Origin of the sequence: Pseudomonas sp. PAMC 25886 (assembly GCF_000242655.1) — a bacterium.
In the GTDB taxonomy this organism is placed as follows: domain Bacteria; phylum Pseudomonadota; class Gammaproteobacteria; order Pseudomonadales; family Pseudomonadaceae; genus Aquipseudomonas.
Genome location: NZ_AHHC01000012.1, coordinates 1 through 57,111, shown reverse-complemented (window position 1 = coordinate 57,111; position 57,111 = coordinate 1). Strand labels below are relative to the sequence as shown.

The 57,111-nt window shown below is 62.6% G+C and carries 50 protein-coding genes and 1 rRNA gene (1 of these 51 only partly in view); 30 read left to right on the top strand and 21 right to left on the bottom strand.

What is annotated here, in order from left to right:
* The 4 genes from MUM_RS0102725 to MUM_RS0102710 all read right to left on the bottom strand — a co-directional run.
* A protein-coding gene (locus MUM_RS0102725) for an MDR family MFS transporter (protein WP_010166687.1) crosses the window boundary here: on the bottom strand, positions 1 to 1,439 show its 5' portion. Its footprint begins 73 nt before the window's first position; only the first 1,439 of its 1,512 coding nucleotides appear in the window; its start codon is at positions 1,437 to 1,439; the stop codon falls past the left edge of the window.
* Positions 1,429 to 2,559, bottom strand: a complete 1,131-nt coding sequence (locus MUM_RS0102720) for an HlyD family secretion protein (RefSeq protein ID WP_010166685.1) — start codon at positions 2,557 to 2,559, stop codon at positions 1,429 to 1,431. Before MUM_RS0102720 ends, MUM_RS0102725 begins: the two co-directional genes overlap by 11 nt.
* Entirely contained in the window at positions 2,556 to 4,007 is a 1,452-nt protein-coding gene (locus MUM_RS0102715; protein WP_010166683.1) for an efflux transporter outer membrane subunit, read from the bottom strand. The genes MUM_RS0102720 and MUM_RS0102715 overlap by 4 nt, the downstream gene beginning before the upstream one ends.
* A 114-nt stretch (positions 4,008 to 4,121) precedes the next feature.
* The gene (locus tag MUM_RS0102710; RefSeq protein ID WP_010166682.1) at positions 4,122 to 4,865 is read right to left on the bottom strand and encodes an AraC family transcriptional regulator; all 744 of its coding nucleotides are present in this window, start codon (positions 4,863 to 4,865) and stop codon (positions 4,122 to 4,124) included.
* A gap of 161 nt (positions 4,866 to 5,026) precedes the next feature.
* Here MUM_RS0102710 and MUM_RS0102705 point away from each other — a divergent pair, with 161 nt between their 5' ends.
* From MUM_RS0102705 to MUM_RS0102675, 7 genes are all read left to right on the top strand, one after another.
* Entirely contained in the window at positions 5,027 to 5,827 is an 801-nt protein-coding gene (locus MUM_RS0102705) for a glucose 1-dehydrogenase (RefSeq protein ID WP_010166680.1), read from the top strand.
* On the top strand, positions 5,820 to 7,646 hold the full coding sequence (locus MUM_RS0102700) for a glycoside hydrolase family 15 protein (RefSeq protein WP_010166678.1): 1,827 nt from the start codon (positions 5,820 to 5,822) through the stop codon (positions 7,644 to 7,646). The genes MUM_RS0102705 and MUM_RS0102700 overlap by 8 nt, the downstream gene beginning before the upstream one ends.
* Positions 7,647 to 7,844: 198 nt before the next feature.
* Positions 7,845 to 8,306 carry a cysteine hydrolase family protein gene (locus MUM_RS0102695; RefSeq protein WP_010166676.1) on the top strand — a complete coding sequence of 154 codons (462 nt, stop codon included), beginning with the start codon at positions 7,845 to 7,847 and terminating at the stop codon, positions 8,304 to 8,306.
* A gap of 220 nt (positions 8,307 to 8,526) precedes the next feature.
* Positions 8,527 to 8,916 carry a hypothetical protein gene (locus tag MUM_RS0102690; RefSeq protein WP_010166673.1) on the top strand — a complete coding sequence of 130 codons (390 nt, stop codon included), beginning with the start codon at positions 8,527 to 8,529 and terminating at the stop codon, positions 8,914 to 8,916.
* 13 nt (positions 8,917 to 8,929) lie between these two features.
* Positions 8,930 to 9,562 carry a BRCT domain-containing protein gene (locus MUM_RS0102685; protein WP_010166671.1) on the top strand — a complete coding sequence of 211 codons (633 nt, stop codon included), beginning with the start codon at positions 8,930 to 8,932 and terminating at the stop codon, positions 9,560 to 9,562.
* A complete protein-coding gene (locus tag MUM_RS0102680) occupies positions 9,559 to 9,921 on the top strand; it encodes a VOC family protein (RefSeq protein ID WP_010166670.1) in 363 nt (120 codons plus the stop codon). The genes MUM_RS0102685 and MUM_RS0102680 overlap by 4 nt, the downstream gene beginning before the upstream one ends.
* A gap of 82 nt (positions 9,922 to 10,003) precedes the next feature.
* Complete coding sequence (locus MUM_RS0102675) at positions 10,004 to 10,924, top strand: alpha/beta fold hydrolase (protein ID WP_010166668.1); 921 nt, start codon at positions 10,004 to 10,006, stop codon at positions 10,922 to 10,924.
* On the opposite strand, the gene MUM_RS0102670 is transcribed toward MUM_RS0102675, so the two are convergent.
* The 3 genes from MUM_RS0102670 to MUM_RS0102660 form a co-directional block, all read right to left on the bottom strand.
* Positions 10,902 to 13,097 carry an ATP-binding protein gene (locus tag MUM_RS0102670; RefSeq protein ID WP_010166666.1) on the bottom strand — a complete coding sequence of 732 codons (2,196 nt, stop codon included), beginning with the start codon at positions 13,095 to 13,097 and terminating at the stop codon, positions 10,902 to 10,904. The two genes, MUM_RS0102675 and MUM_RS0102670, sit on opposite strands and share 23 nt — an antisense overlap.
* The gene (locus tag MUM_RS0102665) at positions 13,094 to 13,681 is read right to left on the bottom strand and encodes a biliverdin-producing heme oxygenase (protein ID WP_029615748.1); all 588 of its coding nucleotides are present in this window, start codon (positions 13,679 to 13,681) and stop codon (positions 13,094 to 13,096) included. Before MUM_RS0102665 ends, MUM_RS0102670 begins: the two co-directional genes overlap by 4 nt.
* Positions 13,682 to 13,811: 130 nt before the next feature.
* Positions 13,812 to 14,780 (bottom strand): GlxA family transcriptional regulator, encoded by a 969-nt coding sequence (locus MUM_RS0102660; protein WP_010166662.1) that lies wholly within the window; start codon positions 14,778 to 14,780, stop codon positions 13,812 to 13,814.
* Between the two features lie 91 nt (positions 14,781 to 14,871).
* Between MUM_RS0102660 and inhA the strand changes: the two genes are divergently transcribed.
* Positions 14,872 to 15,552 carry an isonitrile hydratase gene (gene inhA, locus MUM_RS0102655; RefSeq protein WP_010166660.1) on the top strand — a complete coding sequence of 227 codons (681 nt, stop codon included), beginning with the start codon at positions 14,872 to 14,874 and terminating at the stop codon, positions 15,550 to 15,552.
* A gap of 45 nt (positions 15,553 to 15,597) precedes the next feature.
* Here inhA and MUM_RS0102650 read toward each other — a convergent pair whose 3' ends face one another.
* Positions 15,598 to 16,227, bottom strand: coding sequence for a LysE family translocator (locus MUM_RS0102650; RefSeq protein ID WP_010166659.1), 630 nt, complete (start codon positions 16,225 to 16,227; stop codon positions 15,598 to 15,600).
* A gap of 441 nt (positions 16,228 to 16,668) precedes the next feature.
* On the opposite strand from MUM_RS0102650, the gene MUM_RS0102645 reads away from it, so the two are divergent.
* The 13 genes from MUM_RS0102645 to MUM_RS0102585 all read left to right on the top strand — a co-directional run bounded on the left by MUM_RS0102645 (position 16,669) and on the right by MUM_RS0102585 (position 32,823).
* Positions 16,669 to 16,971, top strand: coding sequence for a DUF6124 family protein (locus MUM_RS0102645; RefSeq protein ID WP_010166657.1), 303 nt, complete (start codon positions 16,669 to 16,671; stop codon positions 16,969 to 16,971).
* Between the two features lie 485 nt (positions 16,972 to 17,456).
* Positions 17,457 to 18,896, top strand: coding sequence for an undecaprenyl-phosphate glucose phosphotransferase (locus tag MUM_RS0102640; RefSeq protein WP_010166655.1), 1,440 nt, complete (start codon positions 17,457 to 17,459; stop codon positions 18,894 to 18,896).
* Positions 18,896 to 20,356: a mannose-1-phosphate guanylyltransferase/mannose-6-phosphate isomerase gene (locus MUM_RS0102635; RefSeq protein ID WP_010166653.1), complete on the top strand. Its 1,461-nt coding sequence runs from the start codon at positions 18,896 to 18,898 to the stop codon at positions 20,354 to 20,356. The genes MUM_RS0102640 and MUM_RS0102635 overlap by 1 nt, the downstream gene beginning before the upstream one ends.
* Positions 20,356 to 21,267, top strand: a complete 912-nt coding sequence (locus tag MUM_RS0102630) for a glycosyltransferase family 2 protein (RefSeq protein WP_003208209.1) — start codon at positions 20,356 to 20,358, stop codon at positions 21,265 to 21,267. The genes MUM_RS0102635 and MUM_RS0102630 overlap by 1 nt, the downstream gene beginning before the upstream one ends.
* A gap of 29 nt (positions 21,268 to 21,296) precedes the next feature.
* Positions 21,297 to 22,061 (top strand): polysaccharide biosynthesis/export family protein, encoded by a 765-nt coding sequence (locus MUM_RS0102625; protein WP_010166652.1) that lies wholly within the window; start codon positions 21,297 to 21,299, stop codon positions 22,059 to 22,061.
* Positions 22,062 to 22,075: 14 nt separating this feature from the next.
* Entirely contained in the window at positions 22,076 to 24,067 is a 1,992-nt protein-coding gene (locus MUM_RS0102620) for a GumC family protein (protein ID WP_010166651.1), read from the top strand.
* Positions 24,067 to 25,257, top strand: a complete 1,191-nt coding sequence (locus MUM_RS0102615) for a glycosyltransferase (protein ID WP_010166650.1) — start codon at positions 24,067 to 24,069, stop codon at positions 25,255 to 25,257. Before MUM_RS0102620 ends, MUM_RS0102615 begins: the two co-directional genes overlap by 1 nt.
* A complete protein-coding gene (locus MUM_RS0102610) occupies positions 25,247 to 26,575 on the top strand; it encodes a GH39 family glycosyl hydrolase (RefSeq protein WP_010166649.1) in 1,329 nt (442 codons plus the stop codon). The genes MUM_RS0102615 and MUM_RS0102610 overlap by 11 nt, the downstream gene beginning before the upstream one ends.
* Before the next feature lie 8 nt (positions 26,576 to 26,583).
* Positions 26,584 to 27,801 (top strand): glycosyltransferase family 4 protein, encoded by a 1,218-nt coding sequence (locus MUM_RS0102605; RefSeq protein WP_010166648.1) that lies wholly within the window; start codon positions 26,584 to 26,586, stop codon positions 27,799 to 27,801.
* The gene (locus tag MUM_RS0102600; RefSeq protein ID WP_010166647.1) at positions 27,792 to 28,895 is read left to right on the top strand and encodes a glycosyltransferase family 4 protein; all 1,104 of its coding nucleotides are present in this window, start codon (positions 27,792 to 27,794) and stop codon (positions 28,893 to 28,895) included. Before MUM_RS0102605 ends, MUM_RS0102600 begins: the two co-directional genes overlap by 10 nt.
* A 2-nt stretch (positions 28,896 to 28,897) precedes the next feature.
* Positions 28,898 to 30,325, top strand: coding sequence for an O-antigen ligase family protein (locus MUM_RS0102595; protein ID WP_029615747.1), 1,428 nt, complete (start codon positions 28,898 to 28,900; stop codon positions 30,323 to 30,325).
* Between the two features lie 2 nt (positions 30,326 to 30,327).
* Entirely contained in the window at positions 30,328 to 31,743 is a 1,416-nt protein-coding gene (locus MUM_RS0102590) for a lipid II flippase MurJ (RefSeq protein ID WP_010166643.1), read from the top strand.
* A gap of 15 nt (positions 31,744 to 31,758) precedes the next feature.
* Entirely contained in the window at positions 31,759 to 32,823 is a 1,065-nt protein-coding gene (locus tag MUM_RS0102585) for an acyltransferase family protein (protein WP_010166641.1), read from the top strand.
* An 18-nt stretch (positions 32,824 to 32,841) separates the two neighbouring features.
* Here MUM_RS0102585 and MUM_RS0102580 read toward each other — a convergent pair whose 3' ends face one another.
* The 5 genes from MUM_RS0102580 to MUM_RS0102560 all read right to left on the bottom strand — a co-directional run bounded on the left by MUM_RS0102580 (position 32,842) and on the right by MUM_RS0102560 (position 38,288).
* Complete coding sequence (locus tag MUM_RS0102580; protein ID WP_050543193.1) at positions 32,842 to 35,262, bottom strand: TonB-dependent siderophore receptor; 2,421 nt, start codon at positions 35,260 to 35,262, stop codon at positions 32,842 to 32,844.
* Positions 35,263 to 35,346: 84 nt separating this feature from the next.
* Positions 35,347 to 36,306, bottom strand: coding sequence for a FecR domain-containing protein (locus tag MUM_RS0102575; protein WP_010166637.1), 960 nt, complete (start codon positions 36,304 to 36,306; stop codon positions 35,347 to 35,349).
* Positions 36,306 to 36,818 carry a sigma-70 family RNA polymerase sigma factor gene (locus MUM_RS0102570; protein WP_029615745.1) on the bottom strand — a complete coding sequence of 171 codons (513 nt, stop codon included), beginning with the start codon at positions 36,816 to 36,818 and terminating at the stop codon, positions 36,306 to 36,308. The genes MUM_RS0102575 and MUM_RS0102570 overlap by 1 nt, the downstream gene beginning before the upstream one ends.
* 103 nt (positions 36,819 to 36,921) lie before the next feature.
* Positions 36,922 to 37,503, bottom strand: a complete 582-nt coding sequence (locus MUM_RS0102565) for a DUF4174 domain-containing protein (protein ID WP_010166633.1) — start codon at positions 37,501 to 37,503, stop codon at positions 36,922 to 36,924.
* A 164-nt stretch (positions 37,504 to 37,667) separates the two neighbouring features.
* Positions 37,668 to 38,288 (bottom strand): glutathione S-transferase N-terminal domain-containing protein, encoded by a 621-nt coding sequence (locus tag MUM_RS0102560; protein WP_010166632.1) that lies wholly within the window; start codon positions 38,286 to 38,288, stop codon positions 37,668 to 37,670.
* Positions 38,289 to 38,358: 70 nt separating this feature from the next.
* On the opposite strand from MUM_RS0102560, the gene MUM_RS0102555 reads away from it, so the two are divergent.
* Entirely contained in the window at positions 38,359 to 38,574 is a 216-nt protein-coding gene (locus tag MUM_RS0102555) for an AbrB/MazE/SpoVT family DNA-binding domain-containing protein (protein WP_003208231.1), read from the top strand.
* 15 nt (positions 38,575 to 38,589) lie between these two features.
* Here the strand turns inward: MUM_RS0102555 and MUM_RS0102550 are convergent, their stop codons facing one another.
* Both MUM_RS0102550 and MUM_RS0102545 read right to left on the bottom strand, forming a co-directional pair.
* The gene (locus tag MUM_RS0102550) at positions 38,590 to 39,168 is read right to left on the bottom strand and encodes a GNAT family N-acetyltransferase (protein ID WP_010166626.1); all 579 of its coding nucleotides are present in this window, start codon (positions 39,166 to 39,168) and stop codon (positions 38,590 to 38,592) included.
* Positions 39,169 to 39,240: 72 nt separating this feature from the next.
* Entirely contained in the window at positions 39,241 to 41,598 is a 2,358-nt protein-coding gene (locus MUM_RS0102545) for a DNA polymerase II (RefSeq protein ID WP_010166624.1), read from the bottom strand.
* A gap of 230 nt (positions 41,599 to 41,828) precedes the next feature.
* Between MUM_RS0102545 and MUM_RS0102540 the strand changes: the two genes are divergently transcribed.
* The 6 genes from MUM_RS0102540 (at position 41,829) to MUM_RS0102515 (ending at position 49,611) form a co-directional block, all read left to right on the top strand.
* Complete coding sequence (locus MUM_RS0102540) at positions 41,829 to 44,063, top strand: TonB-dependent receptor (protein ID WP_010166622.1); 2,235 nt, start codon at positions 41,829 to 41,831, stop codon at positions 44,061 to 44,063.
* A 195-nt stretch (positions 44,064 to 44,258) separates the two neighbouring features.
* The gene (locus MUM_RS0102535) at positions 44,259 to 45,143 is read left to right on the top strand and encodes a LysR family transcriptional regulator (RefSeq protein ID WP_010166620.1); all 885 of its coding nucleotides are present in this window, start codon (positions 44,259 to 44,261) and stop codon (positions 45,141 to 45,143) included.
* Between the two features lie 120 nt (positions 45,144 to 45,263).
* Positions 45,264 to 46,370: a tartrate dehydrogenase gene (locus tag MUM_RS0102530; RefSeq protein ID WP_010166619.1), complete on the top strand. Its 1,107-nt coding sequence runs from the start codon at positions 45,264 to 45,266 to the stop codon at positions 46,368 to 46,370.
* Between the two features lie 2 nt (positions 46,371 to 46,372).
* The gene (locus MUM_RS0102525; RefSeq protein ID WP_010166617.1) at positions 46,373 to 47,821 is read left to right on the top strand and encodes an aldehyde dehydrogenase family protein; all 1,449 of its coding nucleotides are present in this window, start codon (positions 46,373 to 46,375) and stop codon (positions 47,819 to 47,821) included.
* 32 nt (positions 47,822 to 47,853) lie between these two features.
* A complete protein-coding gene (locus tag MUM_RS0102520; protein ID WP_010166615.1) occupies positions 47,854 to 48,612 on the top strand; it encodes an SDR family oxidoreductase in 759 nt (252 codons plus the stop codon).
* Between the two features lie 27 nt (positions 48,613 to 48,639).
* On the top strand, positions 48,640 to 49,611 hold the full coding sequence (locus tag MUM_RS0102515) for a cyclase family protein (RefSeq protein WP_010166613.1): 972 nt from the start codon (positions 48,640 to 48,642) through the stop codon (positions 49,609 to 49,611).
* Positions 49,612 to 49,619: 8 nt separating this feature from the next.
* On the opposite strand, the gene MUM_RS0102510 is transcribed toward MUM_RS0102515, so the two are convergent.
* Together MUM_RS0102510 and MUM_RS0102505 are read right to left on the bottom strand one after the other, a co-directional pair.
* A complete protein-coding gene (locus MUM_RS0102510) occupies positions 49,620 to 49,934 on the bottom strand; it encodes a protealysin inhibitor emfourin (RefSeq protein ID WP_010166611.1) in 315 nt (104 codons plus the stop codon).
* Between the two features lie 10 nt (positions 49,935 to 49,944).
* Entirely contained in the window at positions 49,945 to 50,979 is a 1,035-nt protein-coding gene (locus MUM_RS0102505; RefSeq protein ID WP_010166609.1) for a M4 family metallopeptidase, read from the bottom strand.
* A 140-nt stretch (positions 50,980 to 51,119) separates the two neighbouring features.
* Between MUM_RS0102505 and MUM_RS0102500 the strand changes: the two genes are divergently transcribed.
* Positions 51,120 to 51,707, top strand: coding sequence for a hypothetical protein (locus MUM_RS0102500; RefSeq protein ID WP_010166606.1), 588 nt, complete (start codon positions 51,120 to 51,122; stop codon positions 51,705 to 51,707).
* A gap of 21 nt (positions 51,708 to 51,728) precedes the next feature.
* On the opposite strand, the gene MUM_RS0102495 is transcribed toward MUM_RS0102500, so the two are convergent.
* From MUM_RS0102495 to MUM_RS0102480, 3 genes are all read right to left on the bottom strand, one after another.
* Positions 51,729 to 52,196, bottom strand: coding sequence for an SRPBCC family protein (locus MUM_RS0102495; protein WP_010166604.1), 468 nt, complete (start codon positions 52,194 to 52,196; stop codon positions 51,729 to 51,731).
* A gap of 91 nt (positions 52,197 to 52,287) precedes the next feature.
* On the bottom strand, positions 52,288 to 54,180 hold the full coding sequence (gene mrdA, locus MUM_RS0102490) for a penicillin-binding protein 2 (RefSeq protein ID WP_010166602.1): 1,893 nt from the start codon (positions 54,178 to 54,180) through the stop codon (positions 52,288 to 52,290).
* Between the two features lie 194 nt (positions 54,181 to 54,374).
* The gene (locus MUM_RS0102480; protein WP_010166600.1) at positions 54,375 to 55,790 is read right to left on the bottom strand and encodes an aldehyde dehydrogenase family protein; all 1,416 of its coding nucleotides are present in this window, start codon (positions 55,788 to 55,790) and stop codon (positions 54,375 to 54,377) included.
* A 101-nt stretch (positions 55,791 to 55,891) separates the two neighbouring features.
* Between MUM_RS0102480 and MUM_RS0102475 the strand changes: the two genes are divergently transcribed.
* Entirely contained in the window at positions 55,892 to 56,782 is an 891-nt protein-coding gene (locus MUM_RS0102475) for a LysR family transcriptional regulator (protein WP_010166598.1), read from the top strand.
* A gap of 142 nt (positions 56,783 to 56,924) precedes the next feature.
* Here the strand turns inward: MUM_RS0102475 and rrf are convergent.
* Positions 56,925 to 57,040: ribosomal RNA gene (rrf, locus tag MUM_RS0102470) — 5S ribosomal RNA — on the bottom strand.
* Between the last annotated feature and the right edge of the window lie 71 nt (positions 57,041 to 57,111).

Genomic DNA, 57,111 nt, shown 5'->3' with positions numbered 1-57,111 from the left:
CTGTAGGCCATCAAAAACGCCTGATGGCGAACACCCTGGTCCAGCACAGTCAGCACCACCTGGTGATCCGGCAACTGCTCCTGCAGCACCCCGCCATCGGGCAAACGCGCTTGCAGGGCCGGGTCAAACAGCGTCACCGACTCGCCAATACGCGCCGAATGCACCCGCTCGCGCACCACCACCAATTGCGCCAGCAGCGCCGTACCGACCGCACCGCCAAGGTTGCGCAACATCGAGAACACCGCCGACGCCGACCCGGCCTGCGCCTTGGCCAGCCCATGGACCGCCAGCACCGACAACGCCACCATGATCAGCGGCTGCCCCATGCCACGCACCACGATCGAAGGCACGATCACATTGCTGGCGCTGTCTGCCGACAGGTGCGCCCCCATCCAGCAGCCCAACGCCATGATCGCAAACCCCGAGGCAACCAGCATCTTGGCACTGACCCACTTCATCAGGCGCGGCAGAAACGGCGCCATGATCAGTTGCACCAGGCCGTAGGCGATCAGGCTCACGCCGATTTCACTGGCGTTGTAGTGCTGCAACTGCGACAGGTAATTGGGCACCAGAAACACCAGGCCGTAGGTGCTGGCACCGAAGATAAACATCGCCACGCTGGCCACGCCAAAGTTGTAGTGCCCCAACAACCGCAGGTTGATAAAGCTGTGGGCGCCCCACAATTGGCGCGCCACAAAACCGATCAAGCCAATCACCGCCAGCAGTGTCATCCACACGATAAAGGTCGAGCCGAACCAGTCCTTGCGCCCGCCCTCCTCCAGCACGATCTGCAACGCCCCCAGGCCCAGCACCATGCAGCCTATACCCAGCCAGTCACCCTGGCGCAGCAGGCTCAGTTGCATCGGCTGGCGGTCGATGGACCAGGCCACCGCTGCCAGCAACGCGATCCCCGGGAACAGTTGCAGGTAGAAGATCCAGCGCCAGGAATACGCATCGGTCAGCCAACCGCCAATCGACGGCCCCGCCGCCTGGGCGACGCTGTTGGCGAGGCTGAACAAGGCCATGCCCAGTGGGATCTTGCTCGCCGGCAGCTCCGTGATGATCAGTTGGAACGACAAGGGAATCAGCACCGCCCCGGCCGCGCCCTGCACCACCCGAATGAAGATCATCACTTGCAGGTTCGGCGACAGCGAACACGCCACCGAAGCCACAAGGAAGATCCCCGAGCCCCACAGCATCACCCGGCGCAGGGAAAACACCTGCACCAGCCACGCCGTGAGGGGAATCATGATGATTTCGGCCACCAGGTAAGCGGTGGAAATCCACGAGCCTTCCTCAAAGGTCGCGCCCAGTGCGCCTTCGATTTCCGGCAGCGCGGCGCTGGTGACGTGCACGTTCATCCCGGCCATGAAGCAGCCGAACAACCCGCCGATCACCGCGACCCAGGCGCGAAACGGCACACGCCCTTCAACCTCCATGGACATGCTCCTGGCGGGCGGCCGGGCGGGTGTCGACCGTGGCGATCACCGACATGCCCGGCAGAATCCGCGACTCGCCGGGCTCCAGGCGGATCTTCACCGGGAACCGCTGGACGATCTTGGTGAAGTTGCCGGTGGCGTTGTCCGGCGGCAACAGCGCGAACACCGCACCGGAGCCGGGGGCGATGCTCTCCACTTGGCCGTGCCAGTGCGCGCCGGAAAAACTGTCCACCGAGATGTCCACCGATTGCCCGGGCGCCATGTGCTGCAACTGGGTTTCCTTGTAGTTGGCAATCACATACGCCTGCTCCACCGGCACCACCGCCAGCAGCGGCAGGCCGGGCATCACGTATTGCTGGCGACGGACCTTGCGCTGGCCCACCACCCCGTCGAAAGGCGCGCGAATCTCGGTGTCCTTCAGTGCATTGCGAGCCAGGGCCAGGTTGGCCTGGGCCTCACCGATGCGCGCCTGATGCTCGACAATTTGCGCCTGCGCCTGCTGCCGACGCGCCTGCAAAACCTGCAACTGCGCTTGCTGCCGGGCGACCTGGGCGTTCGCTTGCACCAGCGCTGCCTGGGCCTTGGCCTGGCTGGCGCTGACGGTTTCCAGGTGCTGGGCGCTGGCAACCTGCTGCGCGACCAATTCGCGGTAACGCTGATAATCGAGCCGCGCGCGCCGGGCTTCGGCCTCGCCACTGCTCAGCTGCGCCCGCGCCTGGGCGATGCGTTGCTGTTGCTCGCTCATTTGCGCGTCGAGGGTTTGCACCCTGGCCTGTTGAGCGGTGGCGGCTGCCTGCACCTGTTGCAGTTGTGCCTGGGCGCTGTTGAGGCGCTCGGTGAAGTCCCGGTCGTCGATACGCACCAATACATCCCCGGCCTTGACCGGCTGGTTGTCCTCCACCAGCACCTGGGCGACATACCCGGCGATGCGCGGGCTGATGGCGACCCAATCGGCGCGCACATAGGCGTCGTCGGTTTCCTCAAGAAAGCGCCCCCATTGCCACCAGTACCCGGCAAAGGCGGCGAGCCCCACCAGCGTAGCCAGAGAAGCAGTGGTCACCAGGGCACGACGATGACGTTGCATTACAGACAGGCGAATGGGTTCAACAGCCTGGTTCATGGTGTGGCTCCATTGACTACAGCGACAGATAAGGGGGCGGTTTGATCGTCACGCTGCCAGCCGCCACCGAGGGCCTGGAACAGGTCGATCTGGCGATTGATCAAACGCAGGTCGGACTCGGCCACGCGGGCTTCAAGGCCTACCAGGCTGCGTTCGCTGTCCAGCAGTTGCAGGGCATCGAGTGCGCCGGCGTGGTAGCCGCGGGAGGCCAGGTCGAAGGCGCGACGGTTGTTGTCCAGGGCTGCGGTCAACGCCTGGCGACGCTGCTGCTCGCCTTGATACAAGGCCATGGCTTGCTCGACCTGCTTCAGCGCGTTGAGCACCGTGCCGTCAAACTTCGCCAGGGCCTGGCGGGCTTCGGCCTGGCTCTGTTTGACCCGTGCCTGGGCGATCTGGCGGTTGGGAAAACGCCAGGACACCAGCGGGCCGACGGAATACACCGTCGCGTAGTGGTCCCCCAGCTTGCCCAGGCTGCTGGCAGACGAACCGAGCATCGCGCCGAAGGTAATGCGCGGATAAAGCTCGGCCCGGGACAGGCCCACTGTCGAGGTGGCAGCGCGCAGTTGCCCCTCGGCGCGGCGGATATCCGGCCGGCGTTGCACCAGCGCCCAGCCCTCGCCCACCGGCAACGGCGCTTGCAACTGCGGGCTTTGGGCACAACGGTGTGGCGTCACTTGTTCCGGCGGCAAACCGCTGAGCACCGCCAACTCATATAAGGCGCTGCTGCGCCGGGCCGTGAACATCGGCAAGGGCGCGCGGGTTTCTTCCAGCAGGCCTTGCAGACGTTTCAGGTCCAGGTCCGTCGCCGCGCCGGCCTTTTGCAGCTTTTGCGTGACCGCGACGCTTTGCTCCAGCACCTGCACCGAGTGCGCCTGCACCTGCGCTTGCAACCCATAGACACACGCCTGGGCATAGGCACGGGCGGTCTGCGCGGCCACCGTCACCCGCAACTCGTCCTCCAGCGCCCGGGCCACCTGGGCATCCGCCCGTGCTGCGGCGATGCGGTAGCGCACCTCGCCCCACAGGTCGAGGGTGTAGCTCAGGGAAAACTCAGGGGTGTGGCTCCATTCGGCACCGGCATGGCCGTGGGTGGCCTGGGCCAGGGTCTGGTCATCCCGGCTGCGACCGTAGGCCAGGCCATAGTCCAGGGAAGTGGACGGCAGGCGCTCGCCATCTGCCTGTTCCAGCCGCGCCAGCAAGGCGTCGACGTGGGCCGCAGCGGCCTCAAGGTCTTTGTTCTGGTGCAGGGCCCGTGCTACCAGGGCGTCCAGCTGCGGGTCGCGGTACAGCTGCCACCAACGGGCGGGCAACGGCTCGGCCGACTCGACCGAGAGCCGCGGCGGCACCTGCGCCGTGACGGTCGTCGGCTTGCCGGCCACGCCACTGCACCCGGCCAATACGCTCAACAGGGCGAAGGGTATCCAGGGATGAAAAGAAGGGCTGTGCATCACAAGGCTCGCTCAAGAAGGAGCCTTGCAGGTTAGGCAGGTGGCCTGTCCGATTCGCCCGCGTCAGGGCCATGTATCGTCGCTAAACGGACAACAACGTTACATGACGCAACACTACGCCCCTGGCCGGAAATGGCTCGGCGGATAGCCCAACGACCGACGAAACATCGCACTGAACGCACTCGGGCTCTGATACCCATGCTCCAGCGCCACCTCCAGAATAGACACGCCCTGAGCCAGCAGCTTCAAACTCAAGGCCAGCCGGGCACGCTTGCGCCATTCGCCGAAGCTCATGCCCAACTCCCGCTGGAACACCCGGCTCAGGGTACGGGCGCTCATGTTCAGGCTGTCGGCCCAGGATTCCAGGCTGCTGTCGTCAGAGGGGTTGCGGATGAAATGCGTGCACAGCCGGGCCAGCCGCGCCTCGCCGGGCACCGGCACGTGCATCGCCACCACCGGTGCGGCCAGCAATTCCATGCGGATCAACTCGACCATGGCCTGCAACCGCGGGCTGTTATGCCCGGCGATCAGGGTGGCGGCAACGATCAGTTCCCGCAGCAACGCCGACACCTCGATCACCTGGCAGGTACGCCCCAGCCCCGGCTCGGCCTCGGGCATCAGGAACAGCGTGCGCATGTGCACTTCGCCAGCCATGCGGATTTCGTGCGGGGTGCCGGCAGGCACCCACAGCGCATGCCCGGACGGCACCAGCCAACTGCCCTGGGCGGTGCTGACCACCATCACCCCGGACACCCCGTGGATCAGTTGTGCCTGGGCGTGGCAATGGGGATGCACCACGTCATCGTTGCGGTAGTTGTCGGCATAGGCTTCAAGCCATGGGCGGGGTTGGCTGTTCATCGGCTCAGGTCTCGCGTCAATCAGGCATTGATTCTAGCGAAAAGCCCCGTGGCGAAAACGATAGATATAGACAGCCATCGTCGCATTCCAGACAGCCGGTGAACTTGTGAGCCGCCCCGTCAGTCAGCTAATGGGGCACTCTGAAAAAGGTTGGGTGGGCGATGCGTATTTCGTTGGAGCAACAAGTGGCGCTGGTGACGGGCGCCAGTTCCGGGATCGGCGCGGGGGCAGCCAAGGCCCTGGCAGAGGCCGGTGCCGCCGTGGTGCTGAACTACAACGCCCAGGCCGCGCCGGCTGAAGCCTTGGCGGCGCAGATCAATGCCAACGGCGGCCGGGCGATTGCGATTGGCGCCGATGTGTCGAAAGAAGCCGATGTGGAGCGGCTGTTTGCGCAAACCCTTGAGGCGTTCGGGCACCTGGACATTCTGGTGGCCAACTCGGGCATGCAAAAAGATGCCGCCGCCGTCGACATGACCCTCGACGACTGGAACGCCGTGATCGGCGTCAACCTCACCGGCCAGTTCCTGTGCGCCCGTGCGGCCCTGCGAATCTTCAATCGCCAGGGCATCCGCGAAGGAGTGTCCCGGGCCGCCGGAAAAATCATCCACATGAGCTCGGTGCACCAGGTGATTCCCTGGGCCGGGCACGTGAATTACGCCGCGTCCAAGGGCGGCGTTGAAATGCTGATGCGCACCCTGGCCCAGGAAGTCAGCCAGCAGCGCATCCGCATCAACGGCGTCGCACCCGGCGCGATTCGCACCGCGATCAACCGTGCCGCCACCGAAGGCGCGGCCGAGGTGGAACTGCTCAAACTGATTCCCTATGGCCGCGTGGGTGACGTCGAAGACGTGGCCAATGCGGTGGTGTGGCTGGCCAGTGACGCCTCCGACTACGTGGTGGGCAGCACCCTGTTTATTGACGGCGGCATGAGCCTTTATCCGGAGTTTCGTGGCAATGGTTGATTTGAAAAACGAACCACAAAGTGCGATCGATGCCCACGGCATCATTGGCGACATGCGCAGTGCGGCGCTGGTCAACGACAAGGGCAGCATCGACTTTTTCTGCTGGCCGGAATTCGACAGCCCCTCGATCTTTTGCTCATTGCTCGACTCCCCCGCCGCCGGGATTTTCCAGCTCACGCCGGACCTGCCCGACGCCCGCCGCGAGCAGATCTACCTGCCGGACACCAACGTGCTGCAAACCCGCTGGTTGAGCAATGACGCGGTGGTGGAAGTCACCGACTTCCTGACCATCAGCGAAGAAGCCGACGACCTGCCCATCCTGATCCGTCGGGTGCGGGTGGTCAGCGGCAAGGCGACCATTCACCTGCGCTGCGCGGTTCGCCATGACTATGCCCGCGCGCCCACCCGCGCCACGCTGGATGACGCCGACGTGTGCTTTGAGGCAGCAGGCCAACCGGGCCTGCGCCTGACCGGCAGCCACGCCATGCAGCTGGAAGGCGATGCTGCTGTGGCGACCTTTGACCTGGGCCACGAAGAAGGCGCCGAATTTGTCCTCGGCGGCGTGGACGACGCCCGGGTCAAAAGCGACTGCACCGACCTGTGCCTGGAACGCACCCTGAAATTCTGGCGCGGCTGGATCGCCCAGTCCAACTACCGTGGGCGCTGGCGCGAGATGGTCAATCGCTCGGCCCTGGCCCTGAAGCTTCTGACCTCGCGCAAACACGGCGCCATCCTTGCCGCCGCCACCTTCGGCCTGCCGGAAACCCCCGGCGGCGAGCGCAATTGGGACTACCGCTACACCTGGATCCGCGACGCCTCGTTTACCGTCTACGCCTTTATGCGCCTGGGGTTTATCGAGGAAGCCAACGGCTACATGCGCTGGCTGAAAGGCCGCGTCGGTGACTGCAGTGATCAGCCGATGAAAATCAACATCCTGTATGGCATCGATGGCCGCCAGGAACTGCCGGAAACCGAGCTGAGCCACCTCAGCGGCCACGGCGGTGCGCAACCGGTGCGCATCGGCAACGAAGCCTACGACCAGGTGCAGCTGGATATCTATGGCGAGCTGATGGACGCGGTGTACCTGGTCAACAAATACGGCGAAGCCATTTCCCACGAGGGCTGGAAACATACCGTGGAAGTAGCCGATCAGGTCTGCGAAACCTGGAACCACAAAGACGTCGGTATCTGGGAAATGCGCGGCGAGCAACATCACTTCCTGCATTCGCGGCTGATGTGCTGGGTGGCCCTGGACCGGGCGATCCGCCTGGCGTCCAAGCGTTCGCTGCCGGCGCCGTTTGCGCGCTGGGACCAAACGCGGCAGGCGATCTACGCAGACATCTGGAGCAACTTCTGGAACGAAGAACGCGGGCATTTTGTGCAGCATATCGGCAGCACCGCGCTGGATGGCTCGATGCTCTTGATGCCGCTGGTGCGCTTTGTGGCGGCGACGGACCCGCGCTGGTTGTCGACACTGAAAGCAATCGAGAAAAGCCTGGTGCGCGACGGCATGGTGTACCGCTACCGCAACGACGACAGCCAGATTGACGGTTTGCAAGGCACCGAAGGCGCGTTTGCCGCGTGTTCGTTCTGGTACGTGGAATGCCTGGCGCGGGCCGGCCAAGTGGAAAAGGCCCACCTGGAGTTTGAGCAGTTGCTGCGCTATGCCAATCCGTTGGGGTTGTATGCCGAAGAGTTCGATAACCAGGCACGGCATTTGGGGAATACACCACAGGCGTTGAGCCATTTGGCGTTGATCAGCGCGGCGACATTCCTGGACCGGAAGTTGAGCGGGGTGAAGACGGTTTGGCAGCCGTGAGGCCTTACCCCCTCTGACCACAACAGATTAACCCTGTGGGAGCTGGCTTGCCTGCGATAGCGGTGTTTCAGTTATTGATGCATGAGCTGATCCAACGCTATCGCAGGCAAGCCAGCTCCCACGAGGACCGCACCAGACTTGGAGGCCAAGTATTCCCGATGCACAATGCGTAGCCCTTCGATCCATGCCAGGACTCCAATGCGCCAGGTTCTACTGATCATCGATGTACAACCCTCCTTCGCTCCGCCCGACTGGCTGGTGGACGGCATCAACGCCCTGCTGGGCCGCATGCCGTCAGTGGCCACCGTCGAGCGCCACGACGAAAGCATCACCCCGTTCGCCCGCCAACTCGGCTGGCAGCCAGCGCCCGACGACAACAGCCTGATTGCCGCCGACCATGTCTTCATCAAACACGGCTACGCCCCCACGCCTGAAACCATCAGCCACCTGAAAAGCCTCGCGTCGGAGCGGGTACTGGTGTGCGGCATCCAGACCGACACCTGCGTACTGGCGGCCGGGTTTGCGTTGTTTGATGCGGGCTTGCAGCCCACCCTGATCAGCGACTTGACCGTGGGCTCATCGCTGGATCGCTCGGGGAAACTGGGGGCGGACTTGTGGCGGCATCACTTCAAGCACATCGTCACCCGCGCAGAAATTTGACCCGCCCCCCACTGTGGCGAGGGAGCTTGCTCCCGCTGGGGCGCGAAGCGGCCCCAAAAAGCTCACCGCAACCAGCCAGAAAGCACACAGCTAACAAAGCGGTCTGCTGCGCAGCCCAACGGGAGCAAGCTCCCTCGCCACAGGTATTTGGCAAAAATCACTAGATATGTGTATATCAGCTCCACTGTTTACCGCACCGCCAAATATTCAAGGAAGGAATATGACCCAGCGCATACGACAAAGCATCAACGTGCCCCCTCGGCCCATCCTGAGTTGGAGCGAGACGTGGGAAAGCAGCGACAAAGGCTTAATCCAATGCTGGGAGGTGGGGCGAGCGTTGGCGACAAAACGCCCAGACCTTTCGCAAGCATGCCTGGCTGGCGAGCTGCCTTCACTTGGGTGGAAAGGAGGCGTCAGCCGAAGCCTGAAAAAGCTGGAAAAGTTCGGCTCACTCAACTATCTGGCACAGTGGCAAGGTCTTCGTGGTGAAAGTCTTGACATCGACCCAACGGTAGAAACAGTGATGACCTGTTCACGCACCCACATGATCGTGACCTTCACGCCAGACAAGACCAAGTATTTTAATCAGGCCACCGAAACCGAAGAGTAAGGAGCAAGGACGCATGACTGATCTTCATCAGGAATTCGAACGCAGTCACTTCTTCCACAAGGCGCGAATGGATCGACGCTCTGCCGACGCATTACTTGGCGTCACCGCCGGATTGGTCGCCGACGGGAACATCAATCAGTTGGAAGCTGAGTTTCTTAAGAACTGGATAGAAACCCACCTGCTCCAACTGGAGGACCCGGTGGTAAACATTCTTTATCAGCGTCTTGCCAGCATGCTGAGTGACGGCGTTCTGGACGCGGAAGAGTCCACAGAGTTGTTAGAAATGCTGCATCAGTTTTCCGGCGTCTCGGTGGGATCACCTCAACGCCCCTCCTCTGTCACCAGCCTTCCACTGAACAATCCGGCGCCGACACTAGAGTGGCAGGACCGGACGTTTTTGTTTACCGGTGTCATGGCGTATGGGCCGCGCAAGGAATGTGAGTCGCTGGTGGTCGAGCGCGGCGGCCTTATCGGCAACTCGGTCAGCAAGAAGGTTCATTTCCTCGTGGTCGGAAGTGTTGGTAATGAACAGTGGCTGCATAGCTCATATGGCACGAAGATCAAAAAAGCCGTCGAGCTGAGAAATAGCGGCATTCCGATCGCAATCATCAGTGAAACCCATTGGCAGCAGGTACTGTTCGGTTGACTCCTATCATCTCCATCCTGATTCACGTCCCCGACTGGCACACCGCTACCGATTGGTATGCCAAGGCCTTTCCTGGAGCTATCCGAATCTACCACGCGCCCGATGACTTCGGTCATCTGGACGTAGACGGCGTGGCTATTGAAATCGTGAATGCCGACAACAAGGTCGCGAGCGGCGCGGCTGGGTCGGTGGTGTATTGGCGGGTGGCGGACTTGACTCAAGAGGTGCAGCACCTGGTTGCATTGGGCGCCACGTTGTATCGAGGGCCAATGGAAATCGAAGGCGGCGAGTGGATGTGCCAGGTGCGCGACCCATGGGGCAATTGCATCGGCTTGCGCCAAGCCGGTCTAGACAAGTAAAGCAATTGCAGCCTTTCGGATGACGTTCGGTAACCCGTTTGGTCTACAGTTCCACCACGTTCTCTCCACCCTCGGAGCCTCCATGCCCGCCCTCGCCCCATTGCTGCACGTGCGCACGCCCATGCTCGATATCGCCTACGAAGCCCATGGCCCGGAAGGCGGCGAGGTGGTGATTCTGCTGCACGGTTTTCCCTACGACCCGCGCGGCTATGACGAGATCGCTCCGGTGGTCGCCGAGCGTGGCTACCGGGTGCTGGTGCCGTACTTGCGCGGGTATGGCCCGACGCGTTTTATCAATGCCGGGGTGATGCGCTCCGGCCAGCAAGCGGCGCTGGCCAAAGACTTGCTGGATTTCATGGACGCCCTGTCCATCGAGACCGCCACGCTGGTGGGCTATGACTGGGGTGGACGCGCCGCGTGTATCGTCGCCGCGCTATGGCCTGAGCGGGTGCGTGGCCTGGTGACGGGCGATGGCTACAACATTCAGGATATTGCCGCGTCGACCCGGCCTCGGGCGCCGGAAAAAGAGCATCGGCTGTGGTACCAGTTTTACCTTCACACCCAACGCGGCGTCGACGGTTTGACCGCCAACCGGCGTGAGTTCTGCCAGTTGCTGTGGGCGCTCTGGTCGCCGTCCTGGGCCGAGGGGCCGAGCCTGTACGGCAACACCGCGCCTTCGTTCGATAACCCGGATTTTGTCGAGGTGGTGGTGCACTCCTACCGTCACCGCTTCATGTACGCACCGGGTGACCCAGCGCTGGAAAGCATCGAACAGGCGCTGGTGCAGCCGCCGCCGATTTCGGTGCCGAGCATCTCGCTGTGCGGCGCCGATGACGGCGTGGGCCCGGCCCCGGTGGAAGATGAAGACCTGGGGCTGTTCAGCGGGTTTTATCGCCGCGAGGTGCTGGCCGGTGTGGGCCACAACATTCCCCAGGAGGCGCCACAAGCCACCCTTGGGGCGATCTTCGAATTGCTGGCGCTCAGTCCCCGGCCGGAATCCTGAAGCTGAACACACTGCCCTGCCCCGCCACGCTTTCCACCCACAGGCTGCCGCCGTGGGCTTCGATAATGCCGTGGGAAATGTACAGCCCCAAGCCGCTGCCGGTGGGGTTGCCTTCGCGGGAGGTCCAGTAACGATCGAAGATATACGGCAGTTGCGCCGGGGCAATACCCACGCCGTTGTCGCACACGCGAAATAACACCTCGTCCCCCGCCGGCTCGGCAATCACCTCGATCACCCCGCCCACCGGGGTGAACTTCAAGGCGTTACCCAGCAAGTTGGAAAACACCTGGAACAAACGCTCAGGGTCAGCCTGCACACACAACGCCGCAGCAGAACGCCACGTGAGGTCAACGCCCTTGGCGGCTCCCAGCGGCTGCCACATCGAGCAGATTTGCTCCAGGGTCGCCGCCACATCGAGCGGTTGCAGGGAAACGCTGTAGCGCCCGGCCTCGATGCGCGAGATATCGAGCAAGTCTTCCAGCAAGGTGTTCATGCGTGAAGTGGCGTTCTGCATGGTTTCAATCGCGGTGGAAAGGCGCCGGTTCGCCTTGTTGTCGTCGGCAGGCAGCATGCTGCGCATCATGCCGCATTGCATCAGCAGGATGGTCAGCGGGCTGCGCAGGTCGTGGGAGACCACCGCCACCAGTTCATCACGCGCCCGTACGGCTTCGTGCTCGCGCTGGACCTGCCGCGCAAGGTCGTGCTCCAGGGCATTGCGCCGCAGGTTTTCCACCGCCTGCAATTGCGCGAGTGTCCAATACAGCGCCTTGCCGTCGACCTGCTGCTTCCACAGTTCAAACGACAGGCGCGGGCTCAGGGACGTGGCGCCGGGCTCCTGATGTTTGACGGGCTGGCCGCTCCACTCCACCGTGGACTGAACCTGCGGACGAAACCACATCACCGCGTTGTCCACCGGCTTGGGCAGGCAGAACGCCAACAGGCCACTGGCATGAGCCTGATAGGCCGCCGCCGGGGGAAAGTCCACGGACAACTGATGGCTGTGGACCACGCCTTTGCCCTGCTCGCGCACCCACCGGTACAACCCGTGGATTTCTGCGCGTGTGGGGCAAACACCGAACACGTGCAGGCGCCCTTCCACCAGAATTGCCAGGCCACCGGCATCGGTCAGGTTCAGCAGTGTTTGCGCATAGGGCAACAGGCTTTCCATCACGTCGCACTGGTCGGCCGACATGGCCGCCACCAACTCTTCGACCATGGCGGCCTTGTCGAGCTGGTGGCGGCGCTCCTGCCGCTCCTGAAGCAAGGTGATCTGCATCGACAACAACTGGCCGATGCTGGTGCACGCGGTGCGCAGTTCATGGGGCACGCGCAACGGCTCGCGATGGCCACAGGTGATCAGGCCCCAGAGCTGGTCGTCCTTGAGCAGCGAAATGCTCATGGAGGAACGCACGCCCATGTTCTTCAAATAGTGGCAGTGCACCGGGGACACGCTGCGCAACACGGCGAAGCTGAGGTCCAGGGGCGCGCCGGTATCGGGGCGCAGGGCCGGCAGGATAGGCACCGGTTGATATTGGGCATCGGGAATCACCCGGACCCAGTTCAGCCGGTACAGCTCGCGGGCCTGGGGCGGGATGTCCGAGGCGGGAAAACACAACCCCAGGTACGGCTGCATGCCGTCGCTGAGGGCTTCGCCGATGACCTTGCCGTGACCTTCCTGCTCGAAACGGTACAAGGTGACCCGGTCGTAACCGGTCAGGGCGCGAATCTCGGTGACGCTGGTCTGGTACAACCCGTCAAGCGTCTTGGCCGACTGCAAGCGGCGCAGGGTGCGGCCGAGCTGGCCGACGGCGCTGTGCTGAACCGTCATGGCGTGCTCGAGTTCGAGCACCAGCAGGCCCTGATGACGATGCAGCAGGATGTCGTAGGCGTAGCCCTCCAGCGTCAGTTGATGCAACTCGTCTTCGTCGGCGTCCAGGTCTGCCAAGGCCTGAATGACCTTTGCCGCGGCCTTGCTGCCCAGCACACTGGCCAAGGCCTGGCCCGACACGCGCTCTGCGTCCAGGCCCAAGGCGACGCTCAGGTTGCTACTGGCCTGCAGCACCTCAAGTGCCGGCTCGCTCAACGTCAACAGCAGCCCGTGGGGCTGGATCGAGCCGGGAATGTGGATGGGTTCACTGGCGCAATCGTCCAGCGGCGTATCGACCGTGGTCATCGCAGCACCCCGCAGCGTTCCAGCCACTGCTCGAAACACACAAAGGTCGACTCGGCGACGTTCACCGCCGCCACGCGTTCGGCCGCAGCCTGCAGTGGGGAAAGGCACTCAAGGAAGCGTTGCCACAGCGCACTGGTCTCAGCACCGTACACATTCATGAACGCGCCGCCGTTGACCGAGCCGACACCAATTTTGATCTCGATCAGGTTGCGCAACACCTGGCCACCGAGGGTGGCGCCTTCCAGCACATACAGGGCGCCGAGGGCCTGGGCCACGTTCGTGATGGCCGGCAACTCGGAGCAAAGAGGCAAGGCGTCGATTTGCGGGGCACTCAGGCCCAGCGCCAGCAAATCTGCCTGCAAATACGGGGTTTTGCTACGCCGTCCCCATTCCAGCCCAGGGATGATTTCGCCCCAGGGTGCCAGCGCTCGCTCCAGCGGTTGGTAGAAGCCGTAGTAGGCGCTCATCAGCTCGCGGTAGAGCGCCAGGTCCATGCGGGAAAAAGGCAGCCGGGTATCGAGGCGTCGATGCAGGGCAGCGGTCGCCGCGCGCAATTCAACAAGGACAGGAGGTGGTGAATTCATAAGCAGTGCGTACGCCGGAAGGGTCGAAACCGCGACGTAGAGGCCTGGGATCAAGTCACTGCGCAATGGACTGTGGGTAACATAGCACCTTGATACAAAAACATTCCTATTCGTTCATTTTCGATCAGTTCTAACAAGGCGAGGAAAACCGCTCGCGGTAGGCCTGGGGCGTGATCGACACCGCCCGCAGGAAGCTGCGGCGCATGGTTTCTTCGCAACCAAAACCACAGTGCACGGCAATGCGCTTGATCGACGCGCTGCTGTCCGCCAGTTGCCGACGGGCGGTCTCCACGCGTATCAGCTCGACGGCCCGCGCGGGCGTCTGGCCGGTTTCGGCGCGGTAGTGGCGCACAAAACTGCGCTCGCTCATGCCCGCCTGGGCGGCCAACGTGGCGATGTTCAAATCCAGGGTCAGGTGTTCGGCGATCCAGGCGTGCAGCTCAGCAAAACGGCTACCGCCCTTTTGCAGGGACAACGTCACGCTGAATTGCGATTGCCCGCCGGGCCGCTTGAGAAACACCACCAGGTGCCGCGCCACGTCCAGGGCCACGGCGCGGCCCAGGTCCTCTTCCACCAGCGCCAGGCACAGGTCGATGCCGGCAGTCACACCCGCCGACGTCCAAAGGTTGCCCTGCTGGATGAAAATCGGATTGGCCTCCACCGTCAGGTGCGGGTATTTGCGCGCCAGTTCTTCGCAACGGGTCCAGTGGGTCACCACGCGGCAGCCGTCCAGCAGACCGCTGGCCGCCAGCAGAAACGCGCCGGTGCACACCGAGGTCATGCGCCGCGACTGTGCGGCTTTTTGCCGAACCCAGTCCACCAGGGCCGGGTCTTCGGCGGCACCGTACACGCCCCAACCGCCGGCGATCACCAGCGTGTCGCAGGGCGCGTCGGCGGCCGGCAACGGCTCGGCCACCAGCGCCAGGCCCGCCGAGGTCATCACCGGCTCCGATTGTGCAGCGATCACGCTCACCGCATAGGGCACCGGCAATCCCCGCTGGCGCGCCAGGTCATTGGCCGAAGCAAACACCTGCAAGGGCCCGGTGACGTCGAGCACTTGAACATTGGGAAACGCGAGCACGTTGATGATTCTGGGCATGATTGGCGTAATTCGTGGGCTCAATGGCGTATGCGCCAAAGCCTAGGTGACTAGAGTGAAGCCGTCCATCCCTTTATCAGGCGTATTCCCCATGACTCTACAGATCGGCTTTTTGTTGTTCCCCGGCATCCAGCAACTGGACCTCACCGGGCCCTACGACGTATTGGGATCGCTGCCGGATGTGAAGCTGCATCTGGTCTGGAAGGACCTGGCGCCGGTCACCTCCAGCACCGGCCTGGTGTTCAGCCCGAGCACCACCTTTGAGCAATGCCCAACGCTGGATGTGATCTGCGTACCCGGCGGCTCGGGTGTCGGCGTGTTGATGGAAGATGAGCAAACCCTGGCGTTTCTCAAGGCCCAATCGCACACCGCGCGTTACGTGACGTCGGTGTGCACCGGTTCCCTGGTGCTGGGTGCGGCGGGCTTGCTGCGTGGGCGCCGGGCGACCACCCACTGGGCCTACCACGACCTGCTGGCGCCGCTCGGCGCGATCCCGGTGCAGGAGCGTGTGGTGCGTGACGGCAACCTGTTGACCGGTGGCGGGATTACCGCCGGGATCGACTTTGCCCTGACCCTGGCGGCCGAGCTGTACAGCGAAGCGGCGGCGCAACTGGTGCAGTTGCAGATTGAATACGCCCCGGCCCCGCCGTTCAATGCAGGCCGGCCGGAAAGCGCACCGCCCCACGTGCTGGAAGAAGCCCGCAAACGCACCGCCGAGTCGCGCAAGACCCGGGGTGAAATCGTGGCACGGGCGGCGGCGCGGTTGGGTTAAGCGCTCGCCGCACGTAGTGATAACCGCCGTACGCACGGCGGTTTGTCACGTTGGGCGAGACATCAGCGCCAACCGCACAGCCAGCACCATCAGCACGGTCGCCAAACCCCACTTCTGTAAGCCTGCACTCTTGGATTGGCCGGCAAAAAACCGGCTGAGCGCCCCGCCAAAGCCCCCCAGCACGGCATGAAACACACCGCTGATCAACGTCAGGATGATCCCCAGTTGCACCAGTTGCAGCGCGATGGGCCCCGCCTCGGGGTTGACGAATTGCGGCAGGAACACCATGAAAAACAGCAGCGCCTTGGGGTTGAGCAAACTGTTGAGCATCGCCCGTGCAAACACCCGGCCCAAGGGCACGCGGGTGACGTGGGCGGGGTCCAGGGCGGGTGTTTTTTGCAGGGTTTTGAACACCAGCCAGAGCAGGTACACAACCCCGGCGTAGCGAATCAGGTCGAAGGCCGGCGGCCAACTGGCGACCAGCGCGGTCACGCCGGTTGCGGTCAGTGTCGTGAGCAGCAGATCCGCCACGCTGATGCCCAACCCCGACGCCACTCCGCCCCGCCAGCCGTAGGTCACGCCGTGGCTGATAACGAAGGCCATGTTGGGCCCCGGGGACAGCAATAGCAGCAGTACGGCGCCAGAGAACACCGCCAGGGTTGCGAAGTCGATCATGCTCAAGCCATCCGCCGGGAAAGTTCGTAGAGTAGTCAGCCCGCCTGAGCCACACAAAAAATTGTTCTGGATACGCTTTGCACAGGCCCGGAGGCCTCGCAAGGCGGGGGAAAATTCGCGAGTTTTTTCGGACATGAATAAAGGGCCAGCAGGGTAAATCCCTTTAATTTGCGGGACGTTTCCGAGACAATCTTTCGGCCTTGTGCCTGCCGGAACCGGTGGCTAGTCTTCGCCGCTTCACTGCTCATCAGTGAACGGGTTTAGTCGCCCGGTTCTGAAAAGGCGCATGGTTTCATCATGAGGTTTTATGGTGGCTGTGCGCAGGGCACCTTCGGGTGCGCCGGGTTTTCCTTTTCAGCCGGTCGACTAACCTGCGTACAGCCGCCACCCTACGTTTAGTCGCGAAGGGCGCCGGCTCCTTACCCGAAAAGGAGTTACACCATGAATAAACCCGTCCCCGACCCACCCCTCGACCAGCTTAAAAACCGCGCCGCCTTCAATCGCGCACTTGAACACTACCTGCCGTCCCAGGGTTTCCACACCGTGAACGAAGACCTGAGCTTCGAAGACTCCCTGCTCTACACCGCCAGCCTGCTCAGCAGCGCCTCCGCCACCGCGCTCGACTGCGGCGAACTGCTGCAAAGCCCCGAGCGGGCGAGGTTGTTGGCGGTGTGGCATTTGCTGGAAATTGCCAAGACCACGGTCGACCGGTCGATTGAATGTTTGCACGTGCGCAGGCCGTAAAAACACACAACGTGACTGTCAGTTTCAAAGGCAACTCCCAAGCCTAGTAGCGCCCCGAGGTGGTGAAGGACCCTCGTCTTCACCACTCGTCGGTTGTCCCCCAAAACCCCCGCATCCTGCCCCCGTCAAAAAAAGGTTTTCCTCAGCCGCAGGAAAATTCTCAATTTTGTTCCTACACTCCAAAACGCCAGCATTTTGTTCTCAATAAACCCGAGAACCCGACCAGGAAAGTCAACAATTTGTCACGGGCAATAATACCTGGAGCGTCTAGCACAGTGCTCTTATAAAAAAGTCAAAACCTTGACGAATCGAAGAAAGGGAACCATCATTTAGCCATTACCCCGCAAATTCCCTGCAAATAGATAGGTAATTGCGTTTTACCCAGCGAAGCAGCTGTTCGTCTGGCGCCACTTATAAAGCAAGCCCTGCCTTTATGGATGAGCAGCCGAACAAGGAAGCCCTGGTGTGCAATGAGGGATGTTTTTATGCGCGAGAAGTCGTCAGTCGACAGCCTGTTTTTGACCCGGGCCGGTTTCATTGAGTTTTTTGTTGTTTTCGTAAAGTTGATGCACGGCCTCACCGCCGTTTTACCAGCACTGATCCTGCTGTTTTATCCAGACCCGATGGCCACCGAGCTGCGCGCCCACTTTCTAGGCTTGCTGCTGTTTTTCGCGATCCTGACGATTATTCTGTTCCAGGCCATGGGGGTGTACTCCGAGGAACTGTTCAGCAACCGCCTGCGGTTTCGCACCATGCTGGTGGCCTGGTCTTCCGCGTTTTGCATCCTGCTGTTCATGTACCAGATCCTGCAGATGTTCCCGCAGTTGAGCCCACGCAACCTGGCGTTCTGGTTTGTCACCAGCCTGGGGCTGTTCGGGCTGGAGCGGATGGTGATGCTGCGCCTGTTCCGCAACCTGATGATGAACGGCAAATACCTGCAACGTACGGTGATCCTCGGTTTCACCGACACCGCCGTGCACGTCGCCGACCACTTGCAGCGCAATGGCGATATCCGCTCCGGCCTGATCGGTTTTATCGACGACCGCACCGAACGCATTCCCAAGGAACTGAGCAACCTGCCGCTGCTGGGCAATACCCGCGACCTGGAAAAACTGATCCGCTCCGAGCAGGTCAACCAGGTGATGATCACCCTGCCCTGGGCCGCCGAACAGCGGATCAACGGGCTGGTGAAGCGCCTGCGCCAGATGTCGGTCAACGTGATGCTGGTGCCCGACATGGCAGCCCTGCGCTACGGCCATAGCCGCATCACCGATGTGGGCGGCATCCTGATGTTCAACACGTCCCATGTGCCGCTGCGGGGCTGGTCGCCGTTTATCAAGCGCTGCGAAGACCTGATCCTGGCGGCCCTCGGCCTGGTGGCGCTGTCGCCGATCATGCTGATCACCGCGATCGCCATCAAGCTCGATTCCAAGGGCCCGGTGCTGTTTCGCCAGAACCGGTTTGGCTACAACGACAACGTGATCCGGGTGTTCAAGTTCCGCTCTATGTACGCCGAGATGAGTGACTTCAACGCCGACCGCCAGACCACCCGTGGCGACCCGCGCATCACCCGCGTGGGCCGCTTTATTCGCAAGACCAGCATCGATGAGTTGCCGCAGCTGTTCAACGTGCTGCTGGGCAACATGTCGATGGTCGGCCCGCGCCCCCACGCCACCGCGACCAAGGCCGCCGGGGTTCCCTACGAAGTGGCCGTCAGCGAGTACAGCTCGCGGCACCGGGTAAAACCGGGCATCACTGGCTGGGCGCAAATCAACGGCTATCGTGGTGAGACCGACACCCTGTTCAAGATTCAGAAACGCGTTGAGTACGACTTGGAGTACATCTCGAAGTGGTCGGTGTGGTTCGACTTGTACATCGTTTTCATGACGGTTCCGGCCGTCCTTTCGACCAAGGAAGTCTATTGATGAATACCCTCAACGGATTAATTCCCTGCATCATTTCCGGTGGTTCGGGCACCCGCCTGTGGCCGGTGTCGCGGCAGAACATGCCCAAGCCCTTCATGCGCATGCGTGACGACCAGAGCCTGTTGCAGAAGACCTTCCTGCGGGCCAGTCACTTGCCGGGCGTGGAAAGCGTGCTGACGGTGACCAACCGCGACCTGCTGTTCCGCACCCTCGATGATTACCGCGTGGTCAACAAGACCCACCTGGCCCTTGACCTGCTGCTGGAGCCGTTCGGGCGCAACACCGCCGCCGCGATCGCCGTGGCCGCCCTGCATGTGCAGGAAAATTTTGGCGGCGAAGCGCAGTTGCTGGTGATGCCAGCCGACCATTTGATTCTGGATGAAAGCGCCTTCGCCGACGCCGTCACCCAAGCCCGCGAGCTGGCGGAAGCCGGCTATCTGGTGACCTTCGGCATCCAGCCCGACCACCCGGAAACCGGCTTCGGCTACATCGAGCAAGGCGACGCACTGGGCCAGGGATTCCGGGTCAAGCGCTTCGTCGAGAAGCCTGACCTCGCCACTGCCCAGGGTTATCTGGACGGCGGCAAACACCTGTGGAATGCCGGGATGTTCTGCTTCAAGGCAAACGTCCTGCTGGAGGAACTGGCACTGCACGCGCCTGCGGTACTGGACGCTGCAAAAGCCGCCCTCGACCACAGCCACAGCCTGAATAACAACAATTGCCGCCAGCGTGAATTGAACGCTGAAGGTTTCGGCACCGCGCCCGATATCTCGATCGACGTGGCGCTGATGGAAAAATCCGCACAAGTGGCCGTGGTGCCCTGCGACATCGGCTGGAGTGATATCGGTTCCTGGGAGGCCCTGCGCCAGCTCACGCCGAGCGACGCCAATGGCAACCAGGTCAATGGCGAAGCGATCCTGCATGACGTGCACAACTGCTACATCGACTCGCCCAAACGCGTATTGGGCGCGGTGGGCGTGAGCAACCTGATCGTCGTCGACACCCCGGACGCGATCCTGATTGCCGACGCCCGGCGCAGCCAGGACGTGCGCTACATCGTCGCCGAGCTCAAGCGCCAGGACCATCCGGCGTTCAGCCTGCACCGCACCGTCACCCGGCCGTGGGGCACCTATACCGTGCTGGAAGAAAGCAGCCGCTTCAAGATCAAGCGCATCGTGGTCAAGCCACGGGCCTCGCTGTCGTTGCAGATGCACCATCACCGCAGCGAGCACTGGGTAGTGGTCAGCGGCGCGGCAATGATTACCAACGGTGACCGCGAGTTCCTGATCAACGCCAACGAGTCCACCTACATTCCGGCCGGGCACAAACACCGCCTGACCAACCCCGGCATCATCGACCTGGTGATGATCGAAGTGCAGAGCGGCGAGTACCTGGGCGAAGACGACATCGTACGGTTTGACGACATCTACGGCCGGGCTCCGGCCGAAGTGAAGAAGTGATGCGTACCGCCCTGATCATCCCGACCCGCAACGCGTCCAGCCACCTCGACCGGCTGCTGCCGGCGCTGCGCATGCAAACCCTGCAACCGGACGAAACCCTGGTGGTCGACAGTGCCTCCAGCGATGACACCGTGGCGCGTTTTCGCGAGTTCGGCGTACGGGTCGAAGTGATCGACGCCAAGGATTTCAACCACGGCGGCACGCGCCGCTGGGCCAGCGAGCAAGTCGACGGCGACGCGCTGATCGTCATGACCCAGGACGCAATTCCCGCCGAACCCGAGACCTTCGCCAACCTGGTGGGCGAGCTGGAACTGGACCCGCTCAATGGCGTTGCGTATGGCCGCCAACTGCCGCACCCGGATGCCGGCGTGCTGGGCGCCCAGTCGCGCCACTTCAATTACCCGCCGCAAAGCCGAAGCAAAAGCCTGGCGGATGCGCCGGAGCTCGGGATCAAGACCTGCTTCAGCTCGGACTCTTTTTCGGTGTACCGGCGCAGCGCCCTGCAAGCCGTCGGTGGCTTTCCCGCGGACGTGATCGGCAGCGAGGACGCCTACGTCGCCGCCCGCATGCTGCTGGAAGGCTACAAGGTGCGCTATGCCGCCACCGCCCTGGTCTATCACTCCCACGATTACCGTCTCATGGATGAGTTTCACCGCTACTTCGACATTGGCGTGTTCTACGGCCGCGAGCCGTGGATTCGCCAGGCTTTTGGCGATGCCGGCGGTGAAGGTAAACGCTATGTACTGGCCGAGCTTCGAGCATTACGCGAAGCCGGTGCATTGCACCGCGTACCCGAAGTACTGGTGCGCAGCGCGTTCAAATTGCTCGGCTACCGGCTGGGCCATCTGGAGCGCCAGCTCCCCCTCGCCCTTAAGCGGCGCATCAGCATGTTCCCCGGTTATTGGAGGTGAGCATCATGACCTACAGGAAGACCCCTTTGATGAAACGAACCTTGCTCGTCCTGGCCATGATGGCATTGGCCGCCTGCAATACCCCGGCGCGGATCGTCGCGCCCGACGGGAAAACCGTGGATGAGGGCAAGCAAGCCCTCGACCGCATGGCGCAGTTGCCACCCGCCGTGGAGCGGATCCGCATCGGCGACCAGCTGCGGATTGTGCGCGATGCCGGGGAAATGCCGACCCTGTCGGCGTTCAACGTCAGCACGATTTATGAGCTGACGCTGTACACCGTGCAGAACGACGGCAAGATCAACTACCCCTTCCTGGGGCCGATCCAGGTGGCGCGACGCACGCCGGCGGAAGTCGCCGCCGAGCTGAGCCAGAAGCTCGCACCGGTGTATCGCGAACCCCGGGTGACGGTGAACATCAACCAGGCACCGGGTAACACGGTGATCGTCGGTGGCGCGGTGTTCAACCCGTCGGCAATCTCCATCGCCACGGCGCCGACCATGGAACAGGCCATTCTCGGTGCCGGCGGCGTGAGCCCGGTGGGCAACGCGAGCATGGTGGCCCTGTTGCGTGAGGACGGCCAAGGCGTCTACCACGCCTACTTCCTCGATTTCAGCCAGTACCTGAAGAACGGCGCACTGGGCCGCAAGCCCGTGGCGCTGCAACGCGGTGACGTGGTGTTTGTACCCAAGTCCAACGTCGGCGAACGGATCCAGGGCGTGGACACTTACCTGAACCAGCTGATTCCCTTCACCAAATCCATTGGTGTGGGCTACAGCTACACCACGAACCACTAAAGGAGCGACATCCCATGATCGAGATCCGTTCTTTTCGTGATCTTCTGCGTCTGTTCTTCATCTTCAAGCACGAGTTCAAACTGGCGGCGATTGCCGCGCTGGTGATCATTTTGCTGGGGGCGTTTTTGCTGCCGGCCAAGTATGAATCCACCGCGCGACTGCTGGTCAAACCGGGCCGTGACTCGACGATGCCGATCGAGGTCGACAACCGTCAGCCAATCGTCATGCCGAGCACCCAGCGCGACCCGATTGTCGACGAAGAACGCCTGCTGACCGGGCGTCCTATCGTGCGGGCAGTGGCCGAGCATTACCTGGACGTGATGGACAAGATGCAGCCGCCGGAAGGCGTGTGGAAGCGCACCAAGTGGTACGTCAAAAAAGGCATCAGTGCCGTGTTTGACGGTGTGCGAGTGGTGCTGGAAACCGTCGGTATCGTCGAAGAAACCACCCCGGTGGAACGCCTGGCGAAAAGCCTGGAGAAAAACTTCGAAGTGACCCACGCCGTCGGCTCTACGGTGATGGACATCAGCTTCCGCTGGGATGACCCGCAAATCGCCCAGGCGGTGGTCAAGGATTGGGTCGAAACCTACATCGACGAACGCACCCAGGCGTTGGGCCGCAAGAGCCTGTACGCGTTCTATGAAGGCCAGGTGTCTTCCAGCGCTGCCCAGATCAAGAGCTACAAGGACCAGATCCTTACGCACTTGAACGAGATCGGCGCGTCGAGCATCACTGATCGCCTGGAAGACTTGTCCGAGCGGATCAACGTGCTGCGTGGCGAAGTGTTCAACTCCACTCGCCTGATCGCCTCCTCCGACGTGGCGTTGCAGAGCACCCGTGACCAACTCAAGGGCCAGCCCAAAGAGGTGACCACGGTTCGCCAGATCGCGTTGAACCCGCAGCAACAAGACTTGCGTCGCCTGCTGAACCAGAAGCTTCTGGAAAAAGCCGACATGATGCGTACCTACACGGATAACGCGCCGCCGGTCAAAGCCCTGGACGCCTCGATCCGTGCCATGCAGGCCCAGGTGGCCGGTGAAAGCGACACGGTGCAAAGCTCCGAGAACCGCGCGCCGAACACCCTGGAAATCCACCTGCAACGGGTACTGCTGGATGAGACCAGCCGCAACCAGTCCCTGCGTACACAGTTGGTGCAACAGCAAAAACAACTGACGGAACTGGAAGCCCAACGCAAGGAGGCCCTGGCCATTGAGCCGGAACTGGCGCGCCTGGCCCGTGAGCTGAACGGCACCGAGAAAAACTACGCGCTGTATGTGGACAGCCTGGAAAAATCGCGGATCGACCGTGAACTGGACAAGAGCCAAATCAGTAACATCGCGGTGATCGAAGAAGCCACCCTGAACCCTGGGCGCGTCTTCCCGAAAACCCTGCTGATGCTGTTGCTGGCGATCCCGTTCTCGATCGTGGTGGGGCTGCTGGTGATCTACCTGTGCTACCTGCTGGATCAACGGATCCACGACGGCGGCCTGGTGGAAGGCAAGTTCGGCCTGCCGCTGTGGACCACGCTGCCGGAGCTGGACACCAGCACCGCGCAAAGCACCAACGCCTTCAACGCGAGCATCTATCGCCTGTACGGCTTGCTGCCGCTGGAGCGTATTGCCGAACAGGGCCTGACCCTGGGGCTGACGTCCGCGCGACACGGTGAAGGCGTGAGCTTTATCGTCGAGCAGTTGCGCCAGTTGCTGGAAGAGAACGGCGTGCGGGTGCGGGTCGGTGGGATTGAGCCGGCGATTCCGGGCCAGGTGGTGTTGCTGGATGCCTCGGCGTTGCTGGACAACCGCGATGCGTTCATCAACCTGCGCCGTGCCGACCTGATTGCACTGGTGGTGGAAGCGCAAAAAAGCACGGTGCCGGTGGTGGAACACGCCCTGTCGATCCTCACCACGGCGTTCGGCAAGGTCGATGGCATCATCATCAACCGCCGCAAGTTCGAGGTGCCGGTCAAGGTGCTGAAAACCATCGCCAAGTACCGGGGTTCGTTCTGATGCGCATTGCCCTGCTCGCTCCCCTGCCGCCGGAAAAGAACGGGATCGCCGACTACGCGAACCACTTCAAGACGGCACTGGAGCAACTGGGCGTCGAGGTGGCTACACCCTTGACGGGTGTGGTCGGCAGCACGGCGTCGATCAAGCAAGCCCTTGCCGGTTTCGACTGGCAGGGTGTTGACCTGGTCCACGCCGAGCTGGGCGGTGGGCGGCTGGGGGAGTTTCTGGCCCTGCGCGAGTTGCGCAAGGCCTTCCCTGCCCTGCCGTTGACGGCCACGGTGCATGACCCGGAACGCATGGTCTGGCGGCGCGAGCAATTGCCCTTTCCGCTGAACCTGCTGGAATCCTTGCCCAGCCCATTGCCCCAGGCGGCAGTGGTGCTGGCCGATCCCTTGACCCTGCGCGAAGAACGTCACGTCGCCCAGGGCCTGACCCGGCTGGTGACCCTCACCCGCCTGGGCGCCGACTGCCTGACGGCGCGCATGCAATTGCCCGCCGGCAAGGTGGCGGTGATCAACCACGCCAACCTGGATATTGCGCCCGTGGCGTTGCCGCCACTGGACACGCTGCACCTGCTGTATTTCGGTTTTATCTACCGTGGCAAAGGCATCGAAGACCTGTTGCAGGCACTGGCCGCCGTCTTCGAAAAAGCCCCCGAATTGCGTGACCGTGTGCGCCTGACCCTGGCCGGTGGCACTGCCGCCGAAATGGCGTTTGGCGCGGGCGGCAATTACCTGGAGCAGTTGAAAAGCCAGATCGCCGAACTCGGCCTGGCAAGCTCCATCGACTGGCGGCTGAATTTACCGGCCAGCGACATTGCGCAGACGATCCAGGCGCACCATGTAATGGTGCTGCCGTATCGCGAATCGAAAAAACTCGGCCTGCTGGGCCGCCAGCGCGGCACCAGCGGCGCGCTGTCGTGGGCAGCGGCTTGCGGGCGCGGTGCGATTACGTCCGATGCCCGGGCGTTTGCCGAGGAAGTAGCCACCGGCAACGGCGCCATCTATGCACAAGGCGACGTGGCTGCGCTGAGCGAACAACTGCTGTTGCTCGCGCGCAACCCGCAACGGGCCAGGGACTGGGCCGAACGTGCCGCCGCGATTGGCCGTGAACGGCTGTGGCCGTTGACCGCACAGAAGTTCGCAAGCCTGTTTGAACACGCCATTGCAGGAGGCAACCATGGCACGTAAACGGACTTACCTGGCCACCCTGGCGGTCGTCGCCGCACTGGGTTTGACCGCCTTTCTCTGGGGCCGCCCGGCCGACGCCGAGAGCCATGTGCTCAAGAGCAACAAAGAGATCGTGTGGAAGGATTTCCTGGGGGTGAACGCGCAGTTCCTGTGGTTCAGCCCCGAGCGTTATCAGAAGCAGATCGACCGCCTCAAGGCCCTGGGCCTGGAATGGGTGCGCCTGGACCTGCACTGGGACCAGCTGGAAACCGCCGAGAACCAGTACAACGTCGCGACCCTCGACGAACTGGTGAACAAGCTGCAGCAGAACCAGATCAAGTCGGTGTTCTACTTGGTGGGCTCGGCGAAGTTCGCCACCACTGCGCCGGCCTCCTCGCCGTATCAGGACCAGTTCCCGCCCAAAGACCCGAACATCTTCGCCAACCGCATGGCGTTGCTGGCCCAGCGTTACCCCAGCGTGGAAGCCTGGCAGGTGTGGAACGAGCCGAACCTGCTGGGGTTCTGGCGCCCCGTCGCCGACCCGGCCGGCTACGCCAACCTGTTGCAAGTCACCGCTGCCGCGCTGCGGTTGGTGAACCCGAGCAAACCGGTGGTGGCCGCCGGCATGGCGTTCTTCAGCGAAATGCCCAATGGGCAGAACATGCTCGACGGGCTGCTGCAACTGGGCGTGCCGAGCCTGAATACGGTCATGTCGTATCACCCCTACACCCAATTGCCCGAGGGCAACACCCCGTCGACCCTGGACTTTGTCGCCAAGACCAGCGCACTCAACCAGAAACTGCGGGCTGCCGGGGTGACTACCCTGTGGAGCACCGAGTGGGGCTGGTCGACCTATAAAGGCCCGAAAGAGGTCCAGGATTTCATCACCCCGCAAGGCCAGGCCGACTACATCGTGCGCCGCATCGCGCTGATGAGCGCGCTGGATTTCGACAAGATTTTCCTGTTCACCCTGAGCGACCTGGACCAGCGCGCCAGCGTGCGCGACCGGAGTTACGGCTTGCTGGATATCGACACCAACCCCAAGCCGTCCTATACCGCGTTGCAGAATTTCCTCCAGGTGAGCGGGCCAAAATTGACCCCCGGCGACCCACCCACCGCCGACCAGTTGCCCGACGGCCTGTTCAGCATCGGCTGGACCCGTACCGACGGGCGCAAGGTGTGGTTCTTCTGGTCGGCCCGTGGCGGCAACGCGCACTTGCCCGGCATGACCACTGCCACCTTGTATGACCCCTTGCGCGGCACCGAAACACCCTTGAGTGGCACCAATGGCCTGGACGTACCGGTCAAGCCGAACCTGCAAATTCTGTTATGGGATTGAAGCCACCCATGCGCATCCTCTGGATCCTGCCCTACTCGCCTTGGCCCGCTACCAGCGGCGGCAAGACGCGCCAGTTTCATTTGTTGCGCAGCCTGGCTGCGCGCGGGCACCGGATCACCTTGCTGTTGCATGACAAACACCCGGTGTCGCTGACGGATCGCCAGGTACTGGAAGCCTTCCTGGAGCACGTGATCATCCTGCCGCGCCGCCCGCTGCGCAGCCTGAAAACCCTGCTGGCCGGGCTGTTTGCGCCGTACCCGTTGCTGGCCAGTGTGAATGGCCTGTCGGGTGAGCTGCAGGACACCTTCGAGCGCTTGCTGGCCGAGCATTGGGACGTGGTGCAGATCGAACACACCTACACCTTCCAGCCTTACGAAGATGCATTGGCCCGTCGCTCCCAGCCGTTTGTGCTGACCGAACACAATGTCGAATCGTCCCTCGGGGCCGCTACTTACGACCGCCTGCCCGGCTGGGCACTGCCGTTCATTCGCTACGATCAATGGCGCTACGGCCGCTGGGAACACCGGGTCATGCGCCAGGCGGCGCAGGTGGTGGCCGTGACTGACGCTGACGCCCAGACCCTGGCGCAGATTGCCGGCAAGCCGGTACCGGTGGTGGTCAATGGCGTGGATTGCGCGCATTTTGCCGCCGCCCGCCCCGACCCGACGACCCGCCGTGTGCTGTTTCTGGGCAACTACGAATACGCGCCCAACGTCGATGCTATCGAGTGGGCCCTGGATGAAATCCTGCCGAAGGTCTGGGCACGCTGCCCCGATGCACGCATGAGCGTGTGCGGCTTCGGCATGCCGGAAAGCTGGCGCGAACGCTGGAAAGACGGGCGCATCGAGTGGCAAGGGTTTGTGCCCAACCTGCTGGCCCTGCAATCGAGCTGCTCGGTGTTTTTGGCGCCGTTGCGCCATGGCGGCGGCTCCAAGCTCAAGGTGCTGGAAGCCCTGGCCGCCGGCCTGCCGCTGGCAAGTACCGACCAGGGCGTGTCTGGCCTGGACCTGGTGGAAGGCCTGGACTACCTCGGCGGCCAGACCGCCGACAGCCTGGCCGACGCCGTGGTGCGCCTGCTGCAACAGCCTGAAGTGGCCGCCCCGATGGGCGAAGCCGGTCGCGCCTATGTGCGCCGCGCCCATGACTGGAGTGTCGCCGCCAGCCAGCTGGAGCAGGTGTACGCACAACTGTCGCCCCTGAGCCAAAAGGAGCCGGCATGCGCGTAGGCCTCGATTACCGCACCGTCGGCACCTCGCCGCAATCGGGCATCAGCCGCCAGGTGTACGCCCTGGAAGACGCCCTGCGCGCCATGCCGGGCATCGAGCTTGAGCGCTTCAGCGTCGCACCGCTCGGCGATGAGCTGCGCCTGCATGCCCATTGCCCGGACTGGGGTTGCGCCAAGACCGCCATGCACCAGCCCCATCAGCGCCTGCGTTTCGAGGCCGGATTCCTGCCCAAGGCCCTGCGCGATGAGCGTATTGATGTATACATCAGCACCTTCAATATGGGCCTGCCGCTGCCGCCCAAACCCAAAGGCCTGCGCACCGTGGTGCTGCTGCATGATCTGTTTCAGATCACCCTGGATAACTACCACGCCAATCGCCTGAAGGCGCTGATCTACAAGGCCAGCGATCGCGCGTCGATCACCTATGCGGTGCACACGGCAGACCGGGTGTGGACGCCTTCGCAGTACAGTGCCGATGAAACGGCGCGGCTGTTTCCCAAAGCGGCGGGCAAGATTCGCGTGTTGCCCAATCAGGTGGTCGGCTTTACCGGACTGCCGGCGGACCTCACGGCCCGGCAACTGCCCGAGCACTACTGGCTGTTGGTGGGCACCCGGGAATTGCGCAAGAACGTGCCGTTCCTGGTGGACGCCTGGCACCAGGCCCGCAGCCAATCGCCGAGCGTGCCTGAACTGGTGTTGGTGGGCAGCCTGGAGCATTTGCCCGAAGCGCAACGCAATTACCCCGGGATACGCGCGTTGAGCGGCGTATCCGACGCCGAGTTGCACGGCCTCTACCGCAAGGCCTCGCGCCTGTGGCAGCCTTCCTATGCGGAAGGGTTTGGCTTGCCGGTGATCGAAGCCCTGAGTGTCGGCACCCCGGTTGCGGTGGCCAGCGGTACCTCGCTGGACGAAATCACCCCGCCGTTGGCGCCACGTTTTTCACCCACCGACGGCGCAGCCCTGGTGCAATTGATGCTGCACCTGGCCGACCAACCCGTTGAACAGCCACCTGAACAGTTACGCAGCTGGGCCGAACGCTTCAACCACCAGGCCTATCGTCGGCGCCTGGCCGAACTGATCGAGGAATTGAATTGAGAATCTCACTGGGTAGCCTCGTCGCCATCGTCTTCGGCCTGCTGTTTGGTGGGTTGATCCTGTTCCTTTCCCCGGTCAAGGCCTTGCTGGCGGTGATCGGCCTGGCCGCTGCCGTGACGATTTTGCGGTTCCCGTTCTGGGGACTGCTGCTGTTCGCCCTGGTGGCAACGTTCATGCCCTACTCCACCCTCAACCTGGGGATTCGCAGTACGGTCAGCGAAGCGCTGATCGCCCTGACCTGGGCGGCGGTGATCTGGCACGGTTTCCTCTCGCGCCTGCCGGCCGCGCCTCCGCTGTCGCGGCGCCCTACCGACCGAATGCTGATGTGGCTGATGATCTTCACCGTGGTGCCGTTTATCGTCGGCCAGGTCAGCATCACCGCCGAGGCCAGCGGCCTGGCGAACTGGTTGCGCTGGTTGCTGAACCTGTCGGTGCTGTTCCTCGCCGCCAAGCTGCTGGTTGAACAGAAGAACCGCGAAGCCCTGGTGATCGCCTTGTTGCTGGGCACCCTGGCGATGCTGGTGATGTCCATCGGCGTATTTATCCGCTCGCGCTCCGCCTCGGGCATGTTGCCGATCCTGACCTTGATGAACTACGGCAGCCTCGACACCCTGTCCCTGGGCCTGGGTGCCATGGCGTCGCGGATGGGCTCGCCATGGATGCACCCGAATGCCACCGGCGGGATCATGGCGCTGCTGCTGCCGTTGGCGTTCTGCTACGGCATCACCAACACCGGCTGGAAACGCGGCCTCGGCCTGGGCGTTGCGTGCCTGGGTGCGGCAGCCCTGCTGTTGGCCAGTAGCCGGGGGGCGATGGTCAGCCTGGCGCTGGTACTGATCTGGATGGCGTCGCGGCGGGTGCCCTACACCGGGCGTTTGCTGATGATCGGCGTGGCGTTGGCCGTGGCGCTGGTGCTGTCGTACCCACCGCTGCAGGAACGTCTGGCGACGATCTTTTCGGCGCAGAACGCGAGTACCGAAGTGCGCTTCGACGAATACCGGATGTTCCCTCAGGCCGTGGCCAGCTACCCGCTGGGTATCGGCTTCAAGGTTGACCCTCCGGTACCCGGCACGCACTTGCTGGGGATCTCCAACCTGTGGCTGAACTTCGTCTACAAGACCGGCGTGATCAGCATGCTGCTGTTTATCGCCGTGACCTGGCGCTGGTGGCGCGAGTCTCGGCCGGAGATCGGCCCGATCCGCCTGACCAAGGACAACGCGATCTGGCTGGGCAGCACGGCGGGGATTCTGTCGGCACTGGTCAGCGGCTTTTTTGACCACTACTTCAGCTTCGCCCTGGTGATGATTGCGCTGTTCTGGCTGATGGTGGGGATCAACGTGCTGGAGGCGCGGCGGCTGTTTCCGGCGCGCCTGCCAAAGGTCAAGACCGTGTCCTACCGCAAGCCCGTGCTCGATAGCGTCGGGCCCTAGGCATGCTGGGATCGGCGTTCTGGTTGACCCTGGCGACCTTGCTGGGGCTATGCCTCGGGTTTGCCCGTGAGTGGTTGTTGGTGGCGGCCTGGGGTGCGGGCGAGCGCAGCGATGCGTTTCTGATCGCGCTGTTTTTGCCCGAAGCGTTGCGCATGTCGCTGGCCGGGGGCGTACTGAGTGCCGCCGCCCTGCCGCTGTACCTGCAACGCAAGGACGGCGAGCGCCTGGACTGGCTGGCGGTGTTGTTCCCGGCGCTGCTGCTGATCGCCCTGGTGACCAGCCTGCTGCTGACGTTGCTGGCGCCATGGCTGGTGCAACTGCTCGGCCCGGGGCTGGCGGCGACGGCCACCAGCCTCGCCAGCAGCAACTTGCAGATTCTCGCCTGGAGCGTGCCGGGGCTGATGCTGCATGCGCTGTTCAGTATCCCGCTACAGGCCAACGAGCGCTTTGTGGTCGCGGGGCTCGGCTCGTTGCTGTTCAACCTGCCGCCGGTGACCTACCTCGCCCTCGCCGGTACCGCCACGCAACCGCACTCGCTGGCACTGGCCTGCCTCACCGGCAGCCTGCTGATGCCGCTGGCGCTGGTGCCGTCGATGCTGCGCCTGGGCTGGCGGCCGTGGCGGCTGCGGGCTTCAACACTGGAATTACGCGAGCTGGGAGCACGCATAGGCCCGCTGCTTTTAAGCAACGGCGCCAGCCAGGGTTTGGCGTTGATTGAACGGCTGGTGGCGTCCTTGCTGGGTGAAGGCGCGGTGACCTGGGTCAACCTGGCCCGCAAGCTGATGAACTTGCCGTTGATTGCCCTGATGAGCCTTAACCAGGTGCTGCTGGGCATGATGAGCCGCCGCCAGGGCGATGCGCGCCTGGCCCTGCTCAAGCGCGGCGTGGAAACCGCCAGCCTGCTGACCCTGCCGGCCGGCGTCGGCCTGGTGGCGGCGGCGCCGAGTCTGGTGGCGTTGCTGCTGCCGGCGCAGTCGGCGGATTCGCCGTTGCCGCTGCTGTTGGCCTGGTTCGCCGTGCCGCTGGTGTTCGGCGCCTGGAATGCCCTGCTGGCGCGCTACGCCTATGCCGCCGGCGACACCCGCCAGCCGCTGCGTTGCGAGCTGTTGGGAAGCCTGGTGAACGTATTGCTGCTGGGTGTGCTGCCGTTTGTGTTTGGCCTGGCGGGCATCCCGCTCGCCGCCCTCGCCGGGGTGCTGTGCACCGCGTTGCTGTTGATGCAACGCCAAGGCTTGCTCGGCGCCCTGCCCTGGAAGTGGCACTGGGTGTTGAGCGGGCTGGTGATGGGTTTGGCCGCGCTGGTGTTGTTTCGGATTCAAGGTATTTGGCTGCAGTTGGGGTTGAGCACCCTGGCTGGGGCCGTGGTGTTGCTGGGCATGGGCCTGTGGCTCAAGCCGTGGCGCAAGGCAGATTTATAGAGTGGGAGCAGTCAGGTGAAAAAACGTTGGATTCAAATGGATATTGCCAAGGGCATTGGCATCCTGATCATCGTGTTCGGGCACGGCTGGTTCGTGGAGCACTCCCCGAACCTGCTGTACCCGATACTCGCGGTCTTCATCCTGCCGCTGTTCTTCTTCCTCTCCGGGGTGTTCTTCAAGCCCGAGCAGCCGTTTGTTGAAATGGCGGTGCGCAAGGCCGATGCCCTGCTCAAGCCGTTCTTCACCACGATGCTGGTGTACGTATTGGTGCGCGACATCCTGCGCGGCCAACCGCTGCTGCCCGACATTGGTGGTGTGCTCTACGCCTCGGTGGACACCCTGCCGTGGCAGGCCTTGTGGTTTTTGCCGCACTTCTGGGTAGCGATACTGTTTGGCTGGGTGATGCTGCGGCTGATGCAACGCCTGGGCCTGTCCCTGGTGTGGAGTTGCGTGGTGGTGGGCGTGCAGTTGCTGCTGGGGGTCTGGACCCTGGACTGGTTCTGGCAGGTACCGATCACCGTCGGCGGCCAGACCTGGACGATGCCGGGGCTGCCCTTCAGCCTGGATGTGACGCTGATCAGCAGCACCTATTTCATCCTCGGCTACCTGCTGCGGGACATTCTGCGCAAACACCAGAGTTCGCTGCTGAGCATGGTGGTGGCGCTGGTGGTGTACTTCGCGATTTTCATCCCGACCTGGGACACCATGGACCTGGCCCAACGGCGCTATGACCATTGGCTGTGGACCAGTGCCCTGGCGGTGATCGGTGTGTACATCTGCTGGGCGCTGGCCGGGTTGATGATGACGTCTGCGGTGTTGACCCGCGCCATGACCTACATCGGACAGTCGACACTGATCCTGTTGATTTTCCACGGCGAGATCCAGCACAAGACCATTGCCCTGCTGCAGCACCTGGGGTTGCCGGATGTGGCGGCGGCGTTTATCGGGCTGGTGGTGGCGGTGGTGGTGCCGCTGATGATCGGCGAAGTGATCAAGCGGGTAGCGTTCCTGCGGTTTTTCTACTTCCCGTTCCCGGTGCGCAAAGCGCCGGCGGTGGCCGGGGAAAAGCCTGGGGCATAAACCCCAGGCCTGCGGCCCCTAGAAGTCGTACTTGAGGCTGGTCATCAGGTTACGCGGCGCACCATACATCCCGTGGTTGCCCGCGTAGCTGAGGTACTCCCGGTCAAACAGGTTGTTGAGGTTGACCGACGTGCTCAGCTTGGGCGTTATGTCGTAGCGCACCAGCAGGTTGGCGATCGCATAGCTGCCTTGGCTGAAGGTGTGCAGGTCCTCCCCCACCTTGCTCTGCCAGTTCACCCCACCGCCCACGGTGAGCCTGTTCAAATCACCCGGCAGGCGGTACGTGGTGAAGGTCTTCAAACTCTGGCGCGGCAAGGTGGTGACGATGCGCTTGTCGTCGGCATCGGTGCTCACCGCGTATGCGTAGCCGGCGGAGGCTTGCCAGCCTTCGGCGAGTTCACCGCTGAGTTCCAGCTCCACGCCTTCGGTGGTGGTGCCTTTCTCGTTGCGATAGGTATTGCCGCCCGGGGTATCGATCCAGATCGCCAGGTTGTCCTGTTCCAGCTTGAACAAGGCCAGGCTGGTGTTGAGCTGCTCATCGAAGAAGCTGCCCTTGAGCCCCACCTCGTAACCTTTGCCCTCCATCGGTTCCAGGGGCTTGTTGTTGATGTCCCGCACCCACGTCGCCTGGGGGTTGAAAATCTTGGTGTAGCTGGCGTACGCCGACCAGTGCTCGGTGAGGTCATACACCACCCCGGCGTAAGGAATGTAGACCCCGGTTTGCGATTCATCGGTACGGGTCGCATCGCCCACATACGGCCGGTCCCGGGTTTCACGCTTCCAGTCGATCACCCGGCTGCCGAGGATCACGCTGAGGTCATCGGTGACCCGCAGCCGCGTGCTCAGGTACGCCGCGTACTGGCTCTCGTCTGCCGAGGATTTGCCGGTGACGTTGAAGTCAGGCTTGGCCGAATGCCCATCCCAGGTGAACAGATTGTCGATCGCGCCCGCCGGCGAGCCGGAATAGTCGTAGTGCCAGCCACCATAGCTGGGCACGCTTTCGCGGTATTTGGACAGGGTGACACCGGCGATCAGCTCATGCTCGCGCCCCAGCAAGTCGAACGGCCCGGTGGCATAAAGGTCGAGGTTGTCCTGACGCGGGGTGCCCGAGAAACGCACCGGCAACTGGGTGGTGCCGCTGCCGTCACTGTTGAGGGAACCGTTGACGTAATTGAAGACCTCGTCGAACTGGTTTTCGCTGTGGGTGAATTCGGCTTTGGCACTCCAGCCGTTATCGAACTTCTGCTCGATGGAGGTGAAGAAACTGGTTTGTTCGTGATCATTGTAGGACCAGGCCGGCGCGGTGTTCAGCGAGCGGCCGAGGTTGGTTCGCGAGCCATCGGCAAAGCGTGTGGGCAAGCCGGAACGGGCCGGCGAGTCGACGTCGGTGCGCAGGTAACTGAAGCCCAGGGTCAGCAACGTGTCTTCGCTCAAGTCGAATTCGGTGATGCCATAGAGCAGTTGGGTTTCCTGTTTGTAGCGGTCGATCCAGGCGTGTTCGGTCTTGTAGTCCGCCACCAGCCGCCCGCGTACGTTGCCGGTCTCGGTCAGCGGGCCGGACACGTCGAAGCCGCTGCCATAACGGTCCCAGTTACCCGCCTCGGCCGTCACGCTGGCCCGGGCTTGCGCCGTCGGGCGTTTGCGAATCAGGTTGATGGTGGCCGAGGGGTTGCCCATGCCGCTGATCAGACCGGTGGCGCCGCGCACGATTTCCACCCGGTCGTACATGGCCATGCTTTGGGTGTAGTTGTCCATGCGGGTGACGGTGGGGACGCCGTCGATTTCGAAGTTCTGGATCTGAAACCCCCGGGAGAAATAGCCGTCGCTTTCCGAGCCCAGGCCGTCGCGCAATACGATGATGCCAGGAGTGGCGTCGAGGGTATCGCTGAGGGTGCTCAGGCGTTGATCGTCCAAGCGTTGGCGGGTCATCACCGTGAGCGATTGCGGGGTTTCCCTGGGAGTGAGGTTCAGGCGCGTCGAGCTGCTGGAGGACTGGGTGGTGTAGGAGCCGGTGCCCTCGGTGGTCGAGCCCGGGGCCTTGCCGGAGATTGACACGGTGCCCAGCTGCAAGGCCCCGCCGGTGGGGCGCGGCTCCAGGGAATAGCTTTCACCACTGCCGCGTACGGCTTGCAGGTCGGTGCTGCCGAGCAGGATCGCCAGGCCGCTGTCCAGGTCATGCAGCCCTTGCAGGCCGGCGCTGGTCTTACCCTCGGTGAGCGCCGCCGGGTACGACAGCAGGATATGCGTGACCTGGCCAAACTGGTTCAGCGCACCCGCCAGGGAACCCGGCTTGATATCGAACCTGTATTGCTCAGCCGCCTGTACCCACGCCGGCGCCAGCAGCACCGGTGCTGCCATGGTCAGGCCGGCAATGCCCCGAACCACTGCAACGGCCAATGTCTTCTTCAATGTTGTACGTATCGGTTGCCGCGCTTGCATACCTTGCTCCCCAGTAAAGTTGGCTTCTGGGGATACGAGTCTCGTGAGAAACGCAAACGGACCACCCTCGGGCAAAAAATAAATTCAGACCGCGTGACGGCGCGGCTTCAAGGTGACCCAGAAACGCGTGAAATGGGCCACGTCCAGCTTCAGGGTTTGCCCCAGTGTCGTGAGGATGCGGTCGGTGTCGCCCAACGGAAATGTGCCGGACACCCGCAGGTCACTCACGGCCGGATCACAGGCCAGGTGGCCACGCCGGTAGCGGCTCAGTTCATGGAGGAAGTCTTCCAGGCGCCGCCCCTGGGCGACCAGCATGCCGCGACTCCAAGCCAGTTCGCCGTCGCGCTGGGGCCTGCGAGCCAGCAGTGTGTTAGCGTCGAAACTGATGATTTCCCCGGGTTGCAGACTGATGGTGCCCATGGGGATTTGCGCCGAAAGCACACCCTGGTCGGCGCCCAGTTGGGTGAAGCCACCACGCTGGCGAATGCTGAAGCGACTGGCGGTGGCACGGGTCAGGCCTTCGGCGGTTTTTACCCACAGGGGGCGCGTATCCGCCGGGTTGGGCAGCACCAGGATTTCGCCACGCAACAGGCTGATCTGCCGAACGTCCTCGGTGTATTTCACGTCGATGGCCGTGTCGGTATTGAGCTGGACTTCGGTGTTGTCCGCCAGGTCGATACGCCATTGTTCGCCGACACCGGTGCTGTACTCGCTGGTCCAGTGCTGCACCAAGGGTGTATCCCGGGCCGCCCATGCCACGCTGCCGGCTGCCAGTAGCAGCGCAAGGTTCTTGATCACCCGGCGCCGCGACAAAGCCGGCAGCAGTGCCGCATTCACCAAGGCCTGGTGAGCCGGCGCACGCACGTCGTGCATGCGCTGAAAAAATCGTTGCGAATGCTGCCACGCCAGCTCATGGGCCGGGTCTTGCTGGCGCCAGGCAAGCCAGGCGGCACGGGTCTGTTCGCTGACATCCGGCGATTGCAATTCCAGTTGCCAATGCATGGCCTGCTCGGCCGCCTCCAGGGACAGTGGCGAAGGTTTCATCAGCGCTGGCTGTCCAGCAGGATGCACTGGGCGCCGGCCTTGACGATGTAGCGCTTGACCGTGGTGATGCTCGCGCCGAGGCGCTCGGCAATTTCGCCGTGGCTCAGGCCATCGAGTTGCGACCAGAGGAATGCCTGGCGCACCGGCAGCGCCAGGCGGCTGAGTACTTCGTCGAGGGCAGCCAGGGTTTCGAGGAGGATCCACTGGGTTTCGGCGCTGGGGGCCGACTCTTCCGGCAACAGGGCCAGGGCCTGCATATAGGCCTTTTCGAGTTTTTGCCGGCGAAAGTGATTGGACAGCACGCTCTGCGCGACCTTGGCCAGAAAGCTGCGGGGCGCCAGGACTTCAAGCGGCTGGTTCTTGGCGAGCAAGCGCAGGAAGGTGTCCTGGGCCAGGTCGGCGGCGCTCTGCGAGCAATTCAAGCGACGCCACAGCCACTGCTGCAACCAGCGGTGTTGCTGCTGGTAAAGCGTGGCCAGGTCAGTGGGAGTTGTCGCAGGAGTCGGGGACATGAAAGGCGCGCAGAGTGCAAATGATAACGCTTATCATATGACTCATGACGCCAGCGCTGCAAGTTTCTACCGCAAGGGCCGGCTGGCGGCCACTTGCGGGTGTTCAATCATCCAGTGCCGGTTGGGGCGCTGGATGCTTGGCGTTCTTGCCGGCCTTGGCGCCAGGCTTGGCAGCCGCCGGGGCCGCGGGTTCAGGCTCGGCCGGGGCAGCCAGGTCCTTTTCCGCCTGGGGCATCTGGTCAATCGCGCTGAAGAAATCCGCCAGGTTGAGGGTGTCCGGCGGCACGGTCTTCTCGAGTTTCTTCTCGCCGTCCTTGCCCACCAGAATCACTTTGGTGCCACTGCCGGCACCCAGCTTGAGTGCACGGATCAGCGCGTTGGTTTCAGGCGGCGCGAGCTTCTTGTTGTCCTTTGCGTCCTTGGCGAACTTCTCGCCCTCGGCACCGATGCTGCCGAAGGACACGGTGTAGAGCACCATGTTGCGCTCTTCAAAGGACTGCTTGTTGGCAGGCTCGTCCAGCTGTTTCTTGAGGGTGGCCAACGTCGGGTTACCGGAGTCGAGTTCCACCACCACCAACGGGCGTGACTTGCCCAGGTCCTGCTTGAGCGGATTGAGATCATCCGCGGCCAGCAGCGGCCCCGTAAAAGCCATCAAGGTAGCCAGGGTCAGCGACCGGATGAGCATGCACACCTCCTTTGAATTCCATGCAGGGTTCTTGAGTTTCATGTCTGCGACAGTCAAATTCAAGGATGATTCCTACGACAACTTCAGAAAGCGTAGGTCAGGACGCCCGCGAAGCAAGGCGTTTAGCCACCTTACGCCTCATTGTTTCTTTTGATTGCGGATGCTCACCGCGGCCAGTGTCGGGCAAACACCGGCGCTACGCCGGGGTCGGTATCCACCTGTGCCAGCACCCGGGCGAACTCAGGCCGCGATTGTTGTAGCGCCTCACGCCCTCCCGCCCATCGCGACACCGCCGCAGCCATGATCCCCAGTGCATTCAGCCCCTGCGCCGGGGTGAACAGTTGATCGGCAAATTGATCGGCAAACACTTCCCAGGCGCCATGCAGGCGGCGACGGGTGCCGCTGACCAACTGCTGATGCTGCTGCGCTTCGGCGCTGTCGGTCCAGCGTTCCGGATAGTCGATGATGCCGATCGCCGAATAACAGTTGGCCGCGATGTACACCAGGCCACGAATGACTTGGGCGGGCGCCTCGGGCAGCAGGCCGGAGGCAGGAAATTGCAGGCCGAGGTGAATCAGGATCGCCGCACTTTCGGTCAACACGCTGCCATCGGGCAGTTGCAGGGTAGGAATTTGCTTGAGCGGGTTGATCCGCGCCAGGGCCTCGCTGCCCGCGCTGTGCTCCCAGGAGCAGGCGTCAACCTGACGCCACTCAACACCGCAACGCTGCAGGGCGACTTCGATGATGCACGAGCCGGTGCCTTGGGTTCCGTAAAGGGTGTACACGGTGCCGAGCCTCCTGGCAGTGGGTTGAGGTGTTAGGCTAGGCCGTTCAATCGTTCAACGGGAAGCCATCATGCACAGTAAACGCGTCACGATCGAAGACTGGGACGGCGACGGTGCCATTCGCCTGCCAGACGAAGCCTTGCAGGAGTTGGGGCTGGATGTGGGCGACACGCTGTATATCGTCGAGACCTATGTGGGCACGCAGAAAGGCTTTGTGTTGTCGACCACACCGAAAATCGCCGACCGGATGGATGAGCTGGTGGAGGAGTTGAGCCACAAGCCCTGAGGCTTGCGGCAACCCTCAGTAAGCCAGCTTGGCCAGCAAACCCGCCTTCACCTGCGGCCATTCCGGATCAATGATGCTGAAGCGCACCGAGTTGCGCTTGCGGCCATCGGGCATGATGCGCTCGTGGCGCACGATCCCTTCCTGTACCGCACCGAGGCGCAGGATCGCGGCCCGGGATTTCTCATTCAGTTCATCGGTGGTGAACTGCACCCGCACACAGTCCATGACTTCAAACGCGTGGGTCAGCAGCAACAGCTTGGCCTCGGTGTTGACCCCGGATTTCTGCACCGACTGGCTGATAAACGTGTGGCCGATCTCCAGCTTGCGGTTGACCCGGTCGACCTTCCAGAAGCGGGTGCTGCCCACCACCTCGCCGGTGTCACGGCGCACGATCACAAACGGCATCATGGTGCCTGCGTCACGCCCGGCCAGGGCGATGTCCACGTATTTGTCGACCGTGTCGGGGCCCGGCACGTTAGTCACCTTCAGGTTCCACAATTGCCCGTCGGCGGCGGCCTGTACCAGGGCGGCCGAGTGTTCGCGTTGCAGGGGGCGGAGTTCGACCGTGGTGCCGGTCAGGGTGATTTCAGTCATGGGAGTGCTGCGCCGTCTGGTGGTCGTCAGTGGCCAAGATTGCAGGGTCTGGCCACTGCAAGGCAAGCCGTTTTAGAACAAGCCCATCTGGCCACCCACCAGGGTGCCAAAGTCGTCGCTGACAAACGGCAGGATCGCGTCTGCCACCGGTTGCAGTTGCCGGGTGACGTAATGGTCGTAGTCGATCGGTGCCCGGCGCACTTCCAGCGGTTCCGGGCCGTTGACGGTGATCACGTAGCTGATCCAGCCACCGTTCTGGTACTGGCGGGGGCGGCCCTGGCGGTCGTTGTATTCGTCGGCCAGGCGCGCGGCGCGCACATGGGGCGGCACGTTGCGTTCGTAGTCGCCCAGTTGCCGGCGCAGGCGTTTGCGGTAGATCAGTAACTCGTCGAGCTCACCACTCAAGGTGCGGCGCACGTAGTCGCGCACGTAATCCTGATGGGGCTGGCGGTGGAAGATCCGCCGGTAGAGCTCCTGCTGGAATTGCCGGGCCAGGGGCGACCAGTCGCTGCGCACGGTTTCCAGGCCTTTGTAGATCATTTCTTCGCTGCCATCGGCGCGGGTGACCAGCCCGGCGTAGCGCTTTTTGCTGCCCTCTTCCGCGCCGCGAATGGTCGGCATCAGGAAGCGGCTGAAGTGGGTTTCGTATTGCAGCTCCAGGGCACTCTGCAGGCCGAACTCCTTCTGCAGGCGTTCGCGCCACCAGGTGTTGACGTGCTGCACCAGGTCCAGGCCGATGCGCGTGGCGTCTTCCTGGGAGTGGGCGCTGCCGAGCCAGACGAAAGTGGAGTCGGTGTCGCCGTAGATCACTTCATAGCCCCGGGCTTCGACCAGTTCGCGGGTCTGGCGCATGATCTGGTGGCCGCGCAGGGTGATGGACGACGCCAGCCGGGTGTCGAAGAAGCGGCAACCGCTGGAACCGAGTACACCGTAGAAGGCGTTCATGATGATCTTCAGGGCCTGTGACAGCGGCGCGTTGTGTTCGCGCTTGGCCACTTCGCGGCCTTCGGAAACCCGCGCGACGATCGATGGCAGGCAATGCCGGGTACGGGAAAACCGCGCACCGCGAAAGCCTTCCACCGACTCGCTGTCTTCGGGGTGACGCAGGCCTTCGATCAGGCCCACCGGGTCGATCAGAAAGCTGCGGATGATCGACGGGTAAAGGCTTTTGTAGTCGAGCACCAGCACCGATTCGTAGAGGCCCGGGCGCGAGTCCATGACAAACCCGCCGGGGCTGGCCTGGGGCGGCTTGTCTCCCAGGTTCGGCGCGACGAAACCCTGGCGGTGCATCAGCGGCATGTACAGGTGAGTGAACGCGGCCACTGAACCGCCGTTGCGGTCTGCCGGCAGGCCGGTGACGCTGGCCCGCTCCAGGAGAAATTTCAGCAGCTCGGTCTTCTCGAAAATCCGCGTCACCAGCTCGCAGTCCTTGAGGTTGTAGCGCGCCAGTGCGGGCTTGTCCTCGGCGAACATGCGGTTGATTTCGTCCATGCGCTGGTACGGCGTAGAGATCGATTTGCCTTCGCCGAGCAAGGTCTGGGCGACGTTTTCCAGGCTGAAGGATTCAAAACTCCAGGTCGCCGACCGCAGGGCTTCAATGCCATCGATGATCAGCCGCCCGGCCGCCGCGGCGAAGTAATGATTGCGGCTGCCGTGTTCGCGCCAGCCCATGGCATCGCCGCCACGGCCGAGCAGCAGCGGCACGTTCAGGCGCTGCGCATGTTCGTGCAGGACACGCAGGTCGAACTGCACCAGGTTCCAGCCGATGATCGCGTCGGGATCATGGGTGGCGAGCCACTGGTTCAGGCGTTCCAGCAGTTCGGCGCGGGTGTCGCAGTAGTCGAGCTTGAAATCCACCGCGTCGGTTTTGTTCGGTGGGCCGAGCATGTACACCTGGCGCTCGCCGCAGCCTTCGAGGGCGATGGAATACAGGTCGCCCTGGGCGGTGGTCTCGATGTCCAGCGACACCAGTTTCAGTGGCGGGCGGTAGTCGGGCGCAGGTTTCATCTGCGCCTCCACCAGCATGCCGCCCTCGCCCGGCGTGCCGCCGAACCACACCGGCGCGGTGATGAAGCGTTCCATCATGTAGCGCTCGGGCGGGCGCACGTCGCCTTCGTAGACGTCGATGCCGGCTTTGCGCAGGCGCTTTTCCAGGTCCATCGATTGGCGATGCTGTTTGGTGTAGAGGCCCAGCACCGGGCGATGGTGGAAATCGCACAGCGCCAGGTCGCGCCACTCGATGCCGCGCTCACCCTTGAGTTGCAGTTCGGCGGGCTTGCGATGGGCCTGGGGGATGAACATCACGGAGGTCTGCACCGGCAAGCGCACAAACCTTGGGCCTTGATCGGTGGCCAGCCAGAAACTGACCTCCGTGCCCGCCGGGGTGTCGCGCCAATGCCGGGTCAGGACAAACCCCTGCTGTAAATCCACCTTGCCACACCTCAAGAATCACTTTCAGGGCGTGATTCTACTCGGCCTGTGACAAGGCGCGACGATTTAACGGAAATGACCTACGCGTACGGAGACCGCAACCTCACAAACTTGTTGCAGAATATTAATGACAATTACTATCATTCGCACCGGAGTCGTATCCGCGCAGCGAGGACGCGCAACGTTGTTGCCCTTTTCCTCACAGTGACGGTTCGCCGTCAGGATCGACCATGCCCACTTCCACCCGTTTGGCTGTGCCGTTTCGCCCTACCCTGCTCGCCCTTTGCTGCTCCCTGAGCCTCGCCGCTCACGCCGCAACTCCAGAAACCCCGCAGGATGCGAACAACAGTCAGGACGGCAAGGCGCTGGAATTGGGCGCCACCACCATCAGTGCCGACGCGCCTACGCCCAATGCCCTGCCCCCGGTGTACGCCGGCGGCCAGGTCGCCCGTGGCGGGCAACTGGGGGTGCTGGGCAACCAGGACATCATGGACGTGCCGTTCAGCATGTCTTCCTACACCGAAAAACTGATCCGCGACCAGCAGGCCGAGAATGTCGGCGATGTGCTGCTCAACGATTCGTCCGTGCGCCAGGCGTCGGGTTATGCGAACCAGGCCCAGGCCTTTGTGATTCGTGGCTTGCCGCTGAATGGCGACGACATTTCGTTCAACGGTTTGTACGGCATCCTGCCGCGCCAGATCATGTCCACCGACGCCCTGGAACGGGTTGAAGTGTTCAAGGGCCCCAACGCCTTTATCAACGGCGTGACGCCCGGCGGCTCCGGGATTGGCGGCGGTGTGAACCTGCAACCCAAGCGCGCCGATGATGTGCCGTTGCGCCGTTTCAGCACCGACATCAGCAGTGATGGCCGGGTCGGCGAGCACCTGGACATCGGCCAGCGTTTTGGTGAAGACAACCGGTTTGGCGCGCGGGTGAATATTTCCCAGCGTGAAGGCGATACCGGGATTGATGACGAGAGCCAGCGCTCGAAGCTGTTTGCGGTTGGCCTGGATTATCGCGGTGACGCCCTGCGCTTGTCGGGGGATTTTGTCTACTCGAAACAGCAGATCAATGGCGGGCGCAACACCGTATTGCTCGGCCAGAACCTGACCCACATCCCCAACGCGCCGTCGGCCGACACCAACTACGCGCCGAACTGGGGCACCAGCAGCCTGGAAGACACCTTCGGCATGCTGCGCGCCGAGTACGACCTGAACGACACCTGGACGGCCTACATCGCCGGCGGCGCCAAACACACCAACGAGATTGGCCGTTACTCGTCGGTCACCCTGAATGACACCCTGGGCAATGCCACCGTCAGCGGCTCGCGCATCGCCCACCAGGAAGACAACACCAGCCTGATGGCGGGCCTGAACGGCAAGTTCCAGACCGGCTCGGTCAGCCACAGGCTGAACCTCGGGCTGACCGGCATCTGGGCTCAGACACGCAACGCCTATGACTTCGACTTCACCGGCCACGCCAGCAATATCTATAACCCGGTGGACGTTGCCGAGCCGGTCAAGGGCGGCTCGGTGGGCGGCGACCTGAACGACCCGGGTATCACCGCCAAGACCTTCGCCCGCAGTGCGGCGGTCTCGGACACCCTGGGCTTTATGGATGATCGCTTGCTGGTGACTGCCGGTTTGCGCCGCCAGGAACTGGTGGTTCAGGGCTTTGCCTACGGCACCGGCACTCGCACTGCCGACTACGACAAGTCGATCACCACACCGGTGTATGGCCTGGTGTTCAAGCCGTGGGACCATGTGTCGTTCTATGCCAACCATATTGAAGGGCTGGCGCAGGGGCCTACCGCGCCTCAGACCGCCGGCACCGCCCCCATCAGCAACGCCGGGCAGGCCTACGCCCCGGCGCGCTCGAAACAGACCGAAGCCGGGGTCAAGGTCGACATGGGTACCTATGGCGCAACCCTGGGCGTGTATCGCATCGAGCAACCAACCGACGGTTACTCACAACTCAGCGCCGACGGGTTAAGCGCCACCTATGTTCGCCAGGGCGAGCAAGTCAACAAAGGCGTGGAGCTCAACGTCTTCGGCGAACCGATCGCCGGCCTTCGTTTGCTGGGCGGTGCAACCATCATCCACACCGAAGTCCACGGCACCCAGAACGGCGCCAACGACGGCAACCGCGCCATCGGCGTCCCGACCTTCCAGTTGAATGCCGGCGTGGATTGGGATGTACCGGGACTGCAAGGGGTGACGGTTAACGGCCGCATGCTACGCACTGGCGGCCAATATGCCGACGCCGCCAACACCCTCAGCCTGCCCACCTGGAATCGCTTCGACGTGGGCGCGCGCTACACCTTCAAGGTGGACCAGCGTGACGTCACCCTCGGCGCCACCGTGGAGAACGTCGCCAATACCAAGTACTGGGAATCGGCACTCGGCGGCTACCTGACCCAAGGTGACCCACGTGTGGCCAAGTTGTCGGCCAGCATCGACTTCTAAACCCAATCAATGTGGGAGCTGGCTTGCCTGCGATGCAGGCACCTCGGTGTGTCAGATGCACCTCGGTGAGGCTATCGCAGGCAAGCCAGCGCCTACAGAAAAGCAGATCTGCTTTCAGCCCTTTTGTTTGCCGGATATTGGACAGCCGCGTGCCAACTGCGTAGTTTTTCACCCACTGCGCACAAGGACCCCGGCATGTCCCCCGACCTCACTTCCATCGAGCTGTTCCTCAAGGCGGTCAAGCTGGGCAACCTGTCCCGGGCGGCCGAGCAATCCCATATCTCCCTCTCTGCCGCCAGCCGACGCCTGTCGCTGCTGGAGCAGCACTTCAAGGTCGCCCTGCTGACCCGCACTTCCACCGGCGTTTCACCGACGGCGGCCGGGGAGGTGTTGGCCCAGCATGCACAGTCGATCCTGCGGGCAGTGGACGGCATGCACGCGGACCTCGCCGACTACGCCAAGGGCGCCACCGGCCGGGTGTGCCTGTACGCCAACAGTTCAGCAATGAGCCAGGAACTGCCGCGCCAATTGACCCAGTGGAACACGTTGCACCCGGGCATCCGCCTGGACATTCGCGAGGAGCGCAGCCGGGAAATTCTCCAGGCGGTACGCGACGGCGTGGCGGATGTCGGCATTGTCACCACCCGGCACAGCGGTGAAGAACTGCGCTTTGAACCCTACTGCCAGGACCGCCTGTGCCTGATCGTGCCCAACGACCATCCATTGAAAATGCGCCACGCGCGCTTTGAAGATTTGCTCGGCTATGACTTCGTCGGGCTGGAAGACAACGCCGCCATCACCCCGCTGATTACCGACGCCGCCGCCGCGATCGGCATGCCGTTGCGGCTGCGGATGCAGGTGCGCAGTTTCGAAGCGGTGTGCCGCCTGATCGCCGCCGGCCAGGGCGTGGGCGTGTTGCCACAGGGCGCGGTGCAGATTTTCCGCAAGGAGATGGCCTTGCGCTTTATCGAAATCGACGACAGCTGGGCCGACCGGCAGATGTACCTGTGCATGCGCAAGGAACAGCCTTCACTGACCAGCCAGGCGCTGTTCGACTACCTCAGCGCCAACCCGGCATAACCCTTCGGCCTTCGAATTTCGCGAAGGCCGATTCCACAATTAGCAATTCCCCTGTTGCCGCTGCTGTGCCAAGAATGCCCCCGCCAGACCTTCCTATAAAAACAACACAGGAGACACGGCGTGTCCCAATCCCCCACCCGCTCCACCCACCGCATCGCCGTGATTCCCGGCGACGGCATCGGCCGCGAAGTGGTGCCCGAAGGCCTGCGGGTACTCGACGCCGTCAGCCGGCGCTTCGGTATTCACTTTCACTTCGACCACTTTGCCTGGTGCAGCGAGCACTACCTGGCCCACGGCACGATGATGCCCGACGACTGGGCCGAACAGATCGGCAGCCATGACGCGATCTTCTTCGGCGCCGTCGGCGCGCCAGACATCATTGCCGACCACACCGCTGTGTGGGAGTCGCTGCTGAAGATCCGCCGCCAGTTCGATCAATACGTGAATATTCGCCCGGTGCGCCTGATGCCCGGCGTGCCCTGCCCGCTGGCCGGCCGTGTACCAGGGGACATCGACTTCATCGTGGTGCGGGAAAACACCGAAGGCGAATATTCCAGCGTCGGTGGGCGCATGTGGGAAGGCACCTCGCGGGAAATCGCGGTGCAGGAATCGATCTTCTCCCGCGAAGGTGTGGACCGCGTGGTGGATTACGCTTTCAAACTGGCGCAACAGCGGCCCCGGAAAAACCTGGTAGCGGCGACCAAATCCAACGGTATCTCGATCACCATGCCGTTCTGGGACGAGCGGGTGAACGAGATTGCCCGGCGCTACCCGGACGTGAAAACCGCCAAGTTCCACATCGACATTCTGTGCGCGCACTTCGTGCAGCATCCCGACTGGTTCGATGTGGTGGTGGCTTCCAACCTGTTCGGCGACATCCTTTCCGACCTCGGCCCGGCGTGCACCGGCACCATCGGCATTGCGCCGTCGGCCAACCTCAATCCGGAACGACGCTACCCGTCGTTGTTTGAACCGGTGCACGGCTCGGCGCCGGACATTGCCGGGCTGGGCGTCGCCAATCCCATCGGGCAGATCTGGTCGGCCGCACTGATGATCGAGCACCTGGGTAACGGTGATCCGCTTTATCAGGAAGCGGCGGCAGCCATCGTGTCCGCCATCGAAACGGTGCTTGCCGAAGGCCCGCGCACCCGGGAAATGGGCGGCAGCGCCAGCACCGTCGAAGTGGGCCGCGCCATCGCCGAATGCGTCGCAGGGAACAGGAGCTGAACATGAACCACGCACATTACATCGCCAACCAATGGTGGGCGTCGACCTCGCTGGAAGACATTCCGGTGATCGACCCGAGCACCGGCGAAACCTATTCGAGCATTGCCCGTGGCACAGCCGCCGATATCGACGCGGCGATCAGCGCGGCGCGCCAGGCCCTCGGGGAAACCTTCGATGGACCGTGGGGCCAGTTGTCTGCCGTGGAGCGCAGCCGCCTGCTGGCCAAGCTCGGTGGGGCGGTGCTGGAACATCATGAAGAGCTGGCGCAGATCGAAGCGCGGGACACCGGCAAGGCGCTGAAAGTCGCCCGCGCCGATGCCACCGCCCTCGCCCGTTATTTCGAGTACTACGCGGGTGCCGCCGACAAACTGCACGGCGAAACCCTGCCGTATCAGGCCGGCTACACGGTGCTGACGGTACGCGAGCCCCATGGCGTGACCGGGCATATCATCCCGTGGAATTACCCGATGCAGATTTTCGGGCGCAGCGTAGGCGCCTCCCTGGCGGCGGGCAATGCCTGTGTGGTCAAGCCGGCGGAAGATGCCAGTCTGTCGTTGCTGCGCCTGGCGGAGATTGCTGCCGAAGTGGGCTTTCCGGCCGGTGCGATCAATGTGGTCACCGGTTATGGCTACGAAGCTGGCGCGGCGTTGTGCGCACACTCGGGCATCGATCACATCTCGTTCACCGGCTCCACCGCCACCGGCACGGCGGTGTCGAAAGCCGCCGCCGAGCGCCACTGCCCGGTGACGCTGGAGCTGGGCGGCAAGTCGCCGCAACTGGTGTTTGCCGATGCCGATCTGGATGAAGCGCTGCCGGTGCTGGTGAATGCCATCGTGCAGAACTGCGGGCAAACCTGCTCCGCCGGCAGCCGCTTGCTGGTGGAGCGCAGCATTTACGAAACCCTGCTGGCGCGCCTCAGCCAGCGTTTTTCCGAGCTGCGCGCCGGGCCTTCAGCGCTGGACCTGGACATGGGCCCGCTGATCAACCAGAAGCAGCAACGCCAGGTGCGCGAGTTTATTCGCGAAGCCGAACAGGCCGGGATCACCGTCGCCGCGCGCGGCACGGTGGTGGCCGAGGCCGGCAGCGCCGGGTATTTCCAGGAAGCGGTGCTGTTTCGCGACGTACCGCCAGACAGTCGCCTGGCGCAACAGGAAGTCTTCGGCCCGGTACTCGCCGTAATGCCCTTCGACGATGAAGCCGACGCGATTCGCCTGGCCAACGGCACCGAGTTCGGCCTGGTGGCCGGCGTGTGGACCCGCGACGGCGCACGCCAAATGCGCCTGGCCCGCAAGCTGCGCTGCGGCCAGGTGTTCATCAATAACTACGGGGCCGGTGGTGGCGTCGAACTGCCATTTGGCGGGGTAAAGGCCAGCGGTTATGGCCGGGAAAAGGGCTTCGAGGCGCTGCTGGGCTTTACCACCTTGAAGACCATTGCGATCAAACACGGTTGATTCCTCACAACAACAAGAAAGGAGAACACACCATGCGTTTAGCCAATAAAGTTGCGATCGTCACCGGCGCCGGTTCGGGTTTTGGTGAGGGCATCGCCAAGACCTTTGCCCGCCAGGGCGCCAAGGTGATCGTCGCCGACATGAACGCGGTCGGCGGCCAGCGGGTGGTCAATGAAATCGCCGAAAGCGGCGGCCATGCGCATTTCATCGAGGTCAACGTGGCCAACGATGAAAGCATGGGCGCCCTGTTGCGCGGCACCCTGGAACAGTTCGGCGGCCTGGATATCGTCATCAACAACGCCGGCACCACCCACCGCAACCGGCCGATGCTGGAGGTCGACGAGGCCGAGTTCGACCGGGTGTTTGCGGTCAACGTCAAAAGCATCTTCCTGAGCGCCAGGCATTTTGTGCCGCACTTTCGCGGCCAGGGCGGCGGTGTGTTCGTCAACATTGCCTCGACGGCGGCGATCCGTCCGCGTCCGGGACTGGTCTGGTATAACGGCAGCAAGGGCGCAGTGGTGGTCATGAGCAAGACCATGGCGGCAGAGTTGGGGCCGGACAATATCCGCGTCAACTGCGTGAATCCGGTCGTCGGTGCCACGGCATTGCTCAGCGAATTCATGGGCGTGCCGGACACCCCGGAAAACCGCCAGAAGTTCATGGCAACCATTCCCCTGGGGCGCTTTTCCACCCCGCAAGATGTGGCCAACGCCTGCCTGTACCTGGCGTCGGACGAAGCGGCGTTCATCACCGGCACCTGCCTGGAAGTCGATGGCGGACGCTGCGTGTAACTCACTCTCACAGGGACCGGAATTGCTATGTGTGATCTTCATAATAAGAACGAGCCGAACACCAGACAATTACTTGAAGGCCTGCCAAAGAACTGGGGTAAATGGGGACCGGACGACGAAGTCGGCGCCCTCAATTACCTGACTGAAGCCGAAGTACTGCGGGGCGTCGCCTCGGTGCGCCAGGGCAAGACCTTTACCCTGCAAGTGCAGATCGGCCACCCTGACGGCGACCCGATGTGGCCGGCGCGCAACCCGTCGATGCGCTTCAACACCCTGGACCACAGCCATTACCACTTCGGCAAACAGCCGCACATGACCGGCGGCGCGGCGTACTCCGACGACGTGATCTTCATGCAGCTGCAAGGCTCGACCCAGTACGACGCCCTCGGCCACGCCTGGTACGACAATCAACTGTGGAACGGTTACGACGCCAACACCACGGTCGGCGGCATGGCCAAGGCCAGTGTATTGGCGATTGCCGAACGGGGTGTGGTGGGTCGCGCCGTGCTGATCGACATGGCCCGGTATCGCGGCAAGAAGTGCCTGGGCCGTGGTGAAACCTTCAACCACCTGGACTTGCTCGACGCCGCCAAGGCCCAGGGCGTGACCATTGAAAAGCGCGACATCCTGATCATCCGCACCGGCTCCATGGGTGCGTTTTATGAACTGGGCAAAACCGAGTTCTTCAAGGACCTGATGGAGCCGGGGCTGACTTACAGCCGGGAGCTGGTGGAGTGGTTCCACGAGATGGAAATCCCCAACCTGGTGACCGACACCATCGCCAACGAAGTGATCACCGACCCGGTGTCCGGGGTGCAGATTCCGCTGCATTGCGCGCTGATGCGCAACCTGGGGATCGCCTTCACCGAAATCGTGCTGCTGGAGGAACTGGCCGCCGATTGCGCGGACGACGGCCAGTGGAAGTTCCTCTACACCGCCGCCCCGTTGAAGATTGTCGGGGGCAGTGGCGCGCCGGTGAACCCGGTGGTGATCAAGTAACCCGAGGATCAGACCTGACCTTTGTCCCACAGCCGGACCAATTCTCCAGGTGCCAACTCTTCAGGCACCTGGAGCATCAACCGGTCATCGCGATCATCCTGGCGAAAGCGCACTTCGATTTGGTAGAAGCGCTGGTCGCCCCTCCCCGAGTCAACCGAGGCCAGCGGCAGGCAACCGTTGAGCAACGTGCAGATCTGTTCGCGCTCATCCAGATTGCACTGGGCAAACTCGATCTCGCGGGGCCGGCTCAACATCGCTGTTACCCCGCCTTGGCGGGACAGACGCACCGTGGCATCGCTGCCCAGGGGTGGTAGCTGTTTCATCGCATTCTCCTCATCCCGGGCTCACACCCACACCGGCCCAGGCTTTCTCTACCGCCTTGGCCTGGGTGGCGCCGAAACGCTCACGGGCATGCGCGACGGTCAAGGTGGCAAAGCCTTGGAAGTCCGCATCATTATCGAGTTGTTTATCGCAGAGGGTGTCATACCAGACTTGCCCTGCCTGCTCCCAGGCCGCCCCGCCCAAGGCCGTCGCTGCGAGGTAAAACGCACGGTTGGGGATCCCGGAGTTCAAGTGCACGCCGCCATTGTCATCCTGAGTGACGACGAAGTCCCGCATATGCGCCGGCTGCGGGTCCTTGCCCAGCACCGGGTCGTCATAGGCGGTGCCGGGATGGGACATGGAGCGCAGGCCTTTGCCATGGACCTTGTCAGTCAGCAAATCCGCGCCGATGAGCCAGTCCGCCTGCTCGGCCGTGTGCTTGAGCGCGTATTGCCGGGTAAGGACGCCGAACACGTCGGAGATTGATTCGTTGAGCGCCCCGGACTGGTTGCGGTAAACCAGGCCGGCTTCGCTCTCGATGATGCCGTGGGTCAGTTCGTGGGCGACCACGTCCAGGGACCGGGTAAAGCGCTGGAACACCTCACCATCGCCGTCGCCGAAGACCATTTGCGCACCATTCCAGAAGGCGTTGTCATAGCCTTCGCCATAATGCACGGTGCCGGTCAGTGCGAAACCGCGATTATCGATGGAGTCGCGCCCGTGAACCTGCCAGAAAAAATCATGGGTCGCGCCCAAGGCATCATAAGCCTCATCCACCGCCGCATCGCCGCTGGCCCGCTGCCCTTCTGCGCGAACCAGGTCACCCGGGAGCACCGTCAGGTGGCCGGCGTCGTAGATATTGCGTTGCAACGCGCCGGTAACGGGCGCCGCCGAAGCCTGGCCAGGCTTGCCCGGATTGGGCAGTAACTGGCGAACATGGGTCAGGGTATTCAGGGCTCGCGAGCGCTGCCAATCGGAACCGTGGTCGATCAGCCGATGGAGAATGTAGGGCGGGATAAATCCCGGGCACGAACCTGGACTGGGCATGGGCGTTCTCCTTGTCAGATAGCTGTCTGTCTTGTTGTGATGCGGTTTTGCGCCCGAGGTTCGATTGGATCGGGTGGCGAATTTGCGTATCGCCGACTCGCCACTAGACTCAGGACTCCTCTTACATGGAAGTCCACTCAATGAATGTCATTCGCCCTCTTCGCCAGGCCATTGCCCTGGCAATCCTGTTATCCGCCGGTGCCCTGACGGCACATGCCGCCGATATCCCGCTGTCCAAGTCGCTGGAAGCCGATGAGGTGACCACCAAGGTGCTCAAAGTGGATGCCGCCAGCCATCAGGTGGTGCTCCAGGGCGCTGAAGGCCGCGAGGTGCATGTGCAGCTCAGCGACCAGGCCAAGGACCTGGGCAACCTCAAGGTTGGCGATCAGGTCAAGGTGCTGGTGACCCATTCGGTCGCAGCCGTACTGGACACCGACATCGACAAAGGCGCGCCCGACGCCACCGAGAAAGCCGGCGTGCTGCGCGCCACGGCGGATAACCCGAACCCGGGCGGTGCTGCCTTCCGCCAGGTGCAGGTGCAACTGAAGATCACCCACATAGACTTGAAGAAAAACCAGGTGACCCTGGAAAACCCGGCGGGCCTGAGCAAAGTGCTGACCGTGGAAAAACCGGAAATCCGCGCCGGCCTCAAAGACCTCAAGGTCGGCCAGAGCGTGTTGGTGACCTACACCGACACCCTGGAAATCAGCACTGCCCACGAAGGCTGACGGCAGCGCAGGCCCTTCAGCTCAAGGCTGATGGGCCTTCGCCAAATAGTCTTCGATGTTGTTCATCTGATCGTCCCAGCCTCGGGAGTTCTTCTTGTAGGCTTTTTGGCGGCGAGCTTCCGGGATTGCGTCAAACCCTGATTCCACCACCCGCAACAAGATGCCTTCGGCGTGATCCTCAAGGGTGAACTCCACCAGCGTGGGGGTTTCCGTGTCGTAGTCCACATCCTTGTCTACGGCGTAGGGATGCCAACTGAAAGAGAACCGCGTTTGCGGCTCAAGGCGCTCGATTGTCGCCTTCCACACCACATGCTCGTAACCGGGGTAAGTGATCTGGGCTTCAATGGCCCGACCCGGTGCGAACTGCTCGCCCTTGAGCGCGATGCCAAACCAGCTGCCGAATTGCTCGGCGTCGGTCAGTGCTTCCCAGACGCGTTGACGTGGAGCGTTGAGCAGGACTTTACGTTTGATTTCATTTGATTCGTGCATGAGACACCTCCTGTATTGACAGTAGGCGACATCGACCAATGCGCAACCTTTGAGAAGGGATAGGGCATGACTCGCGTCATGCCCCATGGCCTTAAACGTGGGGATCACCCGGTGCCTTGCTGGGGGTCGCGTATTGCGGCTTCAAGTGACCCTCCTGATCGAGCAACCAGGCATCCATGATCTGGCGCACCACCGGCCCGGCCACACGGCCACCGGCCTCGCCGTTTTCGATCATGACTGAAATCACGATCCGCGGGTGCTCCGCCGGGGCGAAGCCGACGAACAAGGCGTTGTCGCGGTTGCGCTCCAGGGTTTTCAAGCGGTTGTAGCGCTCACCCTGCTTGATCGCCACCACCTGGGCGGTACCACTCTTGCCGGCAATCCGGTATTGCGCACCGGCTGCCGCTGCCCGGGCGATACCACGTGGGTCGTGCATAACCAGCTGCATACCGTGGTTGACCTGTTCCCAATCGCGCGGGTCTTTGAGGACGACATTGGGCATCGGGTTTTCATCCACTGGCGCCACGCCATTGATGGTCTTGGCCAGGTGTGGTCGGTTCCACACGCCTTTGTTGGCGATCAGCGCAGTGGCCTGGGCCAGTTGCAACGGGGTGACCTGCATGTAGCCCTGGCCGATGCCGAGGATCACGGTTTCACCCGGGAACCACGGTTGGCGCCGGGTCGCGCGCTTCCAGGCCTGGGATGGCATCAAACCGGCAGACTCTTCGAACATGTCCAAGGAGACTTTCTGACCGAGGCCGAACTCGGCCAAGTAGTCGTGCAGGCGATCGATGCCCAGCTTATGAGCCAGGTCGTAGAAGTAGGTGTCGTTGGAGCGCATGATCGCCGCGTCCATGTCCACCCAGCCGTCGCCACTGTGGTTCCAGTTACGGTATTTGTGGTCGAAGTCCGGGAGTTGGTAGTAGCCAGGGTCGAACACGCGGGTCTGGGCGGTGACCACGCCGCTGTCGAGGCCGGCGATGGCCACTTCCGGCTTGATCGTCGAACCCGGTGCATAGAGCCCGCGCAGCACACGGTTGAACAACGGCCGGTCGAGGGAATCGTGAAGCGCAGCGTATTCCTTGAAGCTGATGCCGGTGACGAACAGGTTCGGGTCAAAGCTCGGCTTGCTGACCATCGCCAGGACTTCGCCGGTTGCCGGGTCCAGGGCAACCACCGAGCCGCGCCGATCGCCCAAGGCCTCTTCGGCGGCTTCCTGGAGTTTGACGTCCAGGCTCAGCACGATGTTTTTGCCGGGGATCGGGTCGGTGTGCTTGAGCACGCGCAGCACCCGGCCCTGGGCGTTGGTCTCGACTTCTTCATAGCCGACGTGGCCATGCAGCTCCGACTCGTAGAAACGCTCGATACCGGTTTTGCCGATGGACTGCGTGCCCCGGTACTCCACCGAGTCGAGGGCCTTGGATTCTTTTTCGTTGATCCGGCCCACGTAACCAATGGAGTGGGCAAAGTGCGCACCCAGCGGGTAATGGCGGACGAATTGCGGCTCGACGTCCACGCCCGGCAGGCGGAATTCGTTGACGGCCAGCACGGCGATCTGTTCTTCGGTCAACTCGTAAAACAGCGTGACGGGCACGAAGGGATGACGCGCCTGTTTGAGCGCTTTGTCGAATACACCGCGGTCTTCAGCGGGCAGATGCAGGAGGCTGACGATAGCGTCCAGTTCTCCCTTGAGGTCGGTCGTGCGCTCGCGAGTGATCGTCAGGTTGTAGCTGGGACGGTTGTCGGCAAGTACTACGCCGTTGCGGTCATAGATCAGGCCGCGCGTCGGTGTAATCGGCAGGACATGGACGCGGTTGTTTTCCGAAATCGTGGAGTGATAGTCGTACTGCACCACCTGCAGAAAGTACATCCGGCCTACCAGGGCGCAGGTGATGCCGATCACCAGCAGTGCGCAGGCCAGCAGCCGCTTGTTGACCAGGCGGTTTTCTTTTTCGTGATCCTTGATGGGTATCGGTTCAGGCATTTCTACAGCATCTCGTTGAATAAGGTCGACGCCGCATCCTGCGGAGGAAAATCAGTCCCTGTGAAAATGTGCTGCACCATACCAAAAATGCAGAAACACTTTGCATCGATTTCCCTGAACGGCGTGCATATGGGGCTGTTCATGCACTTTGGTTTGGGCCGGCGACCTTATTCATGCGTTTTTATGCTGAGAAATCAGCTCAAGACCGACTTGGGTTCCAGGAAGGCTTCCAGGCCGAATGTGCCGTACTCGCGGCCAATACCCGATTGCTTGAAACCACCAAACGGTGCCAGTGGCTCATGGGCCAGCGTGTTGATCAGGACGCGGCCAGCGTCGATGTGGCTGGCCAGCCTGCGGGCGCGTTCGGGGTTTGATGACAGGATGTACGCCTGGAGGCCGTAGGGCGTGTCGTTGGCGATGGCCAGGGCTTCGTCCTCGGTTACGTAGGTAATAATCGATAATACGGGGCCGAAAATCTCCTCGCGGGCGATGGTCATTTGGTTGTTCACGCGGCTGAATACAGTGGGTCTTACGAACCAGCCGGCGTTGATACCTTCTGGCAAACCGGGACCTCCCGCCAATAGATAAGCGCCCTCCTCAATCCCGATCTGGATGTAGCGCTGCACCCGCTCCCATTGTTTATGACTGACCATGGGGCCGACGGCGGTAACTGGATCATGAGGATCGCCGGCTCGTACGTTGGCCACCTCCTCGATCATCAGCGCTTCGACTTCAGCCAGGCGATTTTCAGGTACCAGGATTCGGGTGCCGGCAATGCACGCCTGGCCGCTGTTCATGAAGCCGGCCTGAAGCGCCATGGGCACGGCGGTCTTGAGGTCCGCATCATCGAGAATCAGCACCGGTGATTTGCCGCCCAGTTCCAGGGTGATTCGTTTCAGGGTGTCGGCGCCGGCACGCAGGATCGTTTTGCCGACAGCGGTCGAGCCAGTGAAAGAGACTTTTGCAATGTCTGGATGGGTGCTCAGCACCGCGCCTACGGTTTCGCCACGGCCGGTGACGATGTTGAACACGCCGGGAGGCAAACCCGCTTCATGAAGCGCACGGGTGACAATAGAAGTCTGGATGGCGCTCATCTCACTGGGTTTGATCACCGCGGTACAGCCGGCGGCCAACGCTGCAGCGAGCTTGCCGCAGATGAAACCGGCATTGCTGTTCCAGGGCGTGATCAATCCGGCCACGCCCAGCGGTTGCATGACCACCTCGGCGATGCCAATGCGTCGGGAGAAGTTGTAGTTCTCCAGTACCGAAGCGGCATCCTTCAGGACGCTGGCGGCATGCCTGGCCATCCATCGCGCACGGGAAACCGGCGCACCGTACTCTTCGATGATTGCCTGGGTGAGCTCGTCCTCAATCGATTCAACGGCGGCGTGCATGCGTTGGAGATAGCCGATGCGTACAGCTTTAGCGCTTTGGGAAAACTCGGCAAAAGCCTGCTTGGCAGCAGCGATGGCAACCTGGGCGTCCTGTTCATTTGCCAATCGAACCTGGCCAATACGCTGGCCTTTAGCGGGGTTGAACAGGTCAAAAAGCTCTTCGCCGTGGGGTGTCACAAAGGCGCCATTGATGTAAATCTGGTTGATGTGTTGCATAGGTCCTCCGGGACGCTGAGCTAGTGCGTCCTACGGTAAGTCACTATGATTGAGCTGATAAGCCGTACAAATCGGCATGAGTTAATGAGTGATTCAGGACAATGAACACATCCGGGCTGAATGAACTGGAAGCCGTACTGGCCGTGGCCAGGCATCGCAGCTTTCGCGCGGCGGCGACTGAGTTGAATGTGTCGACGTCAGCGCTGAGCCACTCTATCGCAGGGCTTGAAGCGCGAATGGGGGTGAGGCTGTTCAACCGCACGACGCGCAGTGTGTCGTTATCTGAAGTGGGGGCAGAGTTTGTCGAGACGATTACCCCGGCACTGTTGAGCATCCGCACGGCTTTGGAACAGGCGGGAAATCGCAGCGCGGAACCGAGCGGGACCTTGCGCCTGAATACCTCGGCGGGTGCTGCAAAGCAGGTGATGCCACTGCTGCTGGATTACCTGCGACGTTATCCTCGGATGAAGTTGGATATCGTCACTGAAGGGCGCCTGGTGGATATCGTAGCGCAGGGATTTGATGCGGGGATTCGACTGGGGGATACCGTTCCTCAAGACATGATCGCGATTGATATCAGCCCTGCCCAGCGTTTTGCGGTATTGGGCAGCCCGGACTATTTTGCCAGCCACCCAATGCCCCTCAGTCCCATGGATTTGCGTGCTCATGCGTGTATTCGCAGCCGAATGCCCAGCGGGGCAATCTATCACTGGGAGTTTGAGCGTCATGGCGAGGCGATCGCTGTAGAGGTGCAGGGGGCTTTGACCCTGGATAACCCGACTCTGATGCTTGAGGCTGCCAGGGCGGGGCTGGGATTGACCTATCTTACGGAATGGAATGCGGCCGCTGATTTAGCGAAAGGGACGCTAGTACGCGTGCTGGAGGACTGGACGCCGTCTTTTGACTGCTTGCGTCTCTATTATCCGGGTCGGCGCCATGTTCCGGCGGGGTTAAGGGCACTGATTGAGCTGATCAGGGAGCAAGGGTTTTAAACGGGGAGGCGGAATTTATAGGCGCGGGGGCATCTGTTGGCCCGTGTAATCGTTGAAGTCTTTCGCGAGCAAGCTCGCTTCTTTTCGACCACCCAAAACAAAACCCCTGATCGCGTTAGCAATCAGGGGTTCTGGAATTTAATCTTGACGATGACCTACTCTCACATGGGGAAACCCCACACTACCATCGGCGATGCATCGTTTCACTGCTGAGTTCGGGATGGGATCAGGTGGTTCCAATGCTCTATGGTCGTCAAGAAATTCGGGTACTGAGTCGTGACCAGTTGGCCTCGCTTCAGCTGAGACTGCCAAGGCACACAGGGGATAGG

Excerpts from the sequence above, each read along its gene's own strand:
- MUM_RS0102600 (WP_010166647.1), top strand. The coding sequence starts at position 27,792 with ATGCGCGTAGGCCTCGATTACCGCACCGTCGGCACCTCGCCGCAATCG.
- MUM_RS0102615 (WP_010166650.1), top strand. The coding sequence starts at position 24,067 with ATGCGCATTGCCCTGCTCGCTCCCCTGCCGCCGGAAAAGAACGGGATC.
- MUM_RS0102525 (WP_010166617.1), top strand. The coding sequence starts at position 46,373 with ATGAACCACGCACATTACATCGCCAACCAATGGTGGGCGTCGACCTCG.
- MUM_RS0102665 (WP_029615748.1), bottom strand. The coding sequence starts at position 13,681 with ATGAATTCACCACCTCCTGTCCTTGTTGAATTGCGCGCGGCGACCGCT.
- MUM_RS0102550 (WP_010166626.1), bottom strand. The coding sequence starts at position 39,168 with ATGACTGAAATCACCCTGACCGGCACCACGGTCGAACTCCGCCCCCTG.
- MUM_RS0102565 (WP_010166633.1), bottom strand. The coding sequence starts at position 37,503 with ATGCTCATCCGGTCGCTGACCCTGGCTACCTTGATGGCTTTTACGGGG.
- MUM_RS0102695 (WP_010166676.1), top strand. The coding sequence starts at position 7,845 with ATGCGCCAGGTTCTACTGATCATCGATGTACAACCCTCCTTCGCTCCG.
- inhA (WP_010166660.1), top strand. The coding sequence starts at position 14,872 with ATGACTCTACAGATCGGCTTTTTGTTGTTCCCCGGCATCCAGCAACTG.
- MUM_RS0102675 (WP_010166668.1), top strand. The coding sequence starts at position 10,004 with ATGCCCGCCCTCGCCCCATTGCTGCACGTGCGCACGCCCATGCTCGAT.
- MUM_RS0102635 (WP_010166653.1), top strand. The coding sequence starts at position 18,896 with ATGAATACCCTCAACGGATTAATTCCCTGCATCATTTCCGGTGGTTCG.
- MUM_RS0102520 (WP_010166615.1), top strand. The coding sequence starts at position 47,854 with ATGCGTTTAGCCAATAAAGTTGCGATCGTCACCGGCGCCGGTTCGGGT.
- MUM_RS0102580 (WP_050543193.1), bottom strand. The coding sequence starts at position 35,262 with ATGCAAGCGCGGCAACCGATACGTACAACATTGAAGAAGACATTGGCC.
- MUM_RS0102690 (WP_010166673.1), top strand. The coding sequence starts at position 8,527 with ATGACCCAGCGCATACGACAAAGCATCAACGTGCCCCCTCGGCCCATC.
- MUM_RS0102720 (WP_010166685.1), bottom strand. The coding sequence starts at position 2,559 with ATGAACCAGGCTGTTGAACCCATTCGCCTGTCTGTAATGCAACGTCAT.
- MUM_RS0102670 (WP_010166666.1), bottom strand. The coding sequence starts at position 13,097 with ATGACCACGGTCGATACGCCGCTGGACGATTGCGCCAGTGAACCCATC.
- MUM_RS0102610 (WP_010166649.1), top strand. The coding sequence starts at position 25,247 with ATGGCACGTAAACGGACTTACCTGGCCACCCTGGCGGTCGTCGCCGCA.
- MUM_RS0102715 (WP_010166683.1), bottom strand. The coding sequence starts at position 4,007 with ATGCACAGCCCTTCTTTTCATCCCTGGATACCCTTCGCCCTGTTGAGC.
- MUM_RS0102570 (WP_029615745.1), bottom strand. The coding sequence starts at position 36,818 with ATGTCCCCGACTCCTGCGACAACTCCCACTGACCTGGCCACGCTTTAC.
- MUM_RS0102510 (WP_010166611.1), bottom strand. The coding sequence starts at position 49,934 with ATGAAACAGCTACCACCCCTGGGCAGCGATGCCACGGTGCGTCTGTCC.
- MUM_RS0102515 (WP_010166613.1), top strand. The coding sequence starts at position 48,640 with ATGTGTGATCTTCATAATAAGAACGAGCCGAACACCAGACAATTACTT.
- MUM_RS0102575 (WP_010166637.1), bottom strand. The coding sequence starts at position 36,306 with ATGAAACCTTCGCCACTGTCCCTGGAGGCGGCCGAGCAGGCCATGCAT.
- mrdA (WP_010166602.1), bottom strand. The coding sequence starts at position 54,180 with ATGCCTGAACCGATACCCATCAAGGATCACGAAAAAGAAAACCGCCTG.
- MUM_RS0102500 (WP_010166606.1), top strand. The coding sequence starts at position 51,120 with ATGAATGTCATTCGCCCTCTTCGCCAGGCCATTGCCCTGGCAATCCTG.
- MUM_RS0102645 (WP_010166657.1), top strand. The coding sequence starts at position 16,669 with ATGAATAAACCCGTCCCCGACCCACCCCTCGACCAGCTTAAAAACCGC.
- MUM_RS0102540 (WP_010166622.1), top strand. The coding sequence starts at position 41,829 with ATGCCCACTTCCACCCGTTTGGCTGTGCCGTTTCGCCCTACCCTGCTC.
- MUM_RS0102705 (WP_010166680.1), top strand. The coding sequence starts at position 5,027 with ATGCGTATTTCGTTGGAGCAACAAGTGGCGCTGGTGACGGGCGCCAGT.
- MUM_RS0102700 (WP_010166678.1), top strand. The coding sequence starts at position 5,820 with ATGGTTGATTTGAAAAACGAACCACAAAGTGCGATCGATGCCCACGGC.
- MUM_RS0102660 (WP_010166662.1), bottom strand. The coding sequence starts at position 14,780 with ATGCCCAGAATCATCAACGTGCTCGCGTTTCCCAATGTTCAAGTGCTC.
- MUM_RS0102685 (WP_010166671.1), top strand. The coding sequence starts at position 8,930 with ATGACTGATCTTCATCAGGAATTCGAACGCAGTCACTTCTTCCACAAG.
- MUM_RS0102625 (WP_010166652.1), top strand. The coding sequence starts at position 21,297 with ATGAAACGAACCTTGCTCGTCCTGGCCATGATGGCATTGGCCGCCTGC.
- MUM_RS0102630 (WP_003208209.1), top strand. The coding sequence starts at position 20,356 with ATGCGTACCGCCCTGATCATCCCGACCCGCAACGCGTCCAGCCACCTC.
- MUM_RS0102620 (WP_010166651.1), top strand. The coding sequence starts at position 22,076 with ATGATCGAGATCCGTTCTTTTCGTGATCTTCTGCGTCTGTTCTTCATC.
- MUM_RS0102590 (WP_010166643.1), top strand. The coding sequence starts at position 30,328 with ATGCTGGGATCGGCGTTCTGGTTGACCCTGGCGACCTTGCTGGGGCTA.
- MUM_RS0102535 (WP_010166620.1), top strand. The coding sequence starts at position 44,259 with ATGTCCCCCGACCTCACTTCCATCGAGCTGTTCCTCAAGGCGGTCAAG.
- MUM_RS0102650 (WP_010166659.1), bottom strand. The coding sequence starts at position 16,227 with ATGATCGACTTCGCAACCCTGGCGGTGTTCTCTGGCGCCGTACTGCTG.
- MUM_RS0102505 (WP_010166609.1), bottom strand. The coding sequence starts at position 50,979 with ATGCCCAGTCCAGGTTCGTGCCCGGGATTTATCCCGCCCTACATTCTC.
- MUM_RS0102640 (WP_010166655.1), top strand. The coding sequence starts at position 17,457 with ATGCGCGAGAAGTCGTCAGTCGACAGCCTGTTTTTGACCCGGGCCGGT.
- MUM_RS0102710 (WP_010166682.1), bottom strand. The coding sequence starts at position 4,865 with ATGAACAGCCAACCCCGCCCATGGCTTGAAGCCTATGCCGACAACTAC.
- MUM_RS0102605 (WP_010166648.1), top strand. The coding sequence starts at position 26,584 with ATGCGCATCCTCTGGATCCTGCCCTACTCGCCTTGGCCCGCTACCAGC.
- MUM_RS0102555 (WP_003208231.1), top strand. The coding sequence starts at position 38,359 with ATGCACAGTAAACGCGTCACGATCGAAGACTGGGACGGCGACGGTGCC.
- MUM_RS0102495 (WP_010166604.1), bottom strand. The coding sequence starts at position 52,196 with ATGCACGAATCAAATGAAATCAAACGTAAAGTCCTGCTCAACGCTCCA.
- MUM_RS0102480 (WP_010166600.1), bottom strand. The coding sequence starts at position 55,790 with ATGCAACACATCAACCAGATTTACATCAATGGCGCCTTTGTGACACCC.
- MUM_RS0102475 (WP_010166598.1), top strand. The coding sequence starts at position 55,892 with ATGAACACATCCGGGCTGAATGAACTGGAAGCCGTACTGGCCGTGGCC.